The sequence below is a fragment of the Geodermatophilus sp. SYSU D00663 genome (assembly GCF_054050655.1).
The window spans coordinates 56,427-109,690 of record NZ_JBJGZT010000017.1 but is presented as its reverse complement, the minus strand read 5'-3'; the positions used below and the strand labels follow the sequence as shown (position 1 = coordinate 109,690).

At 75.7% G+C, this 53,264-nt stretch carries 47 protein-coding genes and 1 tRNA gene; 30 read left to right on the top strand and 18 right to left on the bottom strand.

Annotated elements, in window-relative coordinates; all coding sequences use genetic code 11:
* The first annotated feature begins 88 nt into the window (after positions 1 to 88).
* From ACI79Z_RS14790 to ACI79Z_RS14780, 3 genes are all read left to right on the top strand, one after another.
* Positions 89 to 589, top strand: a complete 501-nt coding sequence (locus ACI79Z_RS14790; protein ID WP_456903046.1) for an N-acetyltransferase family protein — start codon at positions 89 to 91, stop codon at positions 587 to 589.
* Between the two features lie 119 nt (positions 590 to 708).
* A complete protein-coding gene (locus tag ACI79Z_RS14785) occupies positions 709 to 3,981 on the top strand; it encodes a heavy metal translocating P-type ATPase (protein WP_456903045.1) in 3,273 nt (1,090 codons plus the stop codon).
* A 219-nt stretch (positions 3,982 to 4,200) separates the two neighbouring features.
* Entirely contained in the window at positions 4,201 to 4,854 is a 654-nt protein-coding gene (locus ACI79Z_RS14780; RefSeq protein ID WP_456903044.1) for a GNAT family N-acetyltransferase, read from the top strand.
* 582 nt (positions 4,855 to 5,436) lie between these two features.
* Here the strand turns inward: ACI79Z_RS14780 and ACI79Z_RS14775 are convergent.
* The gene (locus ACI79Z_RS14775; RefSeq protein ID WP_456903043.1) at positions 5,437 to 6,150 is read right to left on the bottom strand and encodes a hypothetical protein; all 714 of its coding nucleotides are present in this window, start codon (positions 6,148 to 6,150) and stop codon (positions 5,437 to 5,439) included.
* Positions 6,147 to 7,061, bottom strand: coding sequence for an ABC transporter ATP-binding protein (locus tag ACI79Z_RS14770; protein WP_456903042.1), 915 nt, complete (start codon positions 7,059 to 7,061; stop codon positions 6,147 to 6,149). Before ACI79Z_RS14770 ends, ACI79Z_RS14775 begins: the two co-directional genes overlap by 4 nt.
* A 278-nt stretch (positions 7,062 to 7,339) precedes the next feature.
* Between ACI79Z_RS14770 and ACI79Z_RS14765 the strand changes: the two genes are divergently transcribed.
* The 3 genes from ACI79Z_RS14765 to ACI79Z_RS14755 all read left to right on the top strand — a co-directional run bounded on the left by ACI79Z_RS14765 (position 7,340) and on the right by ACI79Z_RS14755 (position 11,641).
* Positions 7,340 to 8,581: a sensor histidine kinase gene (locus ACI79Z_RS14765; protein ID WP_456903041.1), complete on the top strand. Its 1,242-nt coding sequence runs from the start codon at positions 7,340 to 7,342 to the stop codon at positions 8,579 to 8,581.
* Positions 8,578 to 9,261 (top strand): response regulator, encoded by a 684-nt coding sequence (locus tag ACI79Z_RS14760; RefSeq protein WP_456903040.1) that lies wholly within the window; start codon positions 8,578 to 8,580, stop codon positions 9,259 to 9,261. The genes ACI79Z_RS14765 and ACI79Z_RS14760 overlap by 4 nt, the downstream gene beginning before the upstream one ends.
* Positions 9,262 to 9,403: 142 nt before the next feature.
* Complete coding sequence (locus ACI79Z_RS14755; protein WP_456903039.1) at positions 9,404 to 11,641, top strand: MMPL family transporter; 2,238 nt, start codon at positions 9,404 to 9,406, stop codon at positions 11,639 to 11,641.
* A 54-nt stretch (positions 11,642 to 11,695) separates the two neighbouring features.
* On the opposite strand, the gene ACI79Z_RS14750 is transcribed toward ACI79Z_RS14755, so the two are convergent.
* Positions 11,696 to 12,496, bottom strand: coding sequence for a hypothetical protein (locus tag ACI79Z_RS14750; RefSeq protein WP_456903038.1), 801 nt, complete (start codon positions 12,494 to 12,496; stop codon positions 11,696 to 11,698).
* Positions 12,497 to 12,937: 441 nt separating this feature from the next.
* On the opposite strand from ACI79Z_RS14750, the gene ACI79Z_RS14745 reads away from it, so the two are divergent.
* A complete protein-coding gene (locus tag ACI79Z_RS14745) occupies positions 12,938 to 13,216 on the top strand; it encodes a hemerythrin domain-containing protein (RefSeq protein ID WP_456903047.1) in 279 nt (92 codons plus the stop codon).
* 129 nt (positions 13,217 to 13,345) lie between these two features.
* On the opposite strand, the gene ACI79Z_RS14740 is transcribed toward ACI79Z_RS14745, so the two are convergent.
* The gene (locus ACI79Z_RS14740) at positions 13,346 to 14,053 is read right to left on the bottom strand and encodes a response regulator (protein WP_387989534.1); all 708 of its coding nucleotides are present in this window, start codon (positions 14,051 to 14,053) and stop codon (positions 13,346 to 13,348) included.
* A gap of 26 nt (positions 14,054 to 14,079) precedes the next feature.
* Between ACI79Z_RS14740 and ACI79Z_RS14735 the strand changes: the two genes are divergently transcribed.
* The 5 genes from ACI79Z_RS14735 to nhaA all read left to right on the top strand — a co-directional run bounded on the left by ACI79Z_RS14735 (position 14,080) and on the right by nhaA (position 19,782).
* Positions 14,080 to 14,355 (top strand): hypothetical protein, encoded by a 276-nt coding sequence (locus ACI79Z_RS14735; protein ID WP_387989536.1) that lies wholly within the window; start codon positions 14,080 to 14,082, stop codon positions 14,353 to 14,355.
* A gap of 1,112 nt (positions 14,356 to 15,467) precedes the next feature.
* On the top strand, positions 15,468 to 16,706 hold the full coding sequence (locus ACI79Z_RS14730; RefSeq protein WP_456903037.1) for a PucR family transcriptional regulator: 1,239 nt from the start codon (positions 15,468 to 15,470) through the stop codon (positions 16,704 to 16,706).
* A 570-nt stretch (positions 16,707 to 17,276) separates the two neighbouring features.
* A complete protein-coding gene (locus ACI79Z_RS14725) occupies positions 17,277 to 17,570 on the top strand; it encodes a GlsB/YeaQ/YmgE family stress response membrane protein (protein ID WP_456903036.1) in 294 nt (97 codons plus the stop codon).
* Positions 17,571 to 17,671: 101 nt separating this feature from the next.
* Positions 17,672 to 18,259 (top strand): hypothetical protein, encoded by a 588-nt coding sequence (locus ACI79Z_RS14720; protein ID WP_456903035.1) that lies wholly within the window; start codon positions 17,672 to 17,674, stop codon positions 18,257 to 18,259.
* 206 nt (positions 18,260 to 18,465) lie between these two features.
* Positions 18,466 to 19,782: a Na+/H+ antiporter NhaA gene (gene nhaA / locus ACI79Z_RS14715; protein ID WP_456903034.1), complete on the top strand. Its 1,317-nt coding sequence runs from the start codon at positions 18,466 to 18,468 to the stop codon at positions 19,780 to 19,782.
* A 592-nt stretch (positions 19,783 to 20,374) separates the two neighbouring features.
* Here the strand turns inward: nhaA and ACI79Z_RS14710 are convergent.
* Together ACI79Z_RS14710 and ACI79Z_RS14705 are read right to left on the bottom strand one after the other, a co-directional pair.
* A complete protein-coding gene (locus tag ACI79Z_RS14710) occupies positions 20,375 to 21,145 on the bottom strand; it encodes a transglycosylase domain-containing protein (protein WP_456903033.1) in 771 nt (256 codons plus the stop codon).
* 769 nt (positions 21,146 to 21,914) lie between these two features.
* Positions 21,915 to 21,999 (bottom strand) — tRNA-Leu (locus ACI79Z_RS14705).
* Positions 22,000 to 22,118: 119 nt separating this feature from the next.
* Between ACI79Z_RS14705 and ACI79Z_RS14700 the strand changes: the two genes are divergently transcribed.
* Positions 22,119 to 23,438: a M20/M25/M40 family metallo-hydrolase gene (locus tag ACI79Z_RS14700; RefSeq protein WP_456903032.1), complete on the top strand. Its 1,320-nt coding sequence runs from the start codon at positions 22,119 to 22,121 to the stop codon at positions 23,436 to 23,438.
* A gap of 7 nt (positions 23,439 to 23,445) precedes the next feature.
* Here the strand turns inward: ACI79Z_RS14700 and ACI79Z_RS14695 are convergent, their stop codons facing one another.
* A complete protein-coding gene (locus tag ACI79Z_RS14695; RefSeq protein WP_387989560.1) occupies positions 23,446 to 24,318 on the bottom strand; it encodes a LysR family transcriptional regulator in 873 nt (290 codons plus the stop codon).
* Between the two features lie 81 nt (positions 24,319 to 24,399).
* On the opposite strand from ACI79Z_RS14695, the gene ACI79Z_RS14690 reads away from it, so the two are divergent.
* The 3 genes from ACI79Z_RS14690 to ACI79Z_RS14680 are packed head-to-tail and all read left to right on the top strand — an operon-like array spanning position 24,400 to position 26,921.
* Positions 24,400 to 25,098 (top strand): aspartate/glutamate racemase family protein, encoded by a 699-nt coding sequence (locus ACI79Z_RS14690; protein ID WP_456903031.1) that lies wholly within the window; start codon positions 24,400 to 24,402, stop codon positions 25,096 to 25,098.
* 7 nt (positions 25,099 to 25,105) lie between these two features.
* Positions 25,106 to 25,912: an SDR family oxidoreductase gene (locus ACI79Z_RS14685; RefSeq protein ID WP_387989565.1), complete on the top strand. Its 807-nt coding sequence runs from the start codon at positions 25,106 to 25,108 to the stop codon at positions 25,910 to 25,912.
* Between the two features lie 55 nt (positions 25,913 to 25,967).
* On the top strand, positions 25,968 to 26,921 hold the full coding sequence (locus ACI79Z_RS14680; protein WP_456903030.1) for an NADPH:quinone oxidoreductase family protein: 954 nt from the start codon (positions 25,968 to 25,970) through the stop codon (positions 26,919 to 26,921).
* Positions 26,922 to 26,963: 42 nt separating this feature from the next.
* On the opposite strand, the gene ACI79Z_RS14675 is transcribed toward ACI79Z_RS14680, so the two are convergent.
* From ACI79Z_RS14675 to ACI79Z_RS14660, 4 genes are all read right to left on the bottom strand, one after another.
* Positions 26,964 to 27,707 (bottom strand): hemerythrin domain-containing protein, encoded by a 744-nt coding sequence (locus tag ACI79Z_RS14675; protein ID WP_387989570.1) that lies wholly within the window; start codon positions 27,705 to 27,707, stop codon positions 26,964 to 26,966.
* Between the two features lie 23 nt (positions 27,708 to 27,730).
* A complete protein-coding gene (locus ACI79Z_RS14670; RefSeq protein WP_456903029.1) occupies positions 27,731 to 29,005 on the bottom strand; it encodes a nucleotide disphospho-sugar-binding domain-containing protein in 1,275 nt (424 codons plus the stop codon).
* Between the two features lie 11 nt (positions 29,006 to 29,016).
* Complete coding sequence (locus ACI79Z_RS14665; RefSeq protein ID WP_387989576.1) at positions 29,017 to 29,601, bottom strand: TetR/AcrR family transcriptional regulator; 585 nt, start codon at positions 29,599 to 29,601, stop codon at positions 29,017 to 29,019.
* 71 nt (positions 29,602 to 29,672) lie between these two features.
* On the bottom strand, positions 29,673 to 29,873 hold the full coding sequence (locus tag ACI79Z_RS14660; RefSeq protein WP_387989578.1) for a DUF5703 family protein: 201 nt from the start codon (positions 29,871 to 29,873) through the stop codon (positions 29,673 to 29,675).
* A gap of 121 nt (positions 29,874 to 29,994) precedes the next feature.
* Between ACI79Z_RS14660 and ACI79Z_RS14655 the strand changes: the two genes are divergently transcribed.
* Both ACI79Z_RS14655 and ACI79Z_RS14650 read left to right on the top strand, forming a co-directional pair.
* On the top strand, positions 29,995 to 30,258 hold the full coding sequence (locus ACI79Z_RS14655) for a hypothetical protein (protein WP_387989581.1): 264 nt from the start codon (positions 29,995 to 29,997) through the stop codon (positions 30,256 to 30,258).
* A 49-nt stretch (positions 30,259 to 30,307) separates the two neighbouring features.
* Positions 30,308 to 30,580 carry a hypothetical protein gene (locus tag ACI79Z_RS14650; protein ID WP_456903028.1) on the top strand — a complete coding sequence of 91 codons (273 nt, stop codon included), beginning with the start codon at positions 30,308 to 30,310 and terminating at the stop codon, positions 30,578 to 30,580.
* On the opposite strand, the gene surE is transcribed toward ACI79Z_RS14650, so the two are convergent.
* Entirely contained in the window at positions 30,556 to 31,323 is a 768-nt protein-coding gene (gene surE, locus ACI79Z_RS14645; RefSeq protein WP_456903027.1) for a 5'/3'-nucleotidase SurE, read from the bottom strand. The two genes, ACI79Z_RS14650 and surE, sit on opposite strands and share 25 nt — an antisense overlap.
* 116 nt (positions 31,324 to 31,439) lie before the next feature.
* On the opposite strand from surE, the gene ACI79Z_RS14640 reads away from it, so the two are divergent.
* Together ACI79Z_RS14640 and ACI79Z_RS14635 are read left to right on the top strand one after the other, a co-directional pair.
* The gene (locus ACI79Z_RS14640) at positions 31,440 to 31,928 is read left to right on the top strand and encodes a hypothetical protein (protein ID WP_387989590.1); all 489 of its coding nucleotides are present in this window, start codon (positions 31,440 to 31,442) and stop codon (positions 31,926 to 31,928) included.
* Positions 31,929 to 31,992: 64 nt separating this feature from the next.
* The gene (locus ACI79Z_RS14635) at positions 31,993 to 32,763 is read left to right on the top strand and encodes a DUF2470 domain-containing protein (RefSeq protein WP_456903026.1); all 771 of its coding nucleotides are present in this window, start codon (positions 31,993 to 31,995) and stop codon (positions 32,761 to 32,763) included.
* 25 nt (positions 32,764 to 32,788) lie between these two features.
* Here the strand turns inward: ACI79Z_RS14635 and ACI79Z_RS14630 are convergent, their stop codons facing one another.
* The gene (locus tag ACI79Z_RS14630) at positions 32,789 to 34,750 is read right to left on the bottom strand and encodes an AAA family ATPase (RefSeq protein WP_456903025.1); all 1,962 of its coding nucleotides are present in this window, start codon (positions 34,748 to 34,750) and stop codon (positions 32,789 to 32,791) included.
* Positions 34,751 to 34,761: 11 nt separating this feature from the next.
* A complete protein-coding gene (locus ACI79Z_RS14625; RefSeq protein WP_387989598.1) occupies positions 34,762 to 35,742 on the bottom strand; it encodes an aldo/keto reductase in 981 nt (326 codons plus the stop codon).
* A gap of 177 nt (positions 35,743 to 35,919) precedes the next feature.
* Here ACI79Z_RS14625 and ACI79Z_RS14620 point away from each other — a divergent pair, with 177 nt between their 5' ends.
* Genes ACI79Z_RS14620 through ACI79Z_RS14605 form a run of 4 tightly spaced genes read left to right on the top strand, consistent with a single transcriptional unit; the run spans position 35,920 to position 38,805 of the window.
* Positions 35,920 to 36,753, top strand: coding sequence for an undecaprenyl-diphosphate phosphatase (locus tag ACI79Z_RS14620; RefSeq protein WP_387989601.1), 834 nt, complete (start codon positions 35,920 to 35,922; stop codon positions 36,751 to 36,753).
* Positions 36,754 to 36,771: 18 nt separating this feature from the next.
* On the top strand, positions 36,772 to 37,458 hold the full coding sequence (locus ACI79Z_RS14615; protein ID WP_387989604.1) for a histidine phosphatase family protein: 687 nt from the start codon (positions 36,772 to 36,774) through the stop codon (positions 37,456 to 37,458).
* Between the two features lie 35 nt (positions 37,459 to 37,493).
* A complete protein-coding gene (locus ACI79Z_RS14610; RefSeq protein ID WP_387989607.1) occupies positions 37,494 to 38,045 on the top strand; it encodes a DUF3090 family protein in 552 nt (183 codons plus the stop codon).
* Positions 38,046 to 38,061: 16 nt separating this feature from the next.
* A complete protein-coding gene (locus ACI79Z_RS14605) occupies positions 38,062 to 38,805 on the top strand; it encodes an SCO1664 family protein (RefSeq protein WP_456903024.1) in 744 nt (247 codons plus the stop codon).
* Between the two features lie 34 nt (positions 38,806 to 38,839).
* On the opposite strand, the gene ACI79Z_RS14600 is transcribed toward ACI79Z_RS14605, so the two are convergent.
* Positions 38,840 to 39,556 (bottom strand): maleylpyruvate isomerase family mycothiol-dependent enzyme, encoded by a 717-nt coding sequence (locus ACI79Z_RS14600; protein WP_387989613.1) that lies wholly within the window; start codon positions 39,554 to 39,556, stop codon positions 38,840 to 38,842.
* A 41-nt stretch (positions 39,557 to 39,597) separates the two neighbouring features.
* Positions 39,598 to 40,581: a sugar-binding transcriptional regulator gene (locus tag ACI79Z_RS14595; protein ID WP_387989616.1), complete on the bottom strand. Its 984-nt coding sequence runs from the start codon at positions 40,579 to 40,581 to the stop codon at positions 39,598 to 39,600.
* A gap of 180 nt (positions 40,582 to 40,761) precedes the next feature.
* Between ACI79Z_RS14595 and ACI79Z_RS14590 the strand changes: the two genes are divergently transcribed.
* The 5 genes from ACI79Z_RS14590 to ACI79Z_RS14570 all read left to right on the top strand — a co-directional run bounded on the left by ACI79Z_RS14590 (position 40,762) and on the right by ACI79Z_RS14570 (position 47,376).
* Positions 40,762 to 42,507, top strand: coding sequence for a glycerol-3-phosphate dehydrogenase/oxidase (locus ACI79Z_RS14590; protein WP_387989619.1), 1,746 nt, complete (start codon positions 40,762 to 40,764; stop codon positions 42,505 to 42,507).
* A 156-nt stretch (positions 42,508 to 42,663) separates the two neighbouring features.
* On the top strand, positions 42,664 to 43,389 hold the full coding sequence (locus tag ACI79Z_RS14585; protein WP_387989621.1) for an MIP/aquaporin family protein: 726 nt from the start codon (positions 42,664 to 42,666) through the stop codon (positions 43,387 to 43,389).
* A gap of 92 nt (positions 43,390 to 43,481) precedes the next feature.
* Entirely contained in the window at positions 43,482 to 45,002 is a 1,521-nt protein-coding gene (gene glpK, locus ACI79Z_RS14580) for a glycerol kinase GlpK (RefSeq protein ID WP_456903023.1), read from the top strand.
* Between the two features lie 80 nt (positions 45,003 to 45,082).
* The gene (gene mshC, locus ACI79Z_RS14575) at positions 45,083 to 46,345 is read left to right on the top strand and encodes a cysteine--1-D-myo-inosityl 2-amino-2-deoxy-alpha-D-glucopyranoside ligase (protein ID WP_387989627.1); all 1,263 of its coding nucleotides are present in this window, start codon (positions 45,083 to 45,085) and stop codon (positions 46,343 to 46,345) included.
* Positions 46,345 to 47,376 carry an HD domain-containing protein gene (locus ACI79Z_RS14570; RefSeq protein WP_387989630.1) on the top strand — a complete coding sequence of 344 codons (1,032 nt, stop codon included), beginning with the start codon at positions 46,345 to 46,347 and terminating at the stop codon, positions 47,374 to 47,376. The genes mshC and ACI79Z_RS14570 overlap by 1 nt, the downstream gene beginning before the upstream one ends.
* Positions 47,377 to 47,554: 178 nt before the next feature.
* Here the strand turns inward: ACI79Z_RS14570 and ACI79Z_RS14565 are convergent, their stop codons facing one another.
* Positions 47,555 to 48,418 (bottom strand): PAC2 family protein, encoded by an 864-nt coding sequence (locus ACI79Z_RS14565; protein ID WP_387989633.1) that lies wholly within the window; start codon positions 48,416 to 48,418, stop codon positions 47,555 to 47,557.
* Between the two features lie 160 nt (positions 48,419 to 48,578).
* Here ACI79Z_RS14565 and metH point away from each other — a divergent pair, with 160 nt between their 5' ends.
* On the top strand, positions 48,579 to 52,391 hold the full coding sequence (gene metH / locus ACI79Z_RS14560; RefSeq protein WP_456903022.1) for a methionine synthase: 3,813 nt from the start codon (positions 48,579 to 48,581) through the stop codon (positions 52,389 to 52,391).
* Between the two features lie 99 nt (positions 52,392 to 52,490).
* On the opposite strand, the gene ACI79Z_RS14555 is transcribed toward metH, so the two are convergent.
* Positions 52,491 to 53,108: a helix-turn-helix domain-containing protein gene (locus tag ACI79Z_RS14555; RefSeq protein WP_456903021.1), complete on the bottom strand. Its 618-nt coding sequence runs from the start codon at positions 53,106 to 53,108 to the stop codon at positions 52,491 to 52,493.
* Positions 53,109 to 53,264: the final 156 nt, after the last annotated feature.

Below are 53,264 nucleotides of genomic sequence, written 5' to 3'. Positions count from 1 at the left end.
GGCCCGCCACCGGGCGGGCCGGCGCCCCGGAGCGGTCCGCGCTCACGCCCCCGCCTGCCCCCGACCGCCCGTCCGACCAGGAGCTGCCATGACCGACGCCCCGATGACCGCCCCCACCGCCGCGGTCGTGATCCGCCGGGCCACCCCGGCCGACACCACCGAGGTGGCGGCGATGGTCCGCGAGATCGCCGCACACGAGGACCAGGCCGCGTCCGTGCACGTGCCCGACGACCAGTGGCACGGGCTGCTCGAGCGGCCCGAGGTGGTCGTGCTGCTCGCCGAGCGCGACGGCGCGGCCGTCGGCTACGTCTCGGCGATCCGGCGACTGCACCTGTGGACGGGCGGTGACGTGCTCGACCTCGACGACCTCTACGTCCGGCCCGGACACCGCGACGCCGGCGTCGGCCGGCGGCTGATGGCTGCACTCGCCACCCTGGCCGCACCCGAGCAGCTGCTCATCCGGTGGGGCGCGGAGGTCGACAACGTCGACGCCCAGCGGTTCTACCGCCGCCTCGGCGCCACCCTCCGGCCCAAGATCCTCGCCGCCTGGACGCCTGCCGTGTACGGCGCGCTGGTCCCCGGCCGTTGAACCCGCTGGTCCGGGGATCCGCCGGGGCGGAGAACCCGGCGAATCCACCGGTCCGAGCCTGCGCGCCACCGCCGACAGTGGGCCGTAGCCGACGACCCGATCGACCCCAGGAGTCCGGGATGACCACCACCGCGCCTGGCAGTGCCGGGCAGACCGCCGCCGCCGGACCGAGCGCCAGCTGCACCCTCGACATCGGCGGCATGACCTGCGCCTCCTGTGTCGGCCGGGTCGAGAAGGCGCTGAACCGGGTCGACGGCGTGGCGACCGCGGAGGTGAACCTGGCCACCGAGGTCGCCACCGTCCGCTTCGACCCGGCACGGGTCGGACTCGAGGAGCTGACCGCCGCGGTCGCCCGCGCCGGCTACACCGCCACCCCCCGCCGCGAGACCCCGCCCGCCGACCAGGACACCGGCACCGGTCCCGGGACGGCGGCCGGAGGTGGCGACGACGAGACGCGGCTGACCGCGCTCAGGCGCCGGTGGCAGATCACCCTCGCCACCGGCCTGGGCCTGATGGTGCTGATGTACGTGCCGCTGTACCTGGACACGATGGACTGGCTGATGCCGGCCGTCCTCGTGGTCGCCACCGTCGTGCAGTTCTGGGCCGGCCGGGACGTCTACCGCGCCGCCTGGGCCGCCGCCCGCCACCGCTCGACGAACATGAACACCCTCGTCGCCCTCGGGACCGGCGTCGCCTACGGCTACAGCGCCTTCGTCACCCTGTGGCCGGCCGCCGCCGAGCGCTGGGGCCTGCCGCTGCACGTCTACTTCGAGACGTCGCTGGTGATCCTCGCCCTGGTCCTGGCGGGCCGGTGGATGGAGGCCCGGGCGAAGAAGCAGACCGCCGCGGCGATCACCGCCCTGGTCGGCCTCGCGCCGAGGACGGCCCGCGTGCTGCGCGACGGCGCCGAGGTCGACGTCCCGGTCGAGCAGGTCGCCGTCGGGGACCTCGTGCGGGTCCGGCCCGGCGAGAAGGTCCCGGTCGACGGCGTCGTGACCGAGGGCGCCACCGCGGTCGACGAGAGCATGCTGACCGGCGAGAGCCTGCCGGTGGACAAGACGGTCGGCGACCAGCTGATCGGCGCCACGCTCAACCGGACCGGCACCGTCGTCGTCCGGGCCACCGCGGTCGGTGCCGACACCGCGCTGGCGCAGATCGTCCGCCTGGTGGAGGACGCGCAGGGCGCGAAGGTCCCGCTGCAGCGGCTGGCGGACCGGGTCTCGGCCTGGTTCGTCCCGATCGTGCTCGGCCTGGCCGCGGCCACCTTCCTCGCCTGGGCGCTGTTCGGCCCGGACAGCGGCCGGCTGACGATGGCGATCACCACGACGATCGCGGTGCTGATCATCGCCTGCCCGTGCGCGCTGGGCCTGGCCACGCCGACCGCGGTCATGGTCGGCACCGGCCGGGCCGCGGAGCTCGGCATCCTGATCGGCAACGGGGACGCGCTGGAGACCGCCCGCCGGGTCACCGCCGTCGTGCTGGACAAGACCGGCACGATCACGCGCGGCAGGCCGGCCCTCACCGGCGTCACCACCACCGGCGGGTGGGCCGAGGACGACGTCCTGGCGCTGGTGGCCGCCGCGGAGACCGGCAGCGAGCACCCGGTCGGCGAGGCGGTCCTGGCCGCCGCCGCCGACCGCGGGCTGGTCCTGCCGGCGCTGCGCTCCTTCGACGCCGTGCCCGGCCACGGCATCGACGCCGTCGTCGACGACCGGCACGTCCTGGTGGGCAACGCCGCCCTGATGGCCGCCCGCGGGACCGACGTCTCCGCGCTGCAGGCCACCGCCGCCCGCGAGGCCGCCGCCGGCCGCACGCCCATGTTCGCCGCGGTCGACGGGGCCGCGGCCGCGGTGCTCACGGTCGCCGACACGGTCAGGCCCGAGTCGGCCGAGGCGGTCGCCCAGCTGCAGGCGCTCGGCGTCCAGGTGTGGATGCTCACCGGTGACAACGCCGCCACCGCGGCCGCGATCGCCGGGCAGGTCGGCATCGAGCACGTGCTGGCGGAGGTGCTGCCGGCGGACAAGGCGGCGCAGGTGCGCCGGCTGCAGGAGCAGGGCCACGTCGTGGCGATGGCCGGCGACGGCATCAACGACGCCGCGGCCCTGTCGGCCGCCGACGTGGGCATCGCCATCGGGACCGGCGCCGACGTCGCGATCGCCGCCTCCGACGTCACCCTCGTCGGCGGCGACCTGCGCGGCATCGTCTCGGCGATCGCGCTGTCCCGGCGCACCGTGACCACGATGAAGCAGGGCCTCGGCTGGGCGTTCGGCTACAACCTGCTGCTGATCCCGGTCGCCGCCGGCACCCTGTACTGGTGGAACGGCCTGCTGCTGGACCCGGTGCTGGCCTCCGCCGCGATGGCGATGAGCTCGGTCAGCGTCGTGACCAACGCGCTGCGGCTGCGCCGCTTCCGCCGCCCGGCCACCGTCGCGGAGATCCTGCGCCCGCCGCTGCGTGCCCGGATCGGCCAGTACGCCTACCTGACCGGCATCGCGGTCGTCGCGCTGGCCCTGGGCGCGGGGCTGACCGCGGTGTCCCGGATGGACTTCGCCGAGCGCGGCATGAACGGGACGCTCGCCTGGATGCAGGGCACCGGCATGCCGATGCGGCCGGCGATGAGCGAGATGATGACCGCCGAGGTGCCGCCGACCGAGGCCGCCGACGCCGGGCTCGACGTCCGGCTCGACCTGCCCGCCGCCGTCCGCCCGGGGGAGCCGGCCCGGCTGGTGGCCACCGTCGTCGACACGGGCACCGGGGAACCCGTCGAGGACCTCACCCGCAGCCACGAGGCGTGGATGCACCTCATCGCCACCCGCGAGGACCTGGGCACCTTCGCCCACGTCCACCCGCAGCCCACCGGCCGGCCCGGGCAGCTCGCCGTCGACGTCACGTTCCCCACCGCCGGCCGGTACGTCGTCGACACCGAGTTCCGGCGGCAGGGCGAGATGGCCGACGTGCACTCGCGGCAGGTGCTCACCGTGGCCGGTACCGCGCCGGAGCCGGTGGCCCTGACGGCCGGGCCGCGGACGGTCGTCGTCGACGGCGTGCGGGTCGAGCTGGGAGGGACCGCCGAGGCCGGGGGCGTGAGCGACCTGCACTTCACGTTCACCGACGCGGGGACCGGCCGGCCGGTCGACGACCTGCAGCCCTACCTGGCCGCCGCCGGGCACGTCGTGGTCATGCGCGCCGACGGGCAGACCTTCGCCCACGAGCACGCGGAGGTGGACGACGGGAACGGCCGGCCGGTGTTCGCGCTGCCGGGCCAGACGTTCGGTCCGGAGCTCGACGTGCACGCCGAGTTCCCCACCGCCGGGGTCTACCGGCTGTGGGCGCAGTTCCGCCTCGTCGACGGGGACGTCATCACCGCCCCGTTCACCGTCCAGGCCCGCTGACCGGAGGAGCACCCGATGAGCACGCCCACCCCGACGCCCCGCCCGGCTCGGGCGCGGCACCCCCGGTCGCGGGTGATCGGCAGGCGCGACCAGCCGCTGGTCCAGCGGCTCGCCGACGGACCGGCTGCTGACGACGTCGGTACCGTCGCGTCGGCCGCGGACCGCGCGCACGGCAGGACCGGAGGACCGGACGGGCCCCGCTCACCGAGAGAGGAACGGATGACCGTGCACGTGCGCCCGGCGACACCCGAGGACGTCCCGGCCGCCGCCGCGGTGCTCGCCGACGCGTTCACCGACTACCCCTGGACCCGGTGGACGGTCGACGCCGACGACCACGGCGGGCGGCTGAGGACGCTGTTCCGCCTCGATCTCTCCGCCGTCGCGGTGCCCTTCGGCCGGGTCGACCTCGGCGAGACGGCGGACGGGCTCGTGAGCGTCGCGGTCTGGATCCGCGGCACCGCGGTACCCGCGGACGTGTGGGCACGGGTCGGTCGGGCGACCACCGAGCTGGCGGGGGACCGGGCAGCGGCCGCGGCCGAGGCCGAGGCGGTGCTCGCCGGACGCCGCCTCGACGAGCCGCACGTGGCCCTCGCCAGCCTCGGCGTCGCGCGGCGTCGGCAGGGGCGGGGCCTCGGTGCCGCGACCCTGGCCCCGGGACTCGCGTGGGCCGACCGCGAGGGACTGGCGGTGCACCTGGAGACCAGCGCGGAGCCCAACGTGCGCTTCTACCGCCGCCTCGGCTTCGCGGTGGTCGACGCCGTCGACCTCCCCGACGGGGGTCCGCGCACCTGGCTGATGCGCCGTCCGCCCCGCGCGTCTGCCGCTGCCCAGGGGACCTCATCCGTGGGGTTCCCGGACGGACGGGACCGGTGAACGTCGTGCTCCTGCGGCCCGGTACGTCCTGCGCCTGCGCCGCACCAGCGCCGCCTTCCCGGCCGGCGCCCCGGTCCTCGACCTCGTCCTGCTCACCGCGCGGGTCGTGACTCCCCGCTCCTGCCGGGAGGCCCGCGGGGCGTGGGACGGGCGGGCGACGGGACCAGCTCACGAGCAGGCGGGCGATGTAGTACTCGTCGACCGGTAGTACTCGTCGACCGCCTGCCCACCGCGGTCCAGGGCGCGGCGGCGCAGTCCCTCGACGTGGGACCCGCCCGCCGGGTGGAGCCGGACGGCGCGCCGGGAGGGAGGACGTCGACGGGAGTCAGCCCCCGAGGTCCGAGCCGACGGCGGCCCCGAGGTCGAAGGAACCTCCGGCGGTGTGGCCGGCGAGCCGTTCGGCCAGGGGCCCCGGGGACTCCTCGCGTTCTCCCGGTTCGAGGAGCATGCACGGCGACTGACGGTCCCGGCGGAGCTGCAGTGCCAGCAGTGCCAGCAGTGCCGGCAGCGCCGGGGCGTCCTCCGGGCCGGCGCGCCGGACGGCGGACCCGGGGGAGGTCGCTGCGTCGGCGCGCCCGCCGGTCAGGGGATGTCCCGGGGGAGGACGAACCGGCCGGCGACGACGGTGGCGATCACCGCGTAGGCGGCCAGGGCGATCGCGCCGTGGACCGGGTCCCCGCTGCCGGCCAGGCCCACGGTCGCGTTGACGGCGCCCATCGGCAGGTAGGTGGACGGGACGAGGAGGCCGGCGAGGTTCTCGCCGACCACCGCCCAGACCATGAGCCCGACGATCCCGGCGACGGTCGACCGGGCCGCGTAGCCGACGCTCACGCCCAGGACGGCGGCGAGGGGGGCGGCGAGCGCGGGGGCGGCGACCAGCCCCACCGCGTCGGCGGTCGGTCCGGCCGGCAGGCCGCGGGCGTCGCCGATCGCGGAGGCGAGGACCCAGGACAGCACCCCGGTGAGGGCGCCGGTGACGGCGGCGAAGGCCGCGTAGGTCACCTGCCGGGCGGCGAAGACGTCGAGGCGCCGCGGGCGGACGAGGAAGGTCGACTCCGCCGTCCGGTGCTGGTGGTCGCTGGAGCCGCCCAGGATGCCGAGCACGAGCACGGTGACCGCGGCCAGGACGCCGGGGATCCGGACGGCCTCGGCGAGGTCCTCGGCCACGTCGTGCGGGGCCGTCCCGAAGGCGAGGCCGACCAGCAGGCCGGTCAGCGTCAGGACCACGGCGACCGCGATCAGCGGTGCGGGGACGGTGCGCAGCCGGATCTGCTCGGCGCGCAGGAGAGCGGTCATCGGGGGTCTCCGGTCCGGGTGGTGCCGTGCTCGGACACGAGGGAGAAGAAGAGGTCCTCGAGGGACGCCGTCGACGACCCCAGCGCGTACAGCGGGATCCCGGCTGCGGCCGCTGCCTCGGCCACCGCCTCCTGGGAGAGACCGCGGACCTCGATCCGGTCCTCGGCCGGCGAAGTGGCCATCGCCCCCGCGGTCGCGAGGAGGGGGACGAGCCGGCCGGCCTGCGGTGTCCGGACGGTCACGACCGTCTCCGGAGCCCGCACCAGGTCGGCTAGCGGTCCCTGGGCGACCAGGCGGCCGGAGCGGATGACGACGATGTCGTCGACGGTGGACTCCACTTCGGCGAGCACGTGGCTGGAGACCAGCACGGTGCGTCCCTCCGCGGCGAGGTGGCGCAGGAAGCCGCGCAGCCAGCGGATGCCGTCGGGATCCAGGCCGTTGGCCGGTTCGTCCAGGACGAGGACGCGGGGGTCGCCGAGCAGGGCCGCGGCCAGACCGAGGCGCTGCTGCATGCCGAGGCTGTAGCCGCTCGCCCGCCGGTCGGCGGCGTCGGTCAGTCCGACCAGCTCCAGGACCTCGTCGACCCGCTCGGCGGGGAGGGAGGCCATCGCGGCGAGCACGCGCAGGTGTCCCCGGCCGGTGCGGCGCGGGTGGAAGGCCCCCGTCGAGAGCACCGCACCCACCGTGCGCACCGGCTCGGGCAGGTCACGGACGGCCACACCGTCGACCGTGGCCCGGCCCGACGTCGGCGTGACCAGGCCCATCAGCATGCGCAGCGTGGTGGTCTTCCCCGCGCCGTTGGGGCCGAGGAAGCCGAGGACCCGCCCGGCCTCGGCGGTGAACGTGAGGTCCTCCACCGCCGTCAGCTCGCCGTACCGCTTCGTCAGCCCGCGCACCTCGATGACCGCCATCGCAGCGCTCCTCCCGCTCGTCGCTCGTCCGTCAACGGCCGGGAACGCTAGGAGCGGTGCCGACGACGGGGCATCGCCCAGCGGTCGGGTCCTCGGGGTCACCGACGGGAGCAGCCGGGCGCTCGGACTGCCCCGGCGGTCGTAGCCCTCGCTCCTCCGCCGGCCCGGACACCTGCGCGGGCAGCCGGGGGAACCGCGACGGGTCAGACCCGCGGCGTACGCCGATCTCCTCCCGGCGGGGCAGGCAGAGCGCCCGCCGGCGTTCCTACAGTGGCCGGGTGCCCGGAGGACGTCCCGATCGTGTGCGCCGGGCGCTGCCCTGGGCGGTGGACGGGGTCCTCACCGCCGCCCTGGCCGTCCTGCACGCCGGCCGGCTGCTCGGCGCGCCGACGGCCGCGGTGGGGGAGCGGCCGATCGACGCACTCGCCTGGGTCCTGGGGGCGGCGGCCACGCTGCCCGTCCTGGCCCGTCGGTGGGTGCCGTGGACCGTCCTGGTCCTCACGTCCTCGGCGATGGTCGGCTTCGTCGCGCTGGGCTATCCGCCCTCCCTGTCCGGGTACGCGGTGCTGGTCGCCCTCTACGGCGTGGCAGCTCAGTGTCCCCGGCGGCTGTCCGTGCCCGCGGTGCTGTTCGCGGCCCTGCCGATGCTCGTCGTGTACCTGCAGTGGAGCGCGGAGTACACCTGGGGCTCGGCGCTCCAGGACGCGCTGCTGGCCGGCGCGGCCTGGTCGCTGGGCGACGCCGCGCGGACCCGCCGGCTGCAGGCCGACGCGCTGGCGGAGCGGGCCAGGGAGGCGGAGCTGAACCGCGAGGCCCACGGTCGCGAGGCGGTGGCCCAGGAGCGGCTGCGCATCGCCCGGGAGCTGCACGACGTGATGGCGCACAGCATGAGCGTCATCGCCGTCCAGGCCGGGGTCGGCCGGCACGTGATGGACCGGGACCCGGAGACGGCCCGCAAGGCGCTCGGTGTCATCGAGGACAGCAGCCGCCGCACGCTCACCGAGATGCGGCAGCTGCTGGGCGTCCTCCGTGTCGACGACGGACCGGTGGCGGGGTCCGGCGGCACCGTGCCCGCCCCGGCCGACCGCGCTCCGCAGCCGGGTCTGGACCGGCTCGAGGAGCTCCTCGCCGGTGCGCGGGCCACCGGGCTGGTGGTGACGCTGACGGTGACCGGGACGGCCCGGTCGTTGTCGCCGCAGCTGGACCTCGCCGCTTATCGCATCCTGCAGGAGGGGCTGACCAACGCCGCCAAGCACGCGGGCCCGGCGGAGATCCGGGTCGTCCTCGACTGGCAGGGCACCGACCTGGTCATCGACGTCAGCGACGACGGACGCGGCCCGGTCGGTGGGCGGAGGAGCCGGACCCCCGGCGGTGGCTACGGGCTGATCGGCCTGCGGGAGCGCGCCACGTCCGTCGGCGGCGAGCTGCACGCGGGGCCCGAGCCCCGCGGGGGCTTCCGGATCCGCGCCCGGCTGCCCCTGGAGGCGGAGAGCGCGACCACCTCCGGGAGCGGTTCGTGACCATCCGGGTGCTCGTCGTCGACGACCAGGAACTCGTGCGCGCCGGCTTCAGCGCGCTGCTGCGCAACGACGGCATCGAGGTCGTCGCCGAGGGCGGGAACGGGCAGCAGGCGGTGGAGCTGGCGCAGCGGCACCGGCCCGACGTCGTCCTGATGGACGTGCGGATGCCTGTCATGGACGGCATCGAGGCCACCCGGACCATCCTCGGCAACTGGCCGGCCGCCGACGGCGAGCCGCCCCGGATCATGATGCTGACGACCTTCGACCTGGACGACTACGTGTTCGCGGCGCTGCGCGCCGGCGCCGCCGGGTTCCTGCTCAAGGACACCCGGCCGGCCGAGCTGCTGGACGCGGTCCGGGTCATCGCGCGCGGGGAGGCCCTGCTCTCGCCGGGGATCACCCGCAAGTTGATCGCCGAGTTCGCCCGGCAGCCGGCTCCTGCCGCGCGGCCGACCGGGGGGCAGCTGCGGGAGCTCACCGAGCGCGAGGTCGACGTGCTGCGGCTGGTGGGGACCGGCCGCAGCAACCAGGAGATCGCCGCCGAGCTGTTCGTCAGCGAGGCCACGGTCAAGACCCACCTCGGCCGCGTCATGGCCAAGCTGCACCTGTCCAGCCGCGCACAGGCCGTCGTGGTCGCCTACGAGAGCGGCCTGGTGAGGGCCGGCTCGCAGGGCGGGTAGGACGCGATCCGACCGCCGTCACCCGCTGGTCGTACACCTCCGGAGGCAGGGCGACGCCCTTCGTGATCAACCGCGGGGGCGACGCGCGCCGGGCCGCGGATCGGCAGGGTCTGTCGTCGAACTCGATCACCGGGAGACGACAGTGGACGTATCGCGCAACCTCGCCGGCCGGATGGGGCGGTGGAGCGCCCGGCACCGGAAGACGGCGGTGCTCGGCTGGCTGGCCTTCGTGGTCCTGGCCGTGGTCCTCGGCGGCCTGCTGCCGCGGGGGGAACTGACTCCTGCGGAGGAGCTGCTGGGGGCGCCCGCGCAGGCGCAGCGGATCCTCGACGACAACGGCTGGGAGGAGCCGGCGTCGGAGATGGTCCTGGTGCAGCGGGAGGACGGCGTGTCCGAGGCCGCCGCGACCGCCGCGCTGACCGACCTGGTCGCGGTCCTCCAGCACACGCCGTCGGTGGAGAGCGTGCACAGCCCGCTGGACGGCGCGCCACTCGTGTCCGCCGACGGCCGGTCCGCCCTGGTGACCTTCGACGTCGCGGGCGACCCCGAGGACGCCGACGCGAGGATCGGTCCCATCCAGGACGCGGTCGCCGCGGTTGCCGCCGAGCACGACGACGTCCGGGTGGAGCAGTTCGGGGGCACCAGCGCGGGGGTGGCGCTCGACGAGACCATCGCCGGCGACTTCCAGCGCGCGGAGCTGCTGTCGATCCCGATCACGCTGGCCGTGCTGCTGCTGACCTTCGGCGCCCTGGTGGCCGCGGTCCTCCCGCTGGTCTTCGCGCTCACGGCGTTCGTCGGGGCGCTCGGGCTGCTCAGCCTGACCAGCCAGATCTGGCACGTCGACCAGAGCGCACAGATCGTCATGCTGCTCATCGGGCTGGCCGTCGGCGTGGACTACTCGCTCTTCTACCTCAAGCGCGAACGCGAGGAACGCGCGCGGGGTCTCGGGTCGCTCGACGCCCTCGACGTCGCCGCGGCCACCTCCGGACGGTCGGTGCTGGTCTCCGGCATCACGGTGGTGGTGGCGATGGCCGGCATGTTCCTCACCGGCTTCTCGGTCTTCACCGGCATGGCCTCGGCCACGATCCTGGTCGTCGCCACGTCCGTGGTCGGCTCGCTGACCGTGCTCCCGGCGCTGATGAGCTGGCTGGGCGACCGGGTGGAGAAGGGACGCCTGCCGTTCCTCCGCCGCCGCGAGGCCGGCCCCGGCCGGTTCTGGCCGCTGGTGCTCGGGGCGGTGCTGCGCCGGCCGCTGGTCGCCGTGGTGACCGCCGGGGCGGCGCTGGTCGCCCTCGCCGTGCCGGCGTTGTCGATGGACCTGCGCAGCGAGGGCATCGAGGACCTGCCGCGGGACCTCGCGGTCATGCAGACCTACGACCGGATCACCGCGGCCTTCCCCGGCGGCCCCGCGCCGGCCGAGGTCGTCATCGAGGCGGCCGACGTCACCGCTCCCGAGGTGCAGGGGGCGATCGCCGACCTCCGGGAACGGGCGCTGGCCACCGGGCGGATGAACGAGCCGGTCGGGGTGGAGACCAACGAGGCCGGCACGGTGGCGGTCGTCAGCGTGCCGCTGGTCGGCGACGGCGAGGAACAGGCCTCCCGCGACGCCCTCGCCACCCTGACCGAGGACGTCGTCCCGGCGACGGTCGGCGCGCTCGACGACGTCACCGTGGTCGTCTCCGGCAACACCGCGTACTCGGTGGCCTTCGACCAGCTCATGGCCGAGCGCACCCCGTGGGTCTTCGGGTTCGTGCTGCTGCTGGCCTTCGTGCTGCTGCTGGTGTCGTTCCGGTCGGTCGTCGTGGCCCTGACCGCGATCGTGCTCAACCTGCTCAGCGTGGCCGCCGCCTACGGCGCGCTGGTGCTGGTGTTCGAGGAGGGCTGGGGCGCCGGCCTCATCGGGCTCGACCGGACCGGGGGGATCGTGAACTGGATCCCGCTGTTCCTCTTCGTCATCCTCTTCGGGCTGTCGATGGACTACCACGTGTTCATCCTCAGCCGGGTCCGGGAGGGCTACGACCGCGGCGCGGACACCCGGGAGGCGATCACCCAGGGCATCACGAGGTCCGCGGGAGTGGTCACCAGCGCCGCGGTGATCATGGTGTTCGTCTTCCTCACCTTCGTGACGCTGTCGCTGACCAGCATGAAGCAGATCGGGCTCGGGCTGGCCATCGCGGTGCTGCTGGACGCCACCGTCGTCCGCGCGGTCCTGCTGCCGGCGGTCATGCGGCTGCTCGGGGACGCGAACTGGTACCTGCCCCGGTGGCTGCGCTGGCTGCCGACCCTGCGGCACGACGTCGACCCGCTCCCGGTGCCGGCTTCCGTACCCGCTCCTCGGGACCCCGAGGAGGAGCAGGCCCTGGCCCTCAGCAGGGACTGACCCGTCGCGCCGGGGCGCCGTCCGTGGCCGGACGGCGCCCCGGTGTGCGTCGGGTCAGGAGCGGGGGAGCGCCTGCGGCACCGGTGCGGTCCACGCGTGCAGGGGCGAGGGGATCGGCATGGAGTGCTGCGTGAGGTCGATGCCGTAGAGGAAGACGCTCATGTCCCGCTCGGCCTGCAGCAGCGGGTGGTCGGAGGTGCGGATGGTCTCCAGGAGCCGGGCCACCTCGCCGCGCACGTAGATGAGGTAGAGCTCGCCGATCCGGGTGCGTTGCACGAGGTGCACCTCCCGCCGGGAGCCGGTGAGCTCGTGGCGGACGTCGTCGAACCGGTCGATCGTCAGGCGGCGCTCGGCGATGCCGGCGGAGACCCCGGGCAGCATCACGGTGGCGAAGGCCATGACCTCCGGGAACCCGTCCGCGGTGCCGGCGGCGGAGAACCGGCGCACCTCCACGGGGAGGGCGTCCCCGGGATCCCACGGATCCGTGCCGAGGGCGGCGGTGATGCGGGCGTGCACCCGTGCCGTCACCTCGTCGGTGGGCTGCGCCAGCCGGCGCGCCACGGTCCACGGGTCGCAGGCGCGGAGGTGGACCAGCAGGACGTCCGCCTCGTTGAGGTGCTGCAGCCAGAACGTCTGGGCCTCGGCGCCGGCCGCGAGCCGCTCGGCCGTCAGCACGTTCTGGTGCTCGCGCAGCAGCCCGGCGAGCAGGTCGACGCGGTCCGGGTCGGGGCCCCGGCCGGGCAGGGGGACCGCGTACAGGACGTCGGTGGCGGAGGCCGGAGTGGCGGTGGGGAGGGGATCGGGGTCCGTCCGCGGGGCGGGCACCCAGCGCCGCCAGCGCGCGAAACCTGCCACGCCCACCAGACTACGGGCGGCCGGAGCGGTTGCGGATCCGCGCACCGTCGGCCGGAGCGTCACCGTCCGGGACCCGCGCGTGGTGGGCGGCACCGACGGCGCGCATCCGCGCCCCGACCGGTTCTCCCGCCGCTCCGGTCCCCAGATCGTGCGGGCCCTCCAGGCGCTGGGCGGAGACGGGCCGGCCGGTGCCCTCGTCGCGGGCGGCGCTGCCGGAGGTGTGGACGCCCGGTCCGACGGGAGCTGTTCCGGACCTCGTCCGGGACGAGGGCGGCGGCGTCGATCTCGCGGACGAACCCGGTCCCCTGGCAGGTGGTGCAGGCGCCGGCGCTGTCGTGGGCGAGGTCCTCGGCGGCCGGGAGATCGAGCACGACGCTGCACTCGGGGCAGGTCAGTCGTGCCCCGGTGGCGACTCCCACGTCGGGCTCCTGACGGTGCCCGCTGGGGCACCACACCTTCGAAGACCGGTCCGTGTCCCCGCACCTGCTGGACGCCGACCCATGGCTGACCCCGGTCATCGACCGGCTCGAGCAGGAACACCACGCCATCCACGACGTCCTCGAGGGCGTCGACCGCGCGCTGGTCGCCTTCGTCGCCACCGCCGACAGCACAGCCGGACTGCGCGCCGCCGTCGACCTGCTCAGCGACACCCTGCTCTATCACCTCGCCTACGGGGGGAACGCGACATCGTCTACCACGGCCCACCTGAGGAACGGGTGATCCCGTTCCCCTCCGAGAGGACCGGGCGACGAGCCCGGACGCGGCACGACAGACCCACCGGTCCGCTCCTGCACGGACGGCTCGGCGGGCTCGTCGCCCCGCTGTCCGGGGTGGGCCGCCGGTCGGGCACTACCCGCTCGGTGTGATGCGCGAGGGAGTCGTGTCGTCGGGGGACGGCAGGATCCCGTCGGCCTGACGGCTCCGCAGACGCGTGACCAGGACGGCGACCTGGGTGCGGCGTTGCAGGCCCAGTTTGGGCAGCAGGTTGCTGACGTAGTTCTTCACCGTCTTCTCCGCCAGACCCAGCCGGTTGCCGATCTGGCGGTTGGTGAGCCCGTCCCCGATCAGCTGCAGCACGGCACGCTCCCGCTCGGTGAGGTCGGCCAGCGGATCCGGCCGCCCGGCGCCGCCGTCGGCGTCGAGCACCGCGGTGACCTCGGGGGCGAACACGGTGCCGCCCGCCGCCACCCGGCGCACGGCCGCCCGCAGGGCCGGACCCCGCACGTGCTTGACCAGGTATCCCGACACCCCCGCCCGCACGGCTGCTGCCACCGTCTCCGGGTCGGCGTACTGGCTGAGCACCAGGCACCGCACCCCGGGGACGTCCGCGCGCAGCCGGGTGCAGGCCTCCGCCCCGGTGCCGTCGGGCAGGCGCATCCCCATCACGGCCACGTCCGGGCGCACGGCCCGGCCGCGGACCACCGCCTGGTCGACCGAGGCCGCCTCGGCGACGACGGCGAACCCGGCGTCGCCCTCGAGCACCTGGATCACGCCGCGGCGGACCACCTCCTGCTCGTCGAGCACGAGGACCCGTACGACGGCCGTCTCTGCCGGCACCGGAACCAGCTCCCCGGGGTCGAGGGGTGCGGCACGACGTCGTCGGCGTGCAGCCGGAACGCTATTCGGCCGCGCGGGAGTTCGGTACCCGCGCCGGCACCCTAGAGCCGGCGCTCCCCGAGCTGCGGTCGAGGGCCGGCCGACCGCAGGCGCTGCCCGCCGTCCGGGGGTCACCGGCGCGGCTGGGCCGGGAGCGGCTGGAGCACGCCAGCGCCACCGTCACGCTCACCGTCCACCGGCACGTGCACCCCGGCATGGGCCGGCAGGCCACTGACCGCTTCACCACCCTGCTGGAGGGCTGAGACCGGGCGATGGGTGTCGAACGGGCACCACGAGGGCCCCGGAGACCCGAACCTGACGCGCCCCGGGCTCTCGACCTGCCGGAACACCGGGGCGGTGCTGTGTCCGAGGGGGGCTCGGGCACCGCGAAGTGCGAGCCGTCCCACCGGCGTCTCCCACCGGGGGAGTGGAGCGCGGTGTGCGCGGCTTCGTGGTCATCGTCGGAACGCGGCGCGGCGCACGGACGAGATCGTCTGTCAGGCCGACGGCGGTGCAGCCACACGTGGGTGCACCTGCTCCCGACACCAGATGCCGTCAGTGCGCGCTGTCCGACGCTCGGCACGCTCGGACTCGCTGTCCGACGCTCGGCACGCTCGGACTCGCGGACCCAGTGCCGGTCCGACGACAGCCGCAGGCTCGTGCCGTTGGGCCGGCCGAACGCGGGCCGAAGCAAGCGCGAGCGTGTTGTCGTGGTCGCGCACGGTCCGGCCGGCGAGTTCCAGTGTCTCGACCCGCGCGGCCGGGGCGGTGAGCGATGCCTCGGCTCTCAGCGGGGCGACGTGATCGCCGACGCCCCAGTGCGGTCCGAACGCGAAGCCCAGGTGGGCAGACGCGTTGCGGGACGGGGCGAAGTGGTCGGGCTCGGTCCAGCGGCAGGGTCGTGGTCGGCCGTGGTCGGAACATCGAGATCACGCGCCGTCGAGGACGACGATCTCGGGCGACCTGGACGTCGGCCGTGGCAGTGTGTACGCGCTGGTCGGAGTGGGTGGCGAAGGCGCCGAGGACGACGGTCAGCCCGTGCGCAGTGGTGTCCACCCCGGCCGGAACGGGAAGCGGGACGACGAGCGGGGCCTGCCCGGCAGGATGCCGCCGCGGTCGGCGGTTGGTCATGCGCGGCGAACTCTCCCCGCCGCTCGGGCCTGCCCCGGCTGCGCGCGTGGTCACCCAACGGTCCGCGGGGAGCTGCGACCCGGACGAGACCGCCGGAGCGCGGAGCGGATGACCGGTGGTCGTGCCAGGTCGTCGGCCGCGGTCTCGCGCTGAGGTGGCCGGGCTTCGTACCATCTCGTCCAGGTGTGCCGGGAAGTCTGGTCGGCGGTTCCTCAGCCGACCCCGACCGCCGGAGTTGATGGCCGTGACCACGACCGCCTCCGGTGGGACGGGACCCGACCCCCGGGCCGTGGACGCCGTGGTGGCGCAGGTCGCCGCCGCGTCGGCCGGCGAGCACGGGATGCCGGCCGCGCTCCTGGACGGCTACCTGACCGCTCTCTGGGCGGTGGCGTGCACCGGTCGTCGGCTGAGCCGGGACGAGGAGGCGGCGTGCCGACGCCTCGGTGGAGAGGCAGCGGCCACCGGTCTGGCGCTGCCGGCCCTCGTGGACATCTACATGACGGCCTCCCGGCGCCTGTGGCCCCGTCTCCCGGACCTGGTGGCGGAGGTCCGGCGCAGACCGCTGCGGCCTCCTGAGTTGATCAGCATCGGCGAGGCGGTGTGGCGGGCCGCGGACACCGCTCTGGCAGCACTGGCCGCTGGGTACGTCGAGGCCCAGCGCCAGGTGGTGCGGCGCGAGGAGGCGTTCCGACGGGAGTTCGTCGAGGACCTCCTCAGCGGTCACGCCGACGTCGGATCACTGGTGGAGCGTGCCGGACCGTTCGGGCTCACTCTGACCGCTCCACACTTCGTCGCGGTCGCGGCCACCGACCGGCCGGTCGACTCGGGGATGCAGCTGACCGGCGGGTTGACCGACGACGTCCGCTCCCGCTTCGGGGACCGCGGGCTGCTCACCGCCGCGAAGGACGGGCAGCTCGTGTGCGTGTTCTCGCTCCCCCCGAGGGCCGGTGGCCACCCTCCGCGGCCGGACTGGTACGACCTGGCGGAGCTGGTCGGTCGGGCCGCGGCCCGGCTGACCCGCCGCTCCGACTGGCGGGTCGGGGTCGGCCGCGTCCACCCGGGCCCGGGAGGGGTCCGGCGCTCGTACCGCGAGGCGCTGGAGGCCATCGACCTGGCCGAGCGCCTGTCCCTCCCGCAGCGGGTCGCCCACGCCCGTGACCTGCTCGTCTACCGGGTCCTCGTCCGCGACGAGGCCGCGATGGCCGACCTCGTCGAGGCTGTCCTGGGCCCGCTGGCGACCGCGCGGGGCGGAGCGGAGCCGCTGCTCCGCACGGTGGAGGCCTGGTTCGCCAGCGGCGGCAACACGGCCGAGGCGGCGCGCCGACTGCACCTGAGCGTCCGTGCCGTCACCTACCGGTTGCAGCGGGTCGCGGAGCTCACCGGCCACACAGCAGGTGACGCGGAGCACCGGCTCGCCCTGCACGTCGCCGTGACCGGGGCCCGGCTGCTCGACTGGCCGCGTCGCCCGCTCGTCGCCGACTGACCCGCCGATTGCCGGGACCCGGCAATCGGCGGGTCCCAACTCGTCCGCAGGCGGGCGCTGCCGGTGAAGGGGACCGGTTCCTAGCCTCCTGGCCATGCGCTCCCGACCTGCCCTGTACCCGATCCCCGACGCTCCCGCGCCCGGCGACGCGGCGCTCGCAGCGCAGGTCGAGCCCGCCGATCCGCCCACCGGCGACGGTGTCGGACGTGAGGGCGACCTGACCGTGTACGTCGACACCGACCCGCGGCCTCCGGTGGTGTCCGTCGTCGGCGCCCTGGAGGGCCACGGTCACGCCCTCCTGGCGGCGGTGCTCGACCACGTGCGCGAGCAGGTGGGGCAACCGATCGTGGTTGACCTGCACGGTGTCTCCCGGACCGATCAGCGCGCCCTGACCCCGGTCCTCACGGCCGACGTGGTCCTCACGGACACCTCACCAGCGGTCGACGAGGTCCTGCTCGACCTCACCAGGCGCGCGCAGGCGGCAACCGGCCGGGTCGGGCGAGCCCGCCGACCGCCTGCCGGGGCCCGGCGGAGCGCCTCACCGACTCCCCGTCCTCACCGGAGGTAGGCGTGTTCTCACTGCTCTGGTTGCTCGTCGTCGGGCTGGTCGCCGGGCTGCTCGCCCGCGCCATCGTGCCCGGCAGGGACTCGATGGGATGGCCGGCCACGATCCTGCTGGGGGTCGCCGGGTCGGTCGTCGGCGGACTGCTGCTCGGCCTCCTCACCGGCGGGCTGCGCGACCGCGGCTTCGGTCCCGCCGGGCTCGTCGGCTCGGTGATCGGGGCGGTGATCGTGCTGGTCGTCCACAACCGGCTGGGCGCCCGCCGACGGATGCCCCCGGGGGCGTCCCGCGGCCGGCTGTGACCGCAGGCGCCGGCGTGTCCTCGGTCCCGCGCGCGGGGAGCGGCGCCGCGCGCCGGCTCCCCCGCTCCCTGTGGCCCCCGACCCTCCGGATCTGCCGCGGCGTGCTCCTCGTGGGAGCGGTCTGCTGCGCGCTCGTCGGGGCGCTGAGCACACCTGCCTACGTCGTCCTGGCGGTGACGCCGGCCTTCGGGCTCCTCGTGGCCGGCCTGGTCGGCCTCATGGACCCGGCCTTTCCGAAGGCCCCGTCGGCCAAGCGCAGAGCGGTCCTCGCCGGAGCGGGAGCATCCCTCGTCGTGCCGTGCCTCGCCGGCCTGGCGCAGCTGGGCGACGCCGGAACGGTCGCCGGGCTCGTCCTGCTGTTCCTGAGCTGCCTCCTGGCCGAGGCCTGGATCACCCGGTCCCTCGGCTCCGCCGGCCGGGACGACGAGGCGGAGGTGGACGTCGAGGAGCTGCAGCGGCTCCTGCGTGCCCTGCCGACCTCGGTGCTGGTGCGGGAATGGCGGTCGACCGGCGAACTCGTCCGGACGGCCGCGGACCCGGACCGCCGGGCCCGGGGCCTCCTGGTGCGCACCGTCCTGCTCGAGGAGATGACGCGCCGGGATCCGGCGGGAGTGGCCCGGTGGCTGCGAACCGGCGACGACGACGCTCCCGAGCAGTACCTGAGCGGCGACCGGGACACCGCCCCGTGAGGGCCCGGACCGGTCGGGTCCCCGCGCTCCGGCTCACCGCCGGGTGCCGGCGGTGGCGGGATGCCACCGCTGCGCCCGCCGGGCCCTGACCGGCCGAGCCGACCCAGGCCCGGACGGCCTGGCCCGGTACCTCCGAGGGCAGGTGTGCCGGGAAGTCCGGTCGGCGAGCTCGCCGCCGACCCCACCGCCTCTTCGGAGTTGATCTCGTGTCCGCCCCTGCCCCCACCTCGTTCCGGCTCTTCGACCGCGGCTCGTGGCCCGAGACCCGCCGCATCGCCGGCATCCTGCGCAAGGAGACCGTCGGCGGCATCCTGCTCATCAGCGGCGCCGTCCTCGCTCTGGCCTGGGCCAACAGCCCCTGGTCGGCGGCCTACGAGACGCTGCGCGACACCCGGGTCGGCCCGGCCGCCCTGCACCTGGACCTCACGTTGGGCACCTGGGCCGCCGACGGGCTGCTGGCGGTCTTCTTCTTCGTCGCCGGGCTGGAGCTCAAGCGCGAGTTCGTCGCCGGCGACCTGCGCGACCCGCGCCGGGCCGCGCTGCCGGTCGCCGCCGCGCTCGGCGGCATGGCCGTGCCGGCGCTGCTGTACTGGGCGATCAACGCCGGCGCCGGCGGCGGGGCGCTGGCCGGGTGGGCGATCCCGACCGCCACCGACATCGCCTTCGCGCTCGCCGTCCTCGCCGTGATCAGCACGCACCTGCCCGCGGCGCTGCGCACCTTCCTGCTCACCCTCGCCGTCGTCGACGACCTGCTGGCGATCACGATCATCGCGATCTTCTACACCTCCGCGCTGGCGGTCGCGCCGCTGCTGCTGGCCCTGATCCCGCTGACCGTCTTCGGAGTCCTGGTGCAGAAGCGGATCCGCTCGTGGTGGCTGCTGTTGCCGCTGGCCGTCGTGACCTGGGTGCTGGTGCACGAGTCCGGGGTGCACGCCACCGTCGCCGGCGTGCTGCTGGCGTTCACCGTGCCGGTGGTGCGCAGCCAGGCCGCCGGCGGACCGGATGCCGGCCCCGGGTTGGCCGAGCACTTCGAGCACCGGTTCCGCCCGCTCTCGGCCGGCGTCGCCGTGCCGGTGTTCGCGTTCTTCTCCGCCGGGGTCACCGTCGGCGGGCTGTCCGGGCTGGGCGCGGCGCTCACCGACAGCGTCGCGGTCGGCATCGTCGTCGGCCTGGTCGTCGGCAAGGTGGTCGGCATCACCGGGGCCACCTGGCTGGTCGCCCGGTTCACCCGCGCCGAGCTCGACCGCGACCTCGGCTGGCCCGACGTCGTCGGGCTGTCGCTGCTGGCCGGCATCGGGTTCACCGTCTCGCTGCTGATCGGCGAGCTGGCCTTCGGCGCCGACACGCTCCGCGACGAGCACGTCAAGGTGGGCGTGCTGGCCGGCACCCTGCTCGCGGCGCTGCTGGCCACCGTGCTGCTCCGGCTGCGCGACCGCCGCTACCGGCGCATCGCCGAGGCCGAGACGCGGGACGTGGACGCCGACGGTGTCCCGGACGTCCACCAGGCCGGCCGGCGAGGATGAGCCCGCCCCGCGGCGACGCCGTGGGGCTCGGCGACGACGTCCGCCCCGACCGACACCGGCGCTGGACCCGCGTACGGCAGCTGCCGCCACGCCCGATGCCGCAACCGACCGCCAGCAGGACGCCCATGACCGGGATGGGCCAGAGCGCACTGGCAGACGGGCGGCGACCACGCGGATCGCTCGGTTGCCGCCTCCTCGGCCGCCCACGGGGCAGTCCTTCCGGCACGTCGGGCACGGACGGTCCGAGGGTCCCGCAGTGAGACGCTCCGTGCCTGCGCACGCCGGCCGGGGAGTGCGGTTGCGCTGCTCCGGGCCGGCGACCTCCGTCCTCGTCCGGCCGGAGGGAGCGCCGAGCCTGGATGGGCTGGACGTCGCTCCTCCGGGGAAGCCGGCCTCACCGGACGGCAGCTGCCGTGCGGTGAGGCGGTGCCCGCCGGGCCGGACCAGCGGTACGGCGTCGCGCGTGCCGGCCCGCGGGCGAGCTCCGACACGGCCGGGCGGCGCACGGGATCCGGACGACGGCGGGCAGCGTGGATCGACGAGGTGGCGGTCCACGCCACGGCGGGGGAGGGACCGTTGCCGGGACGGGGTCTTACCGACTGCCTTCCGCGGCGATGAGCTCGGCGACGTCTTCGGGCATCTGCGAGCAGTCGTCGTCGGTGTCCGGCTGGTCCTGGGCGAGCCCCTCGACGCCGGCGTCCTCGACCGGCTGGAAGCCCTCCTCGGCGATGTGCCGCGGCACCCGGTTCTGCGCGTTGACGACGTGCGAGCGCGACAGCCAGCCGAGGCCGTCGTCCACGTCGAAGTCGAGCCCGCCGCCGGGCGCTCGCTGGACGTGTCCCGGAGACGGCAGGAGCCCGACCAGCTGGACGGCCTGATCGACGGACAGCGTGGACGGAGGGGTGTCGAAGTAGTACCAGCTGGCCGAGCAGATGCCGTAGACCTGCGGACCGAGCTGGGCGTGGTTGACGTACAGCTCGAGCATGCGGCGGTCGTCGAGGACCAGCGCCAGCTCCATCGACAGGCCGGCCTCGACGGCCTTGCGCCAGGCGCTCATCTCCTGGTTCAGGAAGAGGTTCTTGGCCACCTGTTGCGGGATCGTCGACCCGGACGGGTCCTCCTCCCCGCGCAGGTGCGCTTCGGCGCGGCCGGACAGCTCGTCCCAGGTGAAGGCACCGTCGCGGTAGGGGAGCGGCTGGTCCTCGTGCGCGATGACGGCGGCGAGGAAGTTGCGCGACACGTGCTCGACCGGCACCGACTGCTGGACGGCGCCCTGGTCGTTGGCCAGCATGAACGCCGTCGTCGGCGGGTCGATCCAGCGCAGTGACACCAGGACCAGCGCCTGGAGCAGGAAGGCGATCACCAGGATGCGGGCGGTGCGGCGGCGCAGGCGACGACGCCGTTCGCGCTTCGGGTCCTCCCGGGGTGGGACCTCGTCCGCTGCCGGCCGGGTGCCCGGCCGACGGCGCTGGTGCGGAGGCGTGGTCCCCGGACCGGGCGGCGGTTGCGGCGGCCACGGTCGGGACCGAGGAGGGGGCGCAGCCCACGGGTCGGACGGCGGAGGTCCTGGCCACGGATCGCCGTACCGCGCGAGCGGGTCGTCGGCCACCGGCCGCGACGTGCGCCGGGAGGACTCCCGGTCGGTCCGCTGCTGCTCGTCCGGCACGTCAGCCGGCGGGTGACGGCGGCGCGGCGCGAAGGGCATGAGGTGTCGTCCTCCTGTGACCCGCTGACCGGATCCCCAGGTTACCGGGGATCAGCGGCGAGCCGATCGTCCGACGGGTGAGCGCGCGCAGGCGCCCGTTCCCGGCCGCCTCGGTCGAACTGGCTGCCCGTGTCGGCGGTCCGCCTCCGGTCCGGGCTCCACGCCACGTCGGCGTCCGACATGTCGGTCCCGGAGTGTCCCGTCGTCCCGCCCGTCGTGGTCTCACTGCTGCGGGCGGGCACGGGCGCGCTCCACGGTCCCACCTGTCGACCGTCGGTTCCCGGTGGTGCGGTAGCGCGGAGTGCGCGGACCCAGGTGCCGCACTGCTCGACGGCGGACCGGGCAGCGGCCCGCCACGGGGGCATCCCAGGCCCCAACACGGAGACGCCCCGGGCTCCTGACCTGCAGGAACACCGGGGCGGTGCTGTGTCCGAGGGGGGACTTGAACCCCCACGCCCGATAAAGGGCACTAGCACCTCAAGCTAGCGCGTCTGCCATTCCGCCACCCGGACGAGTGCGGGGCCAAGACTACCCGACGCACTCCGCCGCCCGGCACGGGTACCCCGCCGTGTCGCATCGCCCGGTCGTCCGTGCCCGTCGGAGGCCGGGGCGGGCCCGTAGTGTCGCCGGGGTGGAGAACCGAGGTCCCGTCCAGGCCCAGGCCGAGGTCGCCGAGCTGCTCGGCGAGCTGATCCGGATCGACACGACCAACACCGGCGACACCGCCACCAGCGCCGGCGAGCGGACGGCCGCCGAGTGGGTCGCCGGCAAGCTGGACGAGGTCGGCATCGCCTCCCAGGTCCTGGAGTCCGAGCGCGGGCGGGCCAGCCTCGTCGCCCGCGTCCCCGGCGCCGACCGCAGCCGCCCCGCCCTGCTGGTGCACGGGCACCTCGACGTCGTCCCCGCGGACCCCGCCGAGTGGAGCGTGCACCCGTTCTCCGGCGAGGAGCGCGACGGCTACGTGTGGGGCCGCGGCGCGGTCGACATGAAGGACATGGACGCGATGGTCCTGGCGCTGGTGCGCGAGTGGGCCCGCACCGGCGTGCAGCCACCGCGCGACGTCGTCCTCGCCTTCATCGCCGACGAGGAGGCCGGCGGCAGGCTCGGCGCGCGCTGGCTGGTCGACGAGCACCCGGACCTGTTCGCCGACTGCTCCGAGGCGATCAGCGAGGTCGGCGGCTTCTCCATCACCGTCCGCGACGACCTGCGCCTCTACCTCGTCCAGACGGCGGAGAAGGGCCTCGCGTGGATGCGCCTGACCGCCGGCGGCCGGCCCGGGCACGGCTCGTTCGTCCACGACGACAACGCCGTCACCCGGCTGTGCCAGGCCGTCGCCCGGCTGGGCTCGACCCGGCTGCCCACCGTGCTCACCCCGCCGATGCGCCAGTTCCTCGCCGCGGTCGAGGAGGCCTACGGCATCGAGATCGACCCGGACGAGCCGGAGGAGGCGCTGGCCCGGCTGGGCAGCATCAGCCGGATGATCGGCGCGGCGCTGCGCAACACCGCCAACCCCACGATGCTCGACGCCGGCTACAAGACCAACGTCATCCCCGGGACGGCGAGCGCCACCGTCGACGGCCGCTTCCTGCACGGCCAGGAGGAGGAGTTCGAGCGCCAGCTCGCCTCCCTGGTCGGTGAGGGGGTCCAGCGCGAGTGGATCGTCCACGACCAGGCCGTGGAGACGACGTTCGACGGCCCGCTGGTCGACATGATGGTCGAGGCGCTGAAGGCCGAGGACGACGGTGCGCGGCCGGTGCCGTTCACGATGAGCGGCGGCACCGACGCCAAGAGCTTCGAGCGCCTGGGCATGCGCTGCTTCGGCTTCTCGCCGCTGCGGCTGCCCGCCGACCTCGACTTCGCCTCGCTGTTCCACGGCATCGACGAGCGGGTGCCGGTGGAGTCGCTGCGCTTCGGCGTCCGGGTGCTCGACCGCTTCCTGCGCGGCGTCTGAGCGCGGTTCAGCGGGCGGCCCGAAGCGCTTCGAGCGCCGCGGCCACCGCGGGCACCCGCCGGGCGTCGGGACGGACGAGGGTCTCGACCACCCGCCCGTCGACGTCGGGCAGGTCGACGGCGGCCACGCCCGGCTGCGCGCTGATCGCCAGCGCCCAGGCCGGCAGCAGCGCCACCCCGAGCCCGCGGGCGACCAGCCGCTGCACGACGACGTGGTCGTCGGTGGCGAACCGGACGTCGGGGGAGAACCCGGCCCGCCGCGCGCAGCGCAGCAGGTGCCGGCGGCAGCGGGGGCAGCCGGCGATCCACGGCTCGTCGCGCAGGTCGGCCAGCAGGGCGGGCGCCGGCCGGCCGGCGGGCACGACCGCCTGCACGGCGTGGCGGGACAGCGGCTCGCGCAGCAGGTCGCCGGGGACGTCCTCCCCGTCGTCCTCGTGCCGGAAGACGACGGCCAGGTCGGCGGCGCCCTCGCGGACCGCCGCCTCGGCCTCCGGCGGCTCCAGCTCGGTGAAGTGGACCTCCAGGGCCGGCGCCCGCTCCCGGAGCGCGGCCAGCGCCGGCGGGACCAGCACCGCGGCGGCGGTCGGGAAGGCCGCGATCCGGACGACACCGGTGGCCAGCCCGGTCAGCGCGGCCACGTCCTGCTCGGCCGCCGCCAGCCGGTCGGCGATCGCCTCCGCGTGGCGCAGCAGCCGCCGGCCGGCCTCGGTGAGCGCCACCCCGCGCCCCTCCCGCACCACCAGCGGGGTCCCGGTCTCGGCCTCCAGCCGCCGGACCTGCTGGCTCACCGCCGGCTGGGTCCAGCCCAGGGCGCGCGCGGCGCCGGCGAGCGAGCCGGCGTGCGCCACCTCGCGGAAGACCAGCAGCCGGCGGGAGTCCACGCCGACATGAAAGCAGCGCTTGGGTCGGCCGGTCGACCCCGCGCTCTGGTGGGGGAGCTCGGCGCCGGGGAGCCTGACCGCATGAGGACGATCGGGCTGCTGGGCGGCATGAGCTGGGAGTCGACCGCGCTGTACTACCGGGTGGTCAACGAGCTGGTCCGCGACCGGCTCGGCGGGCTGGCCAGCGCCTCGCTGCTGGTGCGCAGCCTCGACTTCCGCGCCGTGCGCGCCTGCCAGGTGGAGGACCGGTGGGACGACGCCGCGGCCCTGCTCGCCGCCGAGGCGCGGGCGCTGGAGGACGCCGGCGCCGGCCTCGTGTTGCTGTGCACGAACTACATGCACAAGGTGGCCCCGGCGGTGGAGGCCGCCCTGACGGTGCCGTTCCTGCACATCGCCGACGCGGTGGCCGCGGCCGCGCCCGGGCCGGTGGTCGGCCTGCTCGGCGCCGCCGGCACGGTGCGCGAGCCGTTCTACCGGGACCGCCTGGCGGCGCGGGGGCTGACGGTGCTCACCCCGCCGGGCGACGACGTCGCGCGCGTCGACGCCGCGATCTTCGGCGAGCTGTGCCGCGGCGTGCTCTCCGACGGCACCCGCGCCGAGCTGCGCGCCGTGGTGGCCCGGCTCGCCGGGCGCGGGGCGCAGGCGGTGGCGCTGAGCTGCACCGAGCTCGAGCTGCTGCTGGGCCCGGACGACTCCGCGGTGCCCCTCCTGCCCTCGGCCCGGCTGCACGCGACCGCCGCCGTCGACCTCGCGCTCGGCGTCCCGGCCGCCGTGGTGTGATGCCGGGGTGACCTCTCCCACACCTCCCGGCCCCGGTTCCGTCGCGCTGATCACCGGAGGGACCGGCGGCTTCGGCCGCGCCCTCACGCAGAAGCTGCGCGAGCGGGACGTCACCGTCGTCGCCGCCGACCTCGACTCCGAGCGCAACCGGTCGGTGGCCGAGGAGCTCGGCGCGCACTTCGTCGCCCTCGACGTCACCGACCGCGCCGCCAACGAGGCCGTCGTCGCGCAGGTAGAGGCCGAGCACGGCCGGCTCGACGCCGCCTACCTCAACGCCGGCATCTCCGCCGCCAAGAGCGACGACGCCCTCGACCTCGACGAGTTCATGCGCGTGGTCGACATCGACCTGTTCGGCGTCGTCTACGGCGTGCAGGCCGCGCGCCCGGCGATCAAGCGGGCCGGCGGCGGGGCGATCGTGGTGACGGCGTCGCTGGCGGGCCTGTCGCCGATGCCCACCGACCCCGGCTACAGCGTGGCCAAGGGCGGCGCGATCGCGTTCGTCCGGTCGATGGCGCCGCGGCTGACCCGCGACGGCATCACCATCACCGCGATCTGCCCCGGCTTCGCCGACACCGCGATCATCGACCGCATCCGCCACGAGTTCGAGGCCGCGGACTTCCCGGTCATCCCCGCCGCCGAGGTCGCCGACGCGATGGTCATGGCCTGGACGTCGGGCGAGCCCGGCGCCGCGTACGTCATCCAGCCCGGCGTCGGCACGGTGCCCTACAAGTTCAAGGGCGTGCCGAGCGCGAAGACCGCGACCGGTGAGACCGCCGTCGTCCCGGAGGCGCTGCGGCCGCCGTCCATGCTCTGACCGCTCCTGCCGGGGCCGGTGACCGCCGTTCCCCGGCCTCTGGCAGGGTCGGCGCATGCGTGCATGGCGGGTACACGAGCTCGGCGACCCCTCGGAGGTCATGCGGCTGGAGGACGTCGAGGAGCCGACCCCGGCCGAGGGCCAGATCAAGGTCCGGGTCCGCGCGGCGGCGCTGAACTTCCCCGACGTCCTCATGGCGCAGGGGAGGTACCAGGAGCGCCCGCCGCTGCCCTACACGCCCGGCATGGAGCTGTGCGGGGAGACCGAGGACGGCCGGCGGGTGATCGGCCCGCCGGCCGGCGGCCCCGGCGCCTTCGCCGAGTACGCGCTGATGGACGCCCGCGACGCCTGGCCGGTGCCGGACAGCCTGTCCGACGAGAAGGCCGCGGCGCTGTGGATCACCTACCAGACCGGCCACGTCGGCCTGCACCGCCGGGCACACCTGCGGGCGGGGGAGTGGCTGCTGGTGCACGCCGGCGCGGGCGGCGTCGGGTCGGCGGCGATCCAGCTCGGCAAGGCCGCCGGCGCCAGGGTCATCGCCACCGCCGGCGGCCCGCACAAGGTCGAGGTGTGCCGCGAGCTCGGCGCCGACCGCGTCGTCGACTACACGGCCGAGGACTTCGTCCCCGTCGTCAAGGAGCTCACCGGCGGCGAGGGTGCCGACGTCGTCTACGACCCGGTCGGCGGCGACGTGTTCGACAGGTCACGGAGGTGCATCGCCTTCGAGGGCCGGCTGGTCGTCGTCGGGTTCACCAGCGGGCGGATCCCCGAGGCGCCCGCCAACCACGCGCTGGTCAAGAACTACAGCGTCGTCGGCCTGCACTGGGGCCTGTACAAGAAGAAGGACCCGGCCGTGATCGGGCAGACCCACGACGAGCTGGTCCGGCTGGTCACCGCGGGCGCGATCGACCCGCTCGTCGGCCAGGTCCTGCCGCTGGACCGGGCGCCGCAGGCGCTGGCCGCGCTGGCCGACCGCGGCACCGTCGGCAAGGTCGTGCTCGTCCCCTGACCGGCCGCGCCGGGCGGCCGTGGACCGCCCGGCGCACCGGGGTCAGGCGTGGCGGAAGGCCGCCCGCTCCCGCCGCCGGAACGGGCGCCGCAGGGCGAGGCGCCAGACGGCCACGAGGGCCCGGCCGCGCTCCTGCCGCTCCAGGGCGGCCACGCCCTCCGGGGGCATCTCGTGCAGGACCCAGGCGACCAGTTCCAGCAGCCGCGGGGTGGTGTACGCGGTGTCGAAGAACCGGGCGCCGACCCACTCCCAGTCGGCCGGCTGCAGGTGGTCCTGCAGCACCCGCATGCCGTCGCGCTCCTCGTGGGCCAGGTGCCGGTCGACGTGGACGCGGGCGGCCGCGACGGCCGCGGCCAGCGCCTCCCGCGCGGGCCCGTCGGCCACGCCCGCCAGCCGCGCGAAGCCGTGCGAGCACTCCCCGAGCAGCGGGTCGATCGCCGCGTGCTCCGCCGCCATCGCCTCCAGGATCGCCCGGCCCTCCGCGTCCCCGGCCGCGGCCGCCCGCTCGAGCAGCAGGGGCCACAGCCCCGCGTCCTCCCCGGTGTGGTGGTGGTGGAGGACCGAGGCGAAGTAGTCCCAGCGCCGGCGCAGCAGCTCCCACGTCCGGCGGTCCTCGAGCGGCGTGCGCTCGACCGCGCGGCCGAAGGCGGCGAGGTCACGGCGGAAGCCGTGGTGCATCACCCACATGAGGGTGAGGTCGACCGGGCCGTCCGGCGCGTCGGCCTGGCCGGGGAGGCGGAGCCGGCCGGGGGCGGGTCGCTGCGGGGCCAGGGTGGTGGTGGACATGGCGTCCTCCGGTGGGTGAGGGGTCAGGCCGGCGTCCGCCGGTCGTCGGAGGTGCCGGTCCCGGCGCTGCGCTCGATCTCGTCGACCAGCGGGGAGCCGGCGGCCTCGGCGCGGATCCGGGCGCCGAGCGACCGGGCGCCGCGCCGGTAGCGGGGATCGGCGAGCAGCCGCCGCACGGCGGCCGCGATCCGGTCGGGTGAGGCGCCCGGCCGGAGGCCCAGGACCGCACCGTGCCGCCGGGCCCGGACCACGTTGTCCCGCTGGTCGCGGCCCATGGGCAGGCACAGCGCGGGGACGCCGGCCGCGAGGGCCTTCAGCAGCGTCCCGTGCCCGGCGTGGGTGACGACGACGTCGGCGGCCGCGAACAGCGGGGCGTGTGCCGCCGAGCGCACCACCACGACACCGCCGGTCCGCGGGACGCACGCGGGGTCCACCATCGGGCCGGTGGTGACGACGGCGCGCACCGGCAGGCGGCCGAGGGCGACCCCGACGCGGCGCAGCACGTCCTCCTGGGCCTGGTAGGTGCTGGAGAACCCCACGACCACCAGCGGCCCGTCCCCGGGCGGCGGCTCGACCGGCGCCGCCCAGACCGGGTCGTCGAGCACCGGCCCGACGTGCCGCACGTTCGGCGGCAGCCGCGCGGGCAGGTCGAAGGCCGCGGAGGTGAGCACGAGGACCCGCGCGGCGCGGTCCCACTGCTCCCACACGTCGCGCAGCGGGGCGAGGCCGAGCCCGGCGCGGGCGGCGTCGAGGTCGGGGAGGCCCCGGTCCCACGCGCGCCGGACCAGGGGGTGCAGCGACCGGTCGCGCGCCCGGCCCAGGGGCCCGCGCGCCGGGGGCAGGCCCGACCCGAACGGCGGCAGGTCCGGCGTGGGCCGGTTGTAGGCGTTGGGGCAGAGCGCCACGGACGGGGTCCCCGAGGCCTCCGCGGCCACCAGCGCGCCCATGAGCACCCCGCTGGCCACGAGCACGTCGGCGGGCCGCGCCGCCAGCGCCGCCCGGACCTCGGCGGCGTAGGCGGCGGCGGGGCCGGTGACGACCCGGGTGAGCAGCCGGTCGAGCACCTGCAGCGGCGTCCGGCAGGCCGTGTCGTCGACCAGGTCCCGGTCGGCCGCGGACCGGCGGTGCGGCGCCTGCCGCCAGGGGTGGAACGCGGCGCCGGCCGCGCGGACCTCGGGCTCCAGCGTGGGATCGCCCAGGACGCTGACCGAGTGGCCCCGGGACACCAGCCGCCGGACGACCCCCACCTCTGCCGGCACGGTGCCGCCGCCGTCCCACAGCGCGACCTGGACGTGCACGGCACGCCTCCTCAGGACGGGGCCGTCGCGAGGGCGGCCCGGAGCAGGTGGGTGAGGACCGCCGTGGTCTCGGCGCGGGAGTGGCCGAGGTCGCGGCGCAGGAGCTTCCACGTGTGGACGTCGGTGACCGCGTAGAGCGCGGCCAGGGCGCGGCGGCGCGCCCGCGGCTCGTCCGGCAGGTCCGCGGCGAAGGCCTGCTCGAGCAGCGCGCGGTGGTGGGCGCGGGCGCGCGCGACCGCCTCGGCGAGGTCGGCGATGCGCTCGGCCACCGCCTCGAGGCGGACGTTGGCGTCGCCGAGCGCCTCGTACTGGCGCATCAGCCCGCGGACGAACCCGGGGACGTCCCCGGGGACCACCCGGCCGCGCAGCGCCTCGACCTCGGGCCGCAGCACCTCGGCGACGGCGAGGAACAACCCCTCCTTGGACCGGAAGTGGTTGAGCAGCGTCTGCTGGGTCACGCCCGCGGTCGCGGCGACCTCGGCGATGCGGACCTCGTCGTAGGGCCGGTCCACGAAGCGGTCGCGGGCCACGGCGAGGACGCGCTCCCGGGTGCGCTCGACGGCTCCCGCCCGCGCCCCCGACGTGCTCTGCGTCACAGGCAGAGCGTGGCCCTCGTTTGACCTGTGGTCAAGCGAGTTCTTGACGTCGACTCAAACGGGAGTCGGCGTCAGGTGACCGGCATCGGCAGGTAGGACAGCCGCGCGCGGCGCCGCAGGACGACCTTGCGGGTGCCGTCCGCGTGCAGCTGGAGGCGGGCCAGCTCCCACCCGCCGACGTCGGATTGGAGGCTCAACATGGTCGCCGCTGCGGAACGGGACGTGCCCGGGGGGATCCGCAGCGGCGCGTACTCCCAGTCGGCGGCGTTCACCCGCCCGATGTTGCCACGGTGGACACCTGCCGGTCACCCGGGCGCCGGTCCCCGGACTGCCGCCGCGGGGGACGGGCGGCAGGATGGACGGCGACCCGATCCGCACCCGAGGGAGGACGACGTGACCGATCCCGGTTCCGCCACCGACGCCGACCGCGCCGAGCAGGAGGCCCTCCTCGAGCCCGTGGCCCCCGCCGGGGCCGGCGACGCGGGACCGGTCGGCGACCTCGACGCCAACGAGGCCGACGCGCTGGAGCAGCAGCTGTCGACCGCGCCGGGCTCGGCCGGCCCGCTGCGCCCGGTCGGCGACGTCGACGCCAACGAGGCCGACGTGCTGGAGCAGGAGGCGGACGTCCCCTTCGACGACGACGACCGCACCGCCTGACCGGGGGATCGTCAATGGGGGCGAGCGGACCCCCGGCACCGCGGTCGTGGTGACTCCGCCCACCGGCGACGTCGGCCCGCGGCTGACGCGGCTGCTGGTGCAGGCCGGCGTCCGGCCGCGGGTCCTGCCGCGCGACCCCGCGCGGCTCGACGGCGGGCTGCGCGACCACGGGGACGCCGTCCCCGCCGACCTCACCGACCGCGACGCCGTCCTGCGCGCCCCTGGGGGCGCCGCCGCCCTGGACCGGGTCTGCCCGCCCACCGGCGCCGGCGACCCGGCCGCAGCGCTCGGGGAGGCTCAGGCGCCGTCGAGCCCCGGGTAGTCCGCCCCGGGCGCCTCGGCGGGCGGCCGCAGCAGGGTCACCGTGGCCCACCCCTCCCGCAGCAGGGCGTCGTCGGTGCCCGGGGCCGGCCCGTCGGGGCTCTCGCGGAAGGTGAGCGCCACGAAGTCCGCGCCGGTCTCGCCGACCTCGACCTGCACCGCGCCGAAGGGCGCCAGCCGGGCCGCGCGCAGCCCGCGCAGCCGCTCCGGCGGGACGTCGGGGACGTTGACGTTGACCACCACCGGCCCCGGCGCGAGCCCGAGGGTCCACCGCAGCGCCCGGCGGGTGACCTCCTCGGCGGTGGCCCACGCGTGCTCCGCGGCCGGGTCGGCGCTGCCGGCCAGCGACACCGCCAGGCCGGGGAGCCCGTGCAGGGTGCCGGTCAGCGCGGCGCCCACGGTGCCCGAGTGCAGCACCGCCGTCCCGGTGTTGGGGCCCCGGTTGACGCCGGAGAGCACGACGTCCGGCCGCGGCCCGAACGCGCCGCGCGCCCCGGCGAAGGCGATGAGCGCGGGGGAGGCCCCGACGGCGAGGGCGCGGACGGCGCCCACGCCGGGCAGCCGGCGCTCCCGGACCGCCAGCCGGTTGCCGTGCAGCAGCGCGGTCATCGACGCGCTGGACCCGCTGTGGTCCTGGTCGGGCGCGGCCAGCGTCACCTCCAGGCCCGCCTCCGCCGCCACGCGGGCCAGCAGGTGCACCCCCGGGCTGTCGATCCCGTCGTCGTTGGTCACCAGCGCGTGCACGCGGCCCCCTCCCGGTCCGGACGGCGCCCCCGTGCCCCGCGGAGGCGCCGCGCACACGCGTCCCCGTCCGGGACGGCCGCGCCCCGGGGCGGGCGGACGCCCGGCATGCTCGCCGGGTGCCCCTCGTACTGGTGTTCCTGCTCCTCGTCGCGCTCGTGCTGCCGCTGCTGGCCTGGTCGCTCGCCGGCCGCCGGTTCTGGGCGGACCTGCGCGGCCCGGGCACCCGCGACCTGCGCGCCGAGGTGGTCGCCCGGCACGGGCTCAGCGGCGCCGAGGCCGACACCGTGCAGACGGCGGTGACCCGCGGCCGGCCGGTCGACGACGCGCGGCTGCGGCCGGCGGCCGCGGACTGGGCCGGCACCACGCTGACCGTCCTCGACGGGCAGCACGCCGCGCACGCCGGTCGCGACCGCGCGGCCTCCGTCGTCCTCGGCCTGGCCGGGCTGTGCCTGCTGGCCGCGGTGGTGCTGGCCGTCGTCCTCGACGCCGGCGCGGTGGTCCACCTGCTGGTGCTGCTCGCCGCCGGGGCGGTCGCCAACCTGGCGCTGCTCCCGGCGACGGTCCGGCGCAACCTGCGGCGGGCGCGCGCCGCCAACGGGGGATGACGCCCGCTTCCCTCCGCCGGTGGGTGTGGTTAGGCTTCCCTTACCGTCGTCTCGAGGGGGAGCCATGACCACCTGCCCGGGTTCTCCGGCGCTCTCCGTCGCCGGCGCCCCCGAACGGGCCCGCACCGCCGCGACCCGCCGCGCCGCGGCGCTGTGCGTCGCCGGCCGCGAGCCGAGCCGTCCCCTCGCGCACGCCACCACCGCCGCCGGGCAGGTGCTCGTGCTGGTCCCCGCCGACGGCGAGGTCACCGCCGCCCTCGACGGCGCGCCGGACCGGGAGGTCTCGGCCCTGCTCATGGTCAGCGACCGCGCGCCGGTGCCGCTGCGCGACCCGGTGCGGGCGACCCTGTGGCTGGCCGGCTGGCTGACCCCGGTGCCCGAGGTCGACCGGCGGGCGGCCGCGGTCGCCTTCGCCGAGGTCCGGCCCGAGGGCGCGCTGCTCGACGTCGGGACGTCGGCCACGCTGCTGCGCCTGGACCTCGCCGAGGTCGTGCTGCGCGAGGGCGACGCCTGCACCGAGGTCTCGCCGGGCGGGTTCGCCGCCGCCCGCCCCGACCCGCTCGCCGCCGTCGAGGCGCGGATGCTGCAGCACCTCGACCGCGACCACCCCGACGTGCTCGCCGTCCTGCGCAGCCGCGTGCCGGCCGGGCCGGGGGAGACCGTGCGCCCGCTGGGCATCGACCGGTTCGGCTACCGGCTGCGGGTGGAGCGGCCGGGCGGGCACCGCGACGTCCGGGTGCCGTTCCCGCGGCCGCTGACCTGCCCCGGCCAGCTGCGCGCGGCGACGTCCCAGCTGCTGTGCGCCCTCCGCGCCGGCCTCACCCGCCGCGACTAGCACGCTCTCGCGCGGCAGGCGGCGCTCAGGCGTCCAGGTTCTCGCGCAGCAGCCGGGCCAGGCGGGTGCGCCGCGGGCGGACGTCGACCTCCCGCACCGCCCGCGCCAGCGCCGCGCCGGACGCGTGCACGATCGACAGGTGCTGCTGCGCACGGGTGAGCGCGGTGTAGACCAGCGGCCGCGACAGCATCCCGCCCGCCTCCGGCGGCAGCACCACGACGACGCCCGGCCACTCCGACCCCTGCGCCCGGTGCACGGTGATCGCCCACCCGTGCCGCAGGTCGGGCAGCGCGTCCCCGGTCACCGTCACCGGGCCCGAGGAGAAGTCGACGGTCAGCGAGCCCTCACCGGTGCCGGTGACCACGCCGACCTCCCCGTTGGCGAACCCGATCGGCTCGAGGTCGAGGTGGTTGGCGGTGGCCACCACCCGGTCGCCGACGTCGAAGCCGAACACCGTGCCGTCGCCGGGGTTGAGCCGCTCCTTGAGCGCCTTGTTCAGCTCGATCGTCCCGGCCGGCCCGCGGTGCACCGGCGTCACGACCTGCACGTTGCGCGGGTCGATCCCCAGCGCCCGCGGGATCGAGTCGGTGACCAGCTGCACCACCCGCCGGGCCGCCTCGCCGCTGCCGGCGGCGGGCACGACGACGACCTCGCGGTCGGGGGAGTCCACCGGCGGCAGCTGCCCGGTGCGCACCGCCGACGCCAGCCGGGCGATCGCGCCGCCCTCGGCCTGCCGGTAGAGCGTGGTCAGCTCGGTCACCGGGACGACGCCGGAGTCGATGAGGTCGCCGAGCACGTGGCCGGGGCCGATCGAGGGCAGCTGGGCGGGGTCGCCGACCAGCAGCAGGTGGGTGCCGTCGGGGCAGGCCTCGATCAGCGCCGCGGTCAGCTCGACGTCGAGCATCGACGCCTCGTCCACCACGACGACGTCGGCGTCGAGCGGCCACTCCTCGTTGCGGGCGAACCCGCCGCCGAAGCCCTGCGCGCCGAGCAGCCGGTGCACGGTGACCGCGGGGTGGTCGGTGAGCTCCTCCAGCCGCTTGGCCGCCCGGCCGGTGGGGGCGGCCAGCGCGACCTCGGTGCCCTTGGCCCGCAGCAGGCGCACGACGGCGGCCACGGTGCGGCTCTTGCCGGTGCCCGGGCCGCCGGTGAGCAGCGAGACCCCGGCGCCGAGCACCTGCGCCACGGACTGCTTCTGCGCCTCGTCGAGGCCCTTGGACACCGAGCGGACGGCGGCCGGGTCGGCGATCCGCTCGGCGGTGGCGGCCAGCCGGGCCACGCCCTCGGCGACGGCCTCCTCGGCCATGCCGAACCGGGCCAGCGACAGCATCCGCAGCGCCGGGTCGGGCTCGGGCGGCTCGGCGTCAGGATCGCTGTCGGAGGACTCGTCCCACTCCGGCTCCGGCGGCTCGTGGTCGAGCACCTCGCCGGACTCGACCGCCGCCACGATCGCCGCCGCCGGGTCGGTGACGCCCTCGGCGCGCAGTGCGGCGACGACCAGGTCGGCGGGCAGCACGGTGTGCCCGTCGCGGCCGGCCGTGCGCAGGGTCATGACGACGATCGCGCGGCCGCGCCGGGAGTCCTGCCGGTCGGCGCCGGGCAGCAGCGAGATCGCCAGCCGGTCGGCGTCGGTGAGGCTGACGCCGTGCAGACCCAGCAGCGCCCACGGGTCGTCGCGCAGCCGCCGCGCGGCGTCCTCTCCCAGGGCATCGGCGGCCGAGGACGCCAGCTTCGCCTCCAGCCCGGCCCGCACCAGCAGCTCGACCACGCCGTAGGTGGGCCCTGCTGCCAGGAACGAGGAGAACAGCCGCTCGGCGCGCTGCTTGCCGACCCGCGGCATCTTCAGCAGCTTCGCGGCGGTGACGTCGTCCGGGGAGGTGATGCCGGCCGCGGGCAGCTCGGCGGCCGCCCGCTTGCCCAGGCCCGGCCACAGGCCGGCGGCGACGAAGGCGGCGAAGACGGGGTCGGGGGCGGGTGCGGTGCTCACGGAGGTCGTCGTCATCGGGCGGTGCGCTGGTCCGGGTAGGAGAAGTGCGGCGCGGAGACGTCCTCCAGCGCCGTGCGGATGGCCGCGGGCAGCCGGACGCTCTCGGCGTCGAGCGAGGCCTGCAACTGGACGGCGGTGCGGGCGCCGACGACGGGCGCGGCGACGCCGGGGCGGTCGCGCACCCAGGCCAGCGCCACCGCCAGCGGGGTGGTGCCCAGGCCGTCGGCGGCGGTGACCACGGCCTCCACGATCCGGTCGGCGGTGGCCGAGCGCAGGTCGTCGATGAACCCGGCCCACTGCGGCGAGGCGCCCCGCGAGCCCTCCGGCGTCGCGGCCCGGTACTTGCCGGTGAGCAGCCCCCGGCCCAGCGGGGACCAGGCGAGCACCCCGAGCCCGAGCGCCTCGGCGGCGGGCACGACCTCCCGCTCGACGCCGCGCTGCAGCAGCGAGTACTCGACCTGGGTGCTCACCAGCGGCGCGCGGCCGGGCCAGGCGCGCTGCCAGGTGGCGGCCTGCGCGGTCTGCCAGCCGGTGTAGTTGCTCACCCCGACGTACCGCACCCGGCCGCTGGCCACGGCGGTGTCGCAGGCGGCGAGGGTCTCCTCGACGGGGGTGTGGTCGTCCCAGGCGTGCAGCTGCCACAGGTCCACGTGGTCGACGCCCAGGCGGGCCAGCGACGCGTCGAGCGCGGCCAGCAGGTGCCCGCGGGAGGCGCCGCGGCCCAGCGGCCCCGGCCCGGTGCGGCCCACGGCCTTGGTCGCGACCAGCACCTCCGACCGCGGGACGACGTCGGCCAGCAGCCGGCCCAGCGTGCGCTCGCTGTCGCCGTCGCAGTAGACGTCGGCGGTGTCGACGAGCGTGCCGCCGGCGTCGACGAACGCGGTGAGCTGCAGCGCCGCCTCGTCCTCGTCGGTGTCCCGGCCCCAGGTCATGGTGCCCAGCGCCAGCCGGGAGACGACCAGGCCGCTGCGTCCCAGCGCCCGTTGTTCCACGACCGGCCAACCTACCGTCGCGGGCCGACAGCGGCCGGTGGGCGCGGCGGTGTGAGGACGGCGACCCGCGTGGTGCCGGGCCGGCCCCGGCGGGCCGACCTAGGCTGTCCTCCCGTGCTCCGACGGAACCCGCGCACCGCGTCCCGCCCGACCCCCGGAACCCGGGGCTGAGCGCCCGTGGGGTGGTTCGAGGCCGTCGTCCTGGGGCTGGTGCAGGGGCTGACGGAGTTCCTGCCGATCTCCTCCAGCGCGCACCTGCGCGTCGTCGGGGAGGCCGCGGGCTGGGGTGACCCGGGCGCGGCGTTCACCGCGATCACGCAGATCGGCACCGAGGCCGCGGTGCTCCTCTACTTCCGCAAGGACATCGCGCGGATCGTCGTCGCCTGGGTGCGGGCCCTGGTCGACCGGACGCGCCGCTCGGACGCCGACGCCCGCATGGGCTGGCTGATCATCGTCGGCAGCGTGCCGATCGTCGTGCTCGGCCTGCTGTTCCAGGACGACATCGAGACGACGTTCCGCGACCTGCGGATCGTGGCCATCTCGCTGGTCGCGTTCTCGCTGGTCCTGTACTGGGCCGACCGGGTCGGCCGGAAGAAGCGCGAGCTCGCCGACCTCAGCGTCCGCGACGGGCTGCTGTTCGGGCTGGCGCAGGCGATGGCGCTGGTCCCCGGCGTGTCCCGCTCCGGCGGCACGATCACCATGGGCCTGTTCCTCGGCTACACCCGCGCGGCCGCCGCCCGGTACTCGTTCCTGCTGGCGATCCCGGCGGTGCTCGGGTCGGGCTTCTTCCAGGTGTACGAGGCGCTCACCGGCGACGTCGCGGGGGAGACCGTCTCCTGGGGGCCGACGGTCCTGGCCACGGTCATCGCGTTCGGCGTCGGCCTGTCGGTGATCGCCTGGCTGCTGCGCTACCTCGACCGCGGCACGTTCACGCCGTTCGTCGTCTACCGCGTGGTGCTCGGCCTGGCGCTGCTGGCGCTGGTCGGCGTGGGGGTGCTCGCCCCGCGCTAGCGCCTAGGCTCGGGCGTCGTGACCACCGTCATCCTCCTGCGGCACGGCCGGACGACGGCGAACGCCGGCGGCGTGCTGGCCGGCTGGACCCCGGGCGTGCGGCTCGACGAGACCGGGCAGGAGCAGGCGGCCGCGGTGGGCCGGCGGCTGGCGCCGGTGCCGCTGGCCGCGGTGGTCAGCAGCCCGCTGGAGCGCTGCCGGCAGACCGCCGAGGCCGTCCTCGCCGGCCGCGACCTGGAGCTGCGGTCCGACGACCGGCTCGGCGAGGCCCGCTACGGCGACTGGACCGGCCGGCCGCTGAAGGAGCTGGCCGAGGAGCCGATGTGGAAGGTGGTGCAGCAGCACCCCTCCGCCGCGGTCTTCCCGGGCCCGGAGGGGGAGGGGCTGGCGCAGACCCAGGCCCGCGCGGTGGCCGCGGTCCGCGAGTGGAACGCCCGGCTGGGGCCCGACGCGGTGTGGCTGGCGTGCAGCCACGGCGACGTCATCAAGGCCGTCCTCGCCGACGCCCTCGGCCTGCACCTGGACGCCTTCCAGCGGATCGTCGTCGACCCGGCGTCGATCTCGGTGGTCACCTACACCGAGACCCGGCCCTTCGTCGTCCGGATGAACGACACCGGCGGCGACGTCGCCGCGCTCCTCCCGAAGGAGGGCTCGACCGACTCCGACGCCGTGGTGGGCGGCGGCGCCGGGGCGGCCACGACCTGAACGCAACCGTCCGCCTCCCCGCGTAACCTGGGCGCGTGCCTCGCCAGGTCTTCCGCTTCGACCGCCCGTCCCGGTTCGTCGCCGGCACGGTGGGCCAGCCCGGGGACCGCACCTTCTACCTGCAGGCGTCCGACGCCGAGGGGCGCGTGGTCAGCGTCGCGCTGGAGAAGTCGCAGGTGCAGGTCCTCGCCGAGCGCATGGACGAGCTGCTCGACGAGATCGCCACCCGCCCCGGCACCGCCGTCCCCGCCACCGCCGACGTCGACGACCTCGAGCCGCTCACCGCGCCCGTCGACGAGGAGTTCCGCGTCGCGGCCATGGGCCTGGCCTGGGACGGCGAGGCGCAGGCGGTGGTCGTCGAGGCCGTGGCCGCCACCGACGAGCCGGTCGACGAGGACGCGATCCTGTCCGACGCCGAGGAGGGCCCCGACGCGCTGCGGGTGACCATCACCCCCGGCGCCGCCCGCTCCTTCGTGGCCCGCGCCCGCCGCGTCGTCGCCGCCGGCCGGCCCTCGTGCCCGCTGTGCTCGCTGCCGCTGGACCCGACCGGGCACGTCTGCCCCCGGCAGAACGGCTACCGCCGCTGATCCGCGGACGACGGCGATGAGCGAGCCCGCGGAGGACCTCCGCGCCCCGGCCGGCGCCGCCGAGGCGCGCGCCCTGCTGCGCGAGGGCGAGATCGACGTCGAGGGCCGCATGCTCGACGCGAGCAACGTGACGCTGTTCGGCACCGTCCGCACCGGCACGCTCGAGGCCGAGTGCGTCTACAAGCCGGTCGCCGGCGAGCGGCCGCTGTGGGACTTCCCCGACGGCACCCTCGCCGGCCGCGAGGTGTCGGCGGCGCTGGTCAGCGAGGCCACCGGGTGGGACGTCGTCCCGCCCACCGTGCTGCGGGAGGGCCCGTTCGGCCCCGGCATGGTGCAGCTGTGGGTCGACGGCGACCCCGACGTCGACCTGGCCGCGTTCGTGCGCTCGGACCACCCGGGGCTGCGCCGCATGGCGGTGTTCGACGCCGTGGTCAACAACGCCGACCGCAAGGGCGGGCACATCATCCCGACGCCGTCGGGCCACGTGTACGGCGTCGACCACGGCATCTGCTTCTCGAGCGACCCGAAGCTGCGCACCCTGCTGTGGCGCTGGGCGGGCAAGCCGCTGCTGCTGGAGGCGCTCGCGGTGCTCGAGCGGCTGGCCGACGACCTGCGCGGCGACCTCGGCGAGGCGCTGCACGAGCACCTGACCCGCCGCGAGGTCCGGTGCACGCAGCAGCGGGTGGCCGAGCTGCTGCGCACCCAGGTGCACCCCGAGCCGTCGGGGGACTGGCCCGCGCTGCCCTGGCCCCCCTTCTGACCCACCGGCAGCCGGGCCGTTGCCCGTGCCGGGTTCAGGACAGGTCGACCGCGGCGATCATCGCGGCCGCCTGGAGGCCGTCGCCGTCGACGGTGAGCACCTCCAGCGGCACCCGCCGCCAGCAGGCCAGCAGCAGGTCCCCGGCGGTGCCGCGCAGCGTGGCGACCGGCTGGGGCCGGGTGCCGGCGAACAGCGTCCGCTCGACGCCGGCGTCGACGGCGTGCAGCACCACCGGGTGCGCCCCCTCGGGCGGGCCGTCGGGCAGCGCGCCGGGCACCATCACCTCCAGCCACTCGTCGATGCCGTCGAGGCCGACGTCGGGAGGGATGGGCCGCACGTCGCCGAGCACCTGCTCGACGTCGACGGTGTGGACGACGGCCTCCTGCACCTGGCGCCGGAGCACGAAGCCGACGTCCTGCCGGGGCGCCCAGGTCCACACCCGCTCGGCGGGGTCGGCGCCGGCGAGCGCGGTCTCCAGCTCCGCGGACTGCCCGGCCGCCCAGCCCAGCAGCTCGTCGTCGGGACGGCGGCGCGGCGCCACGTACCCGCCGGGGTCGGGCGCGCGGGTGCGCACCACCCAGGCCCAGAAGTGCTGGACCTCGCCGAGGTGCCACACCAGGTCGGCCAGCGTCCAGCCGGGACACCCGGGCACCGGGGCGGTCCAGCCGCCGGCCAGCACGGCCTCGGCGGCGGCGTCGGCGAACCGGGCGTCGGTGCGGCGCAGCACCGGCAGGTAGCCCGACAGCTCCATCGCGGCCTCCTCGCGCGGGGACGGGCCCCGACGCTAGCCCGTCAGCGGGCCCACAGGGCGGGCACCGGGCGGGGCGCGGTGCGGCGCAGCAGCAGCGCCGCGGCGGTGCGCTCGTCGAGCACCAGGTCGGTGACCAGCCCGCCGGCCAGCGCCGCGGCCAGCGCCGTGACCTTGTTGACGCCGGCGACCGCGCACACCCGCCGCGGGATGCGGCGCAGCGCCGGCGGGACCAGGCCGCTGGTGCGGGCGTTGATCGGGATGCCCTCCCAGGTCCCGTCGCCGCGCAGGAAGACGGTGCACACGTCGCCGACCACCGAGGCGGCGGCGAGGTCGGCGCGGTCGGCGGGGCCGAGGTAGCCCTCCGCCCAGACCCGGCTCGGCACCGGGCCGGCCATCGCGCCGACGCCGAACAGCGCGACGTCGGCGGACTGCTGGATCGCCAGCACCCGGCGCACGCTGCGCTCGCGCCACATCGCCTGGCGGGTCTCGGACCGGTCGAAGAACGCCGGCACGGGGAAGTGGTGCACCTGCGCGTCCCAGGCGGTGCCGAACCGGCCGAGCACGTCGCTGCCGTACCCGACGCCGCTGCTGTGGGTGTTCATCGCGCCGTTGAGCTGGACGACGTGCGCGTCGCGCAGCGGCCGGGCCCGCAGGTGCTGACCCACGGCGCTGGTGGTGGTGCCCCACGCCAGCCCGAGCGTCATCCCGTCGCCCATCGCCTCGTCGAGGACCGCCGCGGCCCGGCCGGCGACCAGCTGCAGCCGGGCGACGTCGGGCGCGTCCTCGGGCACCGCGACCACGCGCGCCGTCACGCCGTACCGTGCGCCGAGCTCGCTCGCCATCGAGGCTGCACGTCCGTGCACGGCGCTGACCGAGACGGTGACGATGCCGAGCGCCCGCGCGGCGTCCAGCATCCGGGACACCGTGGACCGCGAGACCCCCTCCTCGGCGGCGATGTCCTCCATCCGCACGCGGTCCAGCCAGTACCGGCGGGCCACCCGCTCGAGGTCCTCGTCGGCCGCCACGGTCCCGCTCCCTCCCGGCGCGGGCGACCCCGCGGTCCGGCTCCCACGCTAACGCCGCCGTGCACGGACGTGCAGGTGGTTGCCCTGCGCGGCCAACGGGTGCAGGTTGACCCTCGTCCCCGGGTGCCGGCACCCCGCCGGCGCCCCGCACCGCCCCCGCACCACCCCCAGGAGTGCCCGGTGTCCACAGCCCTCTCGCCCGAGGTCCGCACCTCCGCCCTCGACCGCATGTCCCGGGACGTGCTGGACGTCCTGGTCATCGGCGGCGGTGTCACCGGGGCCGGAGCCGCGCTCGACGCGGCCAGCCGCGGCCTGACGGTCGGCCTGCTCGAGCAGCGCGACTGGGCCTCGGGCACCTCGAGCCGGGCCAGCAAGCTGGTGCACGGCGGGCTCCGCTACCTGGAGATGCTCGACTTCGCGCTGGTCCGCGAGGCGCTGCACGAGCGCGGCCTGCTCGTCGGCCGGCTCGCCCCGCACCTGGTGCACCCGGTGCCCTTCCTCTACCCGATCCGGCACCGCGTGTGGGAGCGCGCCTACATCGGCGCGGGCATCGCCCTCTACGACGCCCTCGGCGGTCTCCTCGGCCGCCGCGACGGCCACGGCGTGCCGCTGCACCGGCACCTGTCGAAGAAGGGCCTGCGCCGGGTCGCGCCCTCGCTGAGGGACGACGTCGCCGTCGGCGCCATCCGCTACTGGGACGCCAAGGTCGACGACGCCCGCCTCGTGCAGGTGCTCGTGCGCACCGCGGTCGGGCACGGCGCGCTGGCCGCCAGCCGCACCCAGGTCACCGGCTACCTGGAGGAGGACGGCCGCGTCGCGGGCGTGCGGGCGGTGGACCTCGAGACCGGCCGCGAGATCACCGTCCGCGCCCGCCACGTCGTCGGCGCCACCGGGGTGTGGACCGACCAGACGGAGGAGCTCTTCCGCGCCCAGGGCCTGACCGTGCGCGCCTCCAAGGGCGTGCACATCGCCGTGCCGCGCGAGGCGATCGCCGGCGAGGACGGCTTCATCCTGCGCACCGAGAAGAGCGTGCTGTTCATCATCCCGTGGCCGACGCACTGGGTGATCGGCACGACCGACACCCCGTGGGACCTGACCAAGGACCACCCGGTCGCCTCAGCCGCGGACGTCGACTACCTGCTCGACCACGCCAACGCGGTGCTCGAACGCCCGCTCACCCGCGACGACGTCCTCGGCGTCTACACCGGCCTGCGCCCGCTGCTGCAGCCGGTCGACGAGGAGGCCGGGGGGACCACCCGGGTCTCCCGCGAGCACACCGCCGCCACCGTGCGGCCGGGCCTGACGATGATCGCCGGCGGCAAGTACACGACCTACCGCGTCATGGCCCGCGACGTCGTCGACATGGCCCTGCGCGACCGGGCGCCCGGCGAGGACCCCGACGCGCCGATCCCCCAGTCGCTCACCGAGGAGCTGCCGCTGGTGGGCGCCGACGGCTACCGGGTCCGCTGGAACCGCAAGGCGCACCTCGCCGCCGCGCACGGCTGGACCGAGAAGCGCGTGGAGCACCTGCTCGACCGCTACGGCAGCCTGGTCGACGAGGTCCTCGCCCTGGTCGACGCCGACCCCGAGCTCGGGCGCCCGCTGGAGGGCGCGCCGGACTACCTGCCGGCCGAGGTCGTCTACGCGGTCACCTCCGAGGGTGCCCTGCACCTGGAGGACGTGCTCACCCGCCGCACCCGGCTGTCCTACGAGCAGGCCGACCGGGGCACCGCCTCGGCCCGCGCCGCGGCCGACCTCATGGCGCCGCTGCTCGGCTGGGACGACGCCCAGCGCGAGCGGGAGATCAGCACCTACCTGGCGCGGGTGGAGGCCGAGCGCGCCGCCGAGGCCATGCCCGACGACACCTCGGCCGAGCGGGCGCGGCTGCGGGCGCCGGAGATCCGGCCCTTCGCGGACGCGTCGTGAGCCCCGCCTGAGGCAGCCGGCCGGCGAGCGGTCCCGCCGGCCCGGCCGCAGACCGAGAGCACGCACGAAGGAGGTGGAGGCAGGCACCCCGCACCACCCGCCCGGACCGGGCGGGCCCCCATCACGGCACAACCGGACACAGAGAGGTGTCTCAGCGTGTCACTGACCTCCGTCTTCTTCTCCGAGGTGCTCGGCACCGCGATCCTGCTGCTCTTCGGCGTCGGCGTCGTCGCCAACGTCCTGCTCACCGACTCCAAGGGGCACGGCGGCGGCTGGCTGCTCATCAACTTCGGCTGGGGCCTGGGCGTCTTCGCCGGCGTCTACGCGGCCTACCGCAGCGGTGCCCACCTCAACCCGGCGGTCACCGTCGGGCTGTGGGCATTCGGGGCCGACGAGTACGCCCCCGGTGTCGACGTCACGTTCGGCAGCACCCTGGTCTACTTCGCCGGCGAGTTCGTCGGCGCGTTCCTCGGCGCGGTCGTCGCCTGGCTCGCCTACCAGAAGCACTACGCCGCGCACGACGAGCCCGGCGAGATCCTGGCGACCTTCTCCACGGGCCCGGCGATCCGCAGCCTCCCGTGGAACGCCCTCACCGAGGCCATCGGCACCTTCGTGCTGGTCTACATCATCCTGAAGTTCGGTGACACGCCGAGCCAGATCGGGCCGCTCGCCGTCGCCCTGCTGGTCGTCGGCATCGGCAACTCGCTCGGTGGACCGACCGGGTACGCGATCAACCCCGCCCGCGACCTGGGGCCGCGGATCGCGCACGCCGTGCTGCCCATCGCGAAGAAGGGCGGCAGCGACTGGGGCTACGCGTGGGTCCCCGTCGTCGGCCCGCTCGTCGGCGGTGCCCTGGCCGGCCTGCTCGCCCAGGGCTTCTGACCGCCCGCCGGCCACCCGCACCGGCCGTCCGCCCCCGTCCCCTGCACCGTCCCCCTGCACCGTCCCCCTGCACCGTCGCACCCGGAGGAACCGTGAGCAGCTACATCGCCGCCATCGACCAGGGCACCACCAGCACCCGCTGCATGGTCTTCGACCACGACGGCGCCGTCGTCGCCGTGGCCCAGAAGGAGCACGCGCAGATCTTCCCGCGCGCCGGCTGGGTCGAGCACGACCCGCTGGAGATCTGGAGCAACGTCCGCGAGGTGGTCGGGCAGGCGCTGGCCCGCGCCGACCTGGTCGGCTCCGACCTCGCCGCCGTCGGCATCACCAACCAGCGCGAGACCACCGTCGTGTGGGACAAGACCACCGGCGAGCCGGTGTACAACGCGATCGTCTGGCAGGACACCCGCACCGACCGCATCGTCACCGAGCTCGGCGAGCTCGGCGGGGGAGCGGACCGGTACAAGGAGAAGGTCGGCCTGCCGCTGGCCACCTACTTCGCCGGCCCGAAGGTGACCTGGATCCTCGACAACGTCGAGGGCGCCCGCGAGCGCGCCGAGCGCGGCGACCTGCTCATGGGCACGATCGACAGCTGGCTGCTGTGGCAGATGACCGGCGGCACCGACGGCGGCCTGCACCTCACCGACGTCAGCAACGCCTCGCGCACCATGCTCATGGACTACAGCACCCTGGCGTGGGACGAGTCGATCGCCGCGGACATGCGCATCCCCGTGTCGATGCTGCCGGAGATCCGCTCGAACTCCGAGGTCTACGGCGAGGGCCGCAAGGCCGGCGCGCTGGCCGGCGTGAGGATCGCCGGCTCGCTCGGTGACCAGCAGGCGGCCACCTTCGGGCAGGTCTGCTTCCAGAAGGGCATGGCCAAGAACACCTACGGCACCGGCAACTTCCTGCTGCTCAACACCGGCGAGGAGGCGGTGTCCTCGCGCAACGGCCTGCTGACGACGGTCTGCTACCAGATCGGCGGCCGCAAGCCCGTGTACGCGCTGGAGGGCTCGATCGCCGTCACCGGCTCGCTGGTGCAGTGGGTGCGGGACAACCTGCGCCTGATCGGCGGCGCCGGGGAGATCGAGGCGGTGGCCCGGTCGGTGGACGACAACGGCGGCGCCTACTTCGTGCCGGCGTTCTCCGGCCTGTTCGCCCCGCACTGGCGCTCCGACGCCCGCGGCGCGCTGGTCGGGCTCACCCGGTACGTCAACCGCGGCCACCTGGCCCGGGCGGTGCTGGAGGCCACGGCCTACCAGACCCGCGAGGTCGTCGACGCCATGAACGCCGACTCGGGGGTGGCCCTCACCGAGCTGCGGGTCGACGGCGGCATGGTGGTCAACGAGCTGCTGATGCAGTTCCAGGCCGACATCCTCGGCGTCGACGTCGTCCGCCCGAAGATCGCCGAGACGACGGCGCTGGGCGCGGCCTACGCCGCGGGCCTCGCGGTCGGGTTCTGGGCCGACGAGGACGAGCTCACCAGCCAGTGGGCCGAGGACAAGCGGTGGAGCCCGGAGATGGACCAGGCCACCCGCGACCGCTACTACCGCAAGTGGCAGAAGGCGGTGACCCGGACCCTCGAGTGGGTCGACGACGACGACGACCAGTAGGCGACCGGCCCCGCGGGCGCCGTTCCCCAGGGAGGGACGGCGCCCGCGGGCGCGCCGGGAGCGCAACTAGGCTCGCTGACGTGCTCAGCTGGCCCGCCCCGCTCCTGCCGACCCTCCCGGGCCCCGGTCCGGTCCTGCGGCTCTACGACACCGCGCGCGGGCAGGTCGTGGACACCGAGCCCGACGCCGTGGCGCGGATGTACGTCTGCGGGATCACCCCCTACGACGCCACCCACCTCGGCCACGCCGCCACCTACCTGGCCTTCGACCTGGTCAACCGGGTGTGGCGGGACGCCGGGCACGCGGTCCACTACGTGCAGAACGTCACCGACATCGACGACCCGCTGCTCGAGCGCGCCGAGCGCGACGGCGAGGACTGGGTCGTCCTGGCCATGCGCGAGACCGCGCTGTTCCGCGAGGACATGACCGCGCTGCGGGTGCTGCCGCCCGAGGACTACGTCGGCGCGGTCGCGGCGATCCCGCTGATCGTCGCGCACGTGGAGACCCTGCTGGACGCGGGCCTGGCCTACGTCCTCGACGACGGCACCGGCGACGTCTACCACGACGTGGCGCAGGCACCGGGCTTCGGCGAGGAGTCCGGCTACGACGAGGCCACCATGCTCGCGCTGTCCGCCGAGCGCGGCGGCGACCCCGACCGCCCGGGCAAGCGCAACCGGCTCGACCCGCTGCTGTGGCGCGGCGCCCGGGAGGGCGAGCCGTCGTGGCCCGGCCCGCGCGGCATCGACGGCCGGCCCGGCTGGCACGTCGAGTGCGCCGCGATCGCGCTGGACACCATCGGCATGGGCTTCGACGTCCAGGGCGGCGGCAGCGACCTGGTGTTCCCGCACCACGAGTACTCCGCCGTCCACGCCGAGGCGCTCACCGGGACCAAGCCGTTCGCCCGGGCCTACGTGCACGCGGCGATGATCGGCCTGGACGGCGAGAAGATGAGCAAGAGCCGGGGCAACCTGGTGTTCGTCTCCAAGCTGCGCGGCGAGGGCGTCGACCCGATGGCGATCCGGCTGGCGCTGCTGTCGGGTCACTACCGCACCGACCGCGCCTGGACGCCGGACCTGCTGTCCGCCGCCGAGGCGCGGCTGGCCACCTGGCGGCGGGCCACCGCCCGCGACGCCGGCGCGCCCGCCGCACCGGTGCTGGCCGCGCTGCGCGAGCGGCTGGCCGACGACCTCGACAGCCCCGGCGCGATCGCCGCCGTCGACGCCTGGGCGGCCGCCACGCTGGCCGGGGAGGGCGAGAGCGACGACGGCGCCCCCGCGGTGGTGGCCGACGCCGTCGACGCGCTGCTCGGGATCGAGCTCGACACCGCGCTGCAGGAGGGCTGATGGGCGGGGGCTTCTGCTTCACCGACCGCGCCACGCGCGAGCGGGAGGAGCAGGGCCTCGCCCCGGCCGCGGCCCGGTCGGCGGCCACCCGCGGCCGCGCCGTCGACGAGCCCGAGGACCGGCTGCGCACCGCCTTCGAGCGGGACCGCGACCGCATCCTGCACGCCAAGGCCTTCCGCCGGCTCAAGCACAAGACCCAGGTCTTCCTCAACCCCGACGGCGACCACTTCGTCACCCGGCTCACCCACACGCTGCAGGTCACCCAGGTCGCCCGGGCCATCGCCCGCGCACTGGGACTGAACGAGACCCTCGCCGAGGCGATCGCGCTGGGCCACGACGTCGGCCACTCGCCGTTCGGCCACATCGGCGAGGACGCGTTCGACCCCTACGTCCCCGGCGGGTGGCACCACGCGGCGCAGGGGGTGCGGATCGTCGAGGTGCTGGAGCACCTGAACCTCACCTGGGAGGTGCGCGACGGCATCCGCGCGCACAGCTGGAAGATCACCCCGCCGCCGGCCACGCGCGAGGGGGAGTGCGTGCGGTACGCCGACCGGATCGCCTACCTCTCCCACGACGCGCTCGACGCCGTCCGCGCCGGGGTGCTGCGCGTGCCCGACCTGCCCGCCCGTGCCTGCGAGCTGTTCGGCGAGCCGGGCAGCGCGATGGTGGGCGCGATGGTCGACGCCGTCGTCGCCGGCTCCCTGGCCGACGGCGGCGCGGTGGTCATGGCCGACGAGCCGCTGGCCGCGATGGACGAGCTGCGGACCTTCATGTTCCGGCGGGTCTACCTGTCCGAGACCGCCGCGGGGCAGAAGCAGCTGGCGGTCGACGTCATCCGGCGGCTGGTCGACCACCACCTCGCCGCGCCCGGCCTCATCCCGGCGTCCTACCGGGACACCGAGGCCGATGTCGTCACCCAGGTCGTCGACTACGTCTCGGGGATGACCGACCGGTACGCGCTGGCCACCCACGACCGGCTCTTCGGCGACGACGCCGCCGCCCGCATGGCCCCGCTGCTGCGCCGCGAGTGACCGTGCGGCCCGGGGAGCGGGCCGTCGCCGGGTTCCCTCGTGCCCTGCCGGGCGGGCAGCACCGCCAGGGCACGGGGAACGCCCGCACGGCCGTCGCCGCGACCGTTATCCCCAACTCTGGTGCGCTAACGGACGGTGGGCGCCGCCGCGGGCGGAGTCGGTTGCCGGGAGGGGGCGCTCAGTTGGGGGAGGAGCCGCGGCGGCGGAGGTAGCGCTCGAACTCGCGGGCGATCTGGTCGCCGTCGGCCTGGGACAGGTCGGTCTCGGTGGCGCGCTCCTCCAGCGAGCGCACGTACTCGACGACCTCGGCGTCCTCCTGCGCCATCTCGTCGACGGTCTTCACCCAGTCGTCGGCCTGCTGGGGGAGCGCGCCGAGCGGCACCGCCAGCTCCAGCACCTCCTCGACCCGCTGCAGCAGCGCGACGGTGGCCCGCGGCGAGGGCGGCTGGGAGACGTAGTGGGGGACCGCCGCCCAGAAGCTCACCGCCGGCAGGCCGGCCTGCACGCACGCGTCCTGGAAGACGCCGAGGATGCCGGTGGGTCCCTCGTAGCGGGAGGTCTCCAGACCGTAGGTGCGCGCGGACTCCTGGTCGTAGGCCGAGCCGGAGACCGGGGTGGGCCGGGTGTGCGGGGTGTCGGCGAGCAGGGCGCCCAGCGCCACCACCGTCTGGACGCCGAGCTCCTCGCACAGCTCGATCAGCTCGGCGCAGAACCCGCGCCAGCGCATGTTGGGCTCGATCCCGCGGATCAGGACGACGTCGCGGTCGCTGCCCGGCGGGCGGGCCACGGAGATGCGCGTCGTCGGCCACTCGACGCGCCGGCTCACCCCGCCCACGAGCGAGACGGTGGGCCGGTTGACCTGGAAGTCGTAGTAGTCCTCGGGGTCGAGCGCCGCGAGGGGGGTGGCGTCCCAGATGAGCTCCAGGTGCTCGAGCGCCCCGGTGGCGGCGTCCCCGGCGTCGTTCCAGCCCTCGAAGGCGACCACCGCCACCGGCCGGTTCAGCTGGGGCAGGTCCTCGGGAGCGGACTTCGGGTCGATCACCCCTGCGAGCCTACGTCGGTCGGGCCGCCCGACCGGGGTGGCGCGGGATGGGAAGATGTCCCGGACGTCCCGGGTTGCTCCCCGGACCACCCGGCGTCGGTGTCGGGCACGCTCGCACAGGAGATCCCGGCACCGTTCCGAACGCACCCCGAGGATGCCCGTGACCGACGCCCCCGACCTCCGGCCCGACGCGACGGCGGAGCTCACCTCCCTGATGGAGCAGCGGATCCTCGTGCTCGACGGCGCGATGGGGACCGCGATCCAGCGGGACCGCCCGAGCGAGGCCGGCTACCGCGGGGAGCGCTTCGCCGACTGGCCGGTCGACGTCCAGGGCAACAACGACCTGCTGGTGCTCACCCGGCCGGAGCTGGTGGCGGGCATCCACCGCGAGTACCTCGACGCCGGCGCCGACCTGGTCGAGACCAACACCTTCAACGCCAACGCCGTCTCGCTGGCCGACTACGGCATGGCCGCGCTCGCGCGGGAGATCAACGTCGCGGCGGCCCGGTTGGCCCGCCGCGAGGCCGACGCGGCCACCGCGCGCACCCCGGGGAAGCCGCGGTACGTCGCCGGCGCGATGGGCCCGACCACCCGGACGGCGTCCATCTCGCCCGACGTCAACGACCCCGGCGCCCGCAACGTCACCTTCCCCGAGCTGGTCGAGGCCTACCTCGAGCAGGCCGGCGGCCTGGTCGACGGCGGCGCGGACGTGCTGCTGGTCGAGACGGTCTTCGACACGCTCAACGCCAAGGCCGCGATCGTCGCGCTGGAGACGCTGTTCGAGCAGCGCGGCCGCCGCTGGCCGGTGATGGTCTCCGGCACGATCACCGACGCGTCCGGCCGGACGCTGTCGGGGCAGACGACCGAGGCGTTCTGGCACTCGGTGCGCCACGTGCGGCCGCTGGTGGTCGGGCTCAACTGCGCGCTGGGCGCCGCGGAGATGCGGCCCTACGTCGCCGAGCTGGCGCGGATCGCCGACGCGTTCGTCTCCTGCTATCCCAACGCCGGGCTGCCCAACGCCTTCGGCGAGTACGACGAGGCGCCCGCCGACACCGCCGGCGTGCTGCACGGCTTCGCCGAGGACGGCTTCGTCAACGTCGTCGGCGGCTGCTGCGGCACCACGCCCGAGCACATCGCCGCAGTGGCCGCGGCGGTGGACGGGCTGCCGCCGCGCACGCCGCCGGCCGTCCGCCCGGCGCTGCGGCTGTCGGGCCTGGAGCCGCTGACCGTCGACGCCGACTCGCTGTTCGTCAACATCGGCGAGCGCACCAACATCACCGGCTCGGCCCGGTTCCGCCGGCTGATCCGCGACGGCGACTACCCGACGGCGCTGGCCGTCGCCCGCCAGCAGGTCGAGGCCGGCGCGCAGGTCATCGACGTCAACATGGACGAGGGCATGATCGACGGCGTCGCGGCGATGACCCGCTTCACCCGCCTGATCGCCGCCGAGCCCGACATCTGCCGCGTGCCGGTGATGGTCGACTCCTCCAAGTGGGAGGTCATCGAGGCCGGCCTCCAGCAGCTGCAGGGCAAGTCGATCGTCAACTCGATCTCGCTGAAGAACGGCGAGGCGGAGTTCGTCGAGCACGCCCGGCTGTGCCGCCGGTACGGCGCGGCCGTCGTCGTCATGGCCTTCGACGAGGACGGGCAGGCCGACACCCTCGAGCGCCGGCAGCAGATCTGCCGCCGCGCCTACGACATCCTCGTCGACCGGGTCGGCTTCCCCGCCGAGGACGTGATCTTCGACCCCAACGTCTTCGCCGTCGCCACCGGCATCGAGGAACACGCCCGCTACGGCCTGGACTTCATCGAGGCCACCCGCTGGATCAAGGAGAACCTGCCGCACGCGCTGGTCTCCGGCGGCGTCTCCAACGTCTCGTTCTCCTTCCGCGGCAACAACCGCGTCCGCGAGGCCATCCACGCGGTGTTCCTCTTCCACGCGATCGCCGCCGGCATGGACATGGGCATCGTCAACGCCGGCGCGCTGGAGGTGTACGAGGAGGTCCCCGAGCGGCTGCGCGAGCGCATCGAGGACGTCGTCCTGGCCCGCCGGCCCGACGCCACCGAGCGGCTGCTGGAGATCGCCGGCGAGTACGCCGCCTCCGGCGCCGCCGAGGAGGCCGCCGCCGAGGAGTGGCGGGCGCTGCCGGTCGAGGAGCGGATCACCCACGCGCTGGTCAAGGGCATCGACGAGTTCGTCGAGGCCGACACCGAGGAGCTGCGGCGGGAGATCGCCGCGCGCGGCGGCCGGCCGATCGAGGTCATCGAGGGCCCGCTGATGGGCGGGATGAACGTCGTCGGCGACCTGTTCGGCGCCGGGAAGATGTTCCTGCCGCAGGTGGTGAAGTCCGCGCGGGTGATGAAGAAGGCCGTGGCCCACCTCGTGCCCCACATCGAGGCGGAGAAGCAGCCCGGCGACACGGGGAGCGGGGACGAGCGCCGCACCAACGGCACCGTGGTCATGGCGACGGTGAAGGGCGACGTCCACGACATCGGCAAGAACATCGTGGGCGTCGTGCTGCAGTGCAACAACTACGACGTCGTCGACCTCGGCGTCATGGTGCCGGCGCAGAAGGTGCTCGACACCGCCAAGGAGGTCGGCGCCGACGTCATCGGCCTGTCCGGGCTGATCACGCCCTCGCTGGACGAGATGGTCAACCTGGCCGGCGAGATGGAGCGGCAGGGCTTCGAGGTGCCGCTGCTCATCGGCGGGGCCACGACGTCGCGGGCGCACACCGCGGTCAAGGTCGCCCCGCGCTACCACGGCCCGGTCATCTGGGTGAAGGACGCGTCGCGGTCGGTGCCCGTCGTCGCGGCGCTGCTGTCGGACGAGCAGCGCCCCGGCCTGCTGGCGGCCACCGAGACCGAGTACGAGACGCTGCGCGAGCGGCACGCCGCGCGCACCGACACCCGGACGCTGCTGCCGCTGGCCGCCGCCCGCGCCGCCGCCCCGGCGCTGGACTGGTCGGTCTACACCCCGCCGCGGCCGCGGATGCTGCTGCAGCAGACCCGCGACGTGTGCACCGGGCCCTCCTGCGACCACGCGCACGCCGAGGTCGGCTACACCCGCGTGCTGCGCGACTACCCGCTGGAGGAGCTGCGCGGCTACGTCGACTGGCAGCCGTTCTTCACCGCCTGGGAGATGCGCGGCCGGTTCCCCGACCTGCTGAACAACCCGGCCACCGGCGACGCCGCGCGGCGGCTGTACGCCGACGCGCAGGCGATGCTCGACCGGATCGTCGCCGAGCGCTGGCTCACCGCCTCCGGCGTGTTCGGGCTGTTCCCGGCGGCCCGGGTCGACGGCGAGGACATCGAGGTCTACACCGACGAGTCCCGCACGCGGGTGCGCGCGGTGCTGCACCAGCTGCGGCAGCAGACCGAGGGCCGCGACGGCACCCCGCGCAGGTCGCTCGCCGACTTCGTGGCGCCGAAGGAGACCGGGCTGCGCGACCACGTCGGCGCCTTCGCCGTCACCGCGGGCCTCGGCTCGGCCGAGCGGGTCGCGGCGTTCAAGGCCGCCCACGACGACTACTCGGCGATCATGCTCGAGGCGCTCGCCGACCGGCTGGCCGAGGCGTTCGCCGAGCGGCTGCACGAGCGGGTGCGCCGGGAGTTCTGGGGCTACGCGGCCGACGAGCGGCTGGACAACGACGCCCTGATCGCCGAGCGCTACCGCGGCATCCGCCCCGCGCCCGGCTACCCGGCCTGCCCCGAGCACACCGAGAAGCAGACGATCTGGGACCTGCTCGACGTCGAGGCCTCGATCGGGCTGCAGCTGACCGAGTCCATGGCGATGTGGCCGGGCGCCGCGGTCAGCGGGCTGTACTTCTCGCACCCGGAGGCGCGGTACTTCAACCTGGGCCGGCTGGGCCGCGACCAGGTCGAGGACTACGCCCGCCGCAAGGGCTGGACGCTCGCCGAGGCCGAGCGCTGGCTCGCCCCCAACCTGGGCTACCGCACCGACGACGACTGACGAAGGCCCCTGTCCTCCTCAACGCCCGCACGCTCGGGACGAGCCCCGGGACGGGGCCGTCCCGGTGCTGCACCGGGGTCGTTCCGGCACGTCGCGGGGTCAGCGCTGGGGGACGGTGATCTCGTACTGGGCGATCCTGCGGTAGAGGGTCGCCCGGCCGATGCCGAGCTCCTCGGCGACGCGCGTCATCGTGGTGCCCGGCTCGGTCAGGCACCGCACGATCTCGTCGCGCTCGAGCCGCTCCAGGCGGGTCAGCGCCCGCGCGCCGCCGTCGAGCACCTCCGGCGCCAGGTGGCGCACGTCGACGACGTCGGCGCGGGCCGCCGCCTCCCGCACCACCCGCCGCAGCTGGGCGACGTTGCCCGGCCAGCCGCAGGCGGCCAGCGCCCGGGCCGCGCGCGGGGTGAACGACACGTCCCGGTGCCGCTCCTGCCGCGCGGTACTCCGGCGCGGTGAGCACCGCGGGCTGCGGGCCCCGGCGCGGCGGACCGTGGCCAGCACCTGCGCCAGCTCGCCCGCGGCCCACGCCGGCAGCCGGTGCAGCCCGGAGACGATCACGCAGTGTCGCCGTCGCGCAGCTCGGGGGTCCACAGCTCCAGCCGCGGGGCGACGTCCCGAGGTGTCGTCGCCGATCGGGGCCAGCACGAACCCGGCGGGGTCGGCGAGCATCAGGCCCACCGGCTTGTCGGCGATCGTCGTCTGCAGGTCGGTGAGCACCCGGTGCGCGCACTCGTACAGCAGGGGCCGGTGTCCGGCGTGCCGGTGAACACGGGCACGACCTCGTCGGACGGCACGCCGTAGCCCTGGCTGCGCCGCCACGACGCGCGCACCCGCGGGGCGCTGCCCCGGCCGGCCGGCACGGGGTCGGGCAGC

Coding starts and splice junctions, on each gene's coding strand:
- ACI79Z_RS14790 (WP_456903046.1), top strand. CDS start 89: ATGACCGACGCCCCGATGACCGCCCCCACCGCCGCGGTCGTGATCCGC.
- ACI79Z_RS14785 (WP_456903045.1), top strand. CDS start 709: ATGACCACCACCGCGCCTGGCAGTGCCGGGCAGACCGCCGCCGCCGGA.
- ACI79Z_RS14780 (WP_456903044.1), top strand. CDS start 4,201: ATGACCGTGCACGTGCGCCCGGCGACACCCGAGGACGTCCCGGCCGCC.
- ACI79Z_RS14775 (WP_456903043.1), bottom strand. CDS start 6,150: ATGACCGCTCTCCTGCGCGCCGAGCAGATCCGGCTGCGCACCGTCCCC.
- ACI79Z_RS14770 (WP_456903042.1), bottom strand. CDS start 7,061: ATGGCGGTCATCGAGGTGCGCGGGCTGACGAAGCGGTACGGCGAGCTG.
- ACI79Z_RS14690 (WP_456903031.1), top strand. CDS start 24,400: ATGAGGACGATCGGGCTGCTGGGCGGCATGAGCTGGGAGTCGACCGCG.
- ACI79Z_RS14680 (WP_456903030.1), top strand. CDS start 25,968: ATGCGTGCATGGCGGGTACACGAGCTCGGCGACCCCTCGGAGGTCATG.
- ACI79Z_RS14675 (WP_387989570.1), bottom strand. CDS start 27,707: ATGTCCACCACCACCCTGGCCCCGCAGCGACCCGCCCCCGGCCGGCTC.
- ACI79Z_RS14635 (WP_456903026.1), top strand. CDS start 31,993: ATGACCACCTGCCCGGGTTCTCCGGCGCTCTCCGTCGCCGGCGCCCCC.
- ACI79Z_RS14605 (WP_456903024.1), top strand. CDS start 38,062: ATGAGCGAGCCCGCGGAGGACCTCCGCGCCCCGGCCGGCGCCGCCGAG.
- ACI79Z_RS14600 (WP_387989613.1), bottom strand. CDS start 39,556: ATGGAGCTGTCGGGCTACCTGCCGGTGCTGCGCCGCACCGACGCCCGG.
- ACI79Z_RS14570 (WP_387989630.1), top strand. CDS start 46,345: ATGGGCGGGGGCTTCTGCTTCACCGACCGCGCCACGCGCGAGCGGGAG.